The organism is Pseudomonas sp. NFACC37-1 (genome assembly GCF_900101575.1).
Lineage (GTDB): Bacteria > Pseudomonadota > Gammaproteobacteria > Pseudomonadales > Pseudomonadaceae > Aquipseudomonas > Aquipseudomonas fluorescens_AA.
On record NZ_FMUZ01000033.1, the window covers coordinates 1 to 57,671 of the forward strand.

The 57,671-nt window shown below is 57.4% G+C and carries 41 protein-coding genes and 7 pseudogenes (1 of these 48 running past the window's edge); 27 read left to right on the forward strand and 21 right to left on the reverse strand.

Annotated features, from left to right (window positions below):
- Nucleotides 1-15 precede the first annotated feature (15 nt).
- Both BLP82_RS24525 and BLP82_RS24530 read left to right on the forward strand, forming a co-directional pair.
- Nucleotides 16-12,204: a non-ribosomal peptide synthetase gene (locus tag BLP82_RS24525; protein ID WP_371914148.1), complete on the forward strand. Its 12,189-nt coding sequence runs from the start codon at nt 16-18 to the stop codon at nt 12,202-12,204.
- Nucleotides 12,194-13,570 (forward strand): MFS transporter, encoded by a 1,377-nt coding sequence (locus BLP82_RS24530; RefSeq protein ID WP_092174182.1) that lies wholly within the window; start codon nt 12,194-12,196, stop codon nt 13,568-13,570. The genes BLP82_RS24525 and BLP82_RS24530 overlap by 11 nt, the downstream gene beginning before the upstream one ends.
- A gap of 119 nt (nt 13,571-13,689) precedes the next feature.
- Here BLP82_RS24530 and BLP82_RS24535 read toward each other — a convergent pair whose 3' ends face one another.
- Nucleotides 13,690-14,706, reverse strand: a complete 1,017-nt coding sequence (locus BLP82_RS24535) for an AraC family transcriptional regulator (protein ID WP_092174185.1) — start codon at nt 14,704-14,706, stop codon at nt 13,690-13,692.
- A gap of 133 nt (nt 14,707-14,839) precedes the next feature.
- Here BLP82_RS24535 and BLP82_RS24540 point away from each other — a divergent pair, with 133 nt between their 5' ends.
- The 6 genes and pseudogenes from BLP82_RS24540 to BLP82_RS30870 all read left to right on the forward strand — a co-directional run.
- Nucleotides 14,840-15,760: an alpha/beta hydrolase gene (locus BLP82_RS24540; protein WP_092174320.1), complete on the forward strand. Its 921-nt coding sequence runs from the start codon at nt 14,840-14,842 to the stop codon at nt 15,758-15,760.
- Between the two features lie 4 nt (nt 15,761-15,764).
- Nucleotides 15,765-16,625 carry an SDR family NAD(P)-dependent oxidoreductase gene (locus BLP82_RS24545; RefSeq protein ID WP_092174187.1) on the forward strand — a complete coding sequence of 287 codons (861 nt, stop codon included), beginning with the start codon at nt 15,765-15,767 and terminating at the stop codon, nt 16,623-16,625.
- Between the two features lie 28 nt (nt 16,626-16,653).
- On the forward strand, nt 16,654-17,493 hold the full coding sequence (locus BLP82_RS24550) for an SDR family NAD(P)-dependent oxidoreductase (protein WP_092174190.1): 840 nt from the start codon (nt 16,654-16,656) through the stop codon (nt 17,491-17,493).
- 367 nt (nt 17,494-17,860) lie between these two features.
- Entirely contained in the window at nt 17,861-18,157 is a 297-nt protein-coding gene (locus BLP82_RS24555) for an ArsR/SmtB family transcription factor (RefSeq protein ID WP_092174193.1), read from the forward strand.
- Between the two features lie 55 nt (nt 18,158-18,212).
- Nucleotides 18,213-19,223, forward strand: coding sequence for a zinc-dependent alcohol dehydrogenase family protein (locus BLP82_RS24560; RefSeq protein ID WP_092174195.1), 1,011 nt, complete (start codon nt 18,213-18,215; stop codon nt 19,221-19,223).
- Nucleotides 19,224-19,370 (forward strand): annotated as a pseudogene (locus tag BLP82_RS30870) (transposase domain-containing protein); the annotation flags it as partial.
- A gap of 14 nt (nt 19,371-19,384) precedes the next feature.
- Here the strand turns inward: BLP82_RS30870 and BLP82_RS32165 are convergent.
- Both BLP82_RS32165 and BLP82_RS32170 read right to left on the reverse strand, forming a co-directional pair.
- A complete protein-coding gene (locus tag BLP82_RS32165) occupies nt 19,385-20,248 on the reverse strand; it encodes a methyl-accepting chemotaxis protein (protein ID WP_371914149.1) in 864 nt (287 codons plus the stop codon).
- A pseudogene (locus BLP82_RS32170) lies at nt 20,240-21,010 on the reverse strand (MCP four helix bundle domain-containing protein); the annotation flags it as partial. The pseudogene BLP82_RS32170 and the gene BLP82_RS32165, both read right to left, overlap by 9 nt.
- Nucleotides 21,011-21,347: 337 nt before the next feature.
- Here BLP82_RS32170 and BLP82_RS24570 point away from each other — a divergent pair.
- A pseudogene (locus tag BLP82_RS24570) lies at nt 21,348-21,488 on the forward strand (OprD family outer membrane porin); the annotation flags it as partial.
- A gap of 38 nt (nt 21,489-21,526) precedes the next feature.
- Here BLP82_RS24570 and BLP82_RS24575 read toward each other — a convergent pair.
- Nucleotides 21,527-22,492 (reverse strand): AraC family transcriptional regulator, encoded by a 966-nt coding sequence (locus BLP82_RS24575; protein ID WP_170842372.1) that lies wholly within the window; start codon nt 22,490-22,492, stop codon nt 21,527-21,529.
- 188 nt (nt 22,493-22,680) lie between these two features.
- On the opposite strand from BLP82_RS24575, the gene BLP82_RS24580 reads away from it, so the two are divergent.
- The 3 genes and pseudogenes from BLP82_RS24580 to BLP82_RS24590 all read left to right on the forward strand — a co-directional run.
- A complete protein-coding gene (locus tag BLP82_RS24580) occupies nt 22,681-23,865 on the forward strand; it encodes an aldo/keto reductase (protein ID WP_092174201.1) in 1,185 nt (394 codons plus the stop codon).
- Nucleotides 23,866-24,015: 150 nt separating this feature from the next.
- Nucleotides 24,016-24,744, forward strand: coding sequence for a hypothetical protein (locus tag BLP82_RS24585; RefSeq protein WP_170842373.1), 729 nt, complete (start codon nt 24,016-24,018; stop codon nt 24,742-24,744).
- Between the two features lie 62 nt (nt 24,745-24,806).
- Nucleotides 24,807-24,961, forward strand: a pseudogene (locus tag BLP82_RS24590) (DUF3363 domain-containing protein); the annotation flags it as partial.
- Between the two features lie 26 nt (nt 24,962-24,987).
- On the opposite strand, the gene BLP82_RS24595 reads toward BLP82_RS24590, so the two are convergent.
- Nucleotides 24,988-25,458 (reverse strand): substrate binding domain-containing protein, encoded by a 471-nt coding sequence (locus tag BLP82_RS24595; protein WP_218189438.1) that lies wholly within the window; start codon nt 25,456-25,458, stop codon nt 24,988-24,990.
- A gap of 83 nt (nt 25,459-25,541) precedes the next feature.
- On the opposite strand from BLP82_RS24595, the gene BLP82_RS24600 reads away from it, so the two are divergent.
- The gene (locus tag BLP82_RS24600) at nt 25,542-27,104 is read left to right on the forward strand and encodes a M10 family metallopeptidase C-terminal domain-containing protein (RefSeq protein WP_092174204.1); all 1,563 of its coding nucleotides are present in this window, start codon (nt 25,542-25,544) and stop codon (nt 27,102-27,104) included.
- Between the two features lie 22 nt (nt 27,105-27,126).
- Here BLP82_RS24600 and BLP82_RS24605 read toward each other — a convergent pair whose 3' ends face one another.
- The 3 genes from BLP82_RS24605 to BLP82_RS24620 all read right to left on the reverse strand — a co-directional run bounded on the left by BLP82_RS24605 (nt 27,127) and on the right by BLP82_RS24620 (nt 29,412).
- Nucleotides 27,127-27,492, reverse strand: coding sequence for a hypothetical protein (locus tag BLP82_RS24605; protein ID WP_256576669.1), 366 nt, complete (start codon nt 27,490-27,492; stop codon nt 27,127-27,129).
- A 100-nt stretch (nt 27,493-27,592) separates the two neighbouring features.
- Nucleotides 27,593-28,006 (reverse strand): acyl-CoA dehydrogenase family protein, encoded by a 414-nt coding sequence (locus BLP82_RS24610; protein ID WP_092174209.1) that lies wholly within the window; start codon nt 28,004-28,006, stop codon nt 27,593-27,595.
- A gap of 566 nt (nt 28,007-28,572) precedes the next feature.
- A complete protein-coding gene (locus BLP82_RS24620) occupies nt 28,573-29,412 on the reverse strand; it encodes an IclR family transcriptional regulator (RefSeq protein ID WP_092174215.1) in 840 nt (279 codons plus the stop codon).
- A 237-nt stretch (nt 29,413-29,649) separates the two neighbouring features.
- On the opposite strand from BLP82_RS24620, the gene BLP82_RS30875 reads away from it, so the two are divergent.
- The 5 genes from BLP82_RS30875 (at nt 29,650) to BLP82_RS31250 (ending at nt 34,237) form a co-directional block, all read left to right on the forward strand.
- A complete protein-coding gene (locus tag BLP82_RS30875) occupies nt 29,650-29,988 on the forward strand; it encodes a hypothetical protein (protein WP_139197931.1) in 339 nt (112 codons plus the stop codon).
- 114 nt (nt 29,989-30,102) lie between these two features.
- Nucleotides 30,103-31,494 carry an MFS transporter gene (locus tag BLP82_RS24625; RefSeq protein ID WP_092174218.1) on the forward strand — a complete coding sequence of 464 codons (1,392 nt, stop codon included), beginning with the start codon at nt 30,103-30,105 and terminating at the stop codon, nt 31,492-31,494.
- A gap of 124 nt (nt 31,495-31,618) precedes the next feature.
- Nucleotides 31,619-32,548, forward strand: a complete 930-nt coding sequence (locus BLP82_RS24630) for a dihydrodipicolinate synthase family protein (protein WP_092174221.1) — start codon at nt 31,619-31,621, stop codon at nt 32,546-32,548.
- Nucleotides 32,549-32,762: 214 nt separating this feature from the next.
- Nucleotides 32,763-34,004, forward strand: coding sequence for an OprD family porin (locus BLP82_RS24635; protein WP_092174327.1), 1,242 nt, complete (start codon nt 32,763-32,765; stop codon nt 34,002-34,004).
- Between the two features lie 95 nt (nt 34,005-34,099).
- Nucleotides 34,100-34,237, forward strand: coding sequence for a hypothetical protein (locus BLP82_RS31250; RefSeq protein ID WP_170842374.1), 138 nt, complete (start codon nt 34,100-34,102; stop codon nt 34,235-34,237).
- A gap of 120 nt (nt 34,238-34,357) precedes the next feature.
- Here BLP82_RS31250 and BLP82_RS31745 read toward each other — a convergent pair whose 3' ends face one another.
- On the reverse strand, nt 34,358-34,567 hold the full coding sequence (locus BLP82_RS31745; RefSeq protein WP_256576671.1) for a hypothetical protein: 210 nt from the start codon (nt 34,565-34,567) through the stop codon (nt 34,358-34,360).
- A gap of 144 nt (nt 34,568-34,711) precedes the next feature.
- On the opposite strand from BLP82_RS31745, the pseudogene BLP82_RS24645 reads away from it, so the two are divergent.
- Both BLP82_RS24645 and BLP82_RS24650 read left to right on the forward strand, forming a co-directional pair.
- A pseudogene (locus tag BLP82_RS24645) lies at nt 34,712-35,766 on the forward strand (IS3 family transposase); the annotation flags it as partial.
- Nucleotides 35,766-36,023 (forward strand): annotated as a pseudogene (locus tag BLP82_RS24650) (transposase domain-containing protein); the annotation flags it as partial. The pseudogenes BLP82_RS24645 and BLP82_RS24650, both read left to right, overlap by 1 nt.
- 19 nt (nt 36,024-36,042) lie before the next feature.
- Here the strand turns inward: BLP82_RS24650 and folD are convergent.
- The 7 genes from folD to BLP82_RS24685 all read right to left on the reverse strand — a co-directional run bounded on the left by folD (nt 36,043) and on the right by BLP82_RS24685 (nt 45,448).
- Entirely contained in the window at nt 36,043-36,933 is an 891-nt protein-coding gene (gene folD, locus BLP82_RS24655) for a bifunctional methylenetetrahydrofolate dehydrogenase/methenyltetrahydrofolate cyclohydrolase FolD (RefSeq protein WP_092174224.1), read from the reverse strand.
- 34 nt (nt 36,934-36,967) lie between these two features.
- Nucleotides 36,968-38,227 (reverse strand): aminomethyl transferase family protein, encoded by a 1,260-nt coding sequence (locus BLP82_RS24660; protein WP_256574264.1) that lies wholly within the window; start codon nt 38,225-38,227, stop codon nt 36,968-36,970.
- A 36-nt stretch (nt 38,228-38,263) separates the two neighbouring features.
- Nucleotides 38,264-39,133 (reverse strand): formyltetrahydrofolate deformylase, encoded by an 870-nt coding sequence (purU, locus tag BLP82_RS24665; RefSeq protein ID WP_256574263.1) that lies wholly within the window; start codon nt 39,131-39,133, stop codon nt 38,264-38,266.
- A gap of 624 nt (nt 39,134-39,757) precedes the next feature.
- The gene (locus BLP82_RS24670) at nt 39,758-40,516 is read right to left on the reverse strand and encodes an SDR family NAD(P)-dependent oxidoreductase (RefSeq protein ID WP_092174233.1); all 759 of its coding nucleotides are present in this window, start codon (nt 40,514-40,516) and stop codon (nt 39,758-39,760) included.
- The gene (locus BLP82_RS24675; RefSeq protein WP_092174236.1) at nt 40,513-42,945 is read right to left on the reverse strand and encodes an efflux RND transporter permease subunit; all 2,433 of its coding nucleotides are present in this window, start codon (nt 42,943-42,945) and stop codon (nt 40,513-40,515) included. The genes BLP82_RS24670 and BLP82_RS24675 overlap by 4 nt, the downstream gene beginning before the upstream one ends.
- Entirely contained in the window at nt 42,942-44,033 is a 1,092-nt protein-coding gene (locus BLP82_RS24680; RefSeq protein ID WP_092174239.1) for a WD40/YVTN/BNR-like repeat-containing protein, read from the reverse strand. Before BLP82_RS24680 ends, BLP82_RS24675 begins: the two co-directional genes overlap by 4 nt.
- A gap of 74 nt (nt 44,034-44,107) precedes the next feature.
- The gene (locus tag BLP82_RS24685) at nt 44,108-45,448 is read right to left on the reverse strand and encodes a DUF1329 domain-containing protein (RefSeq protein WP_170842375.1); all 1,341 of its coding nucleotides are present in this window, start codon (nt 45,446-45,448) and stop codon (nt 44,108-44,110) included.
- Nucleotides 45,449-45,821: 373 nt separating this feature from the next.
- On the opposite strand from BLP82_RS24685, the gene BLP82_RS24690 reads away from it, so the two are divergent.
- Entirely contained in the window at nt 45,822-46,718 is an 897-nt protein-coding gene (locus tag BLP82_RS24690) for a dioxygenase family protein (protein WP_092174245.1), read from the forward strand.
- A gap of 66 nt (nt 46,719-46,784) precedes the next feature.
- Here the strand turns inward: BLP82_RS24690 and BLP82_RS31750 are convergent, their stop codons facing one another.
- From BLP82_RS31750 to BLP82_RS24710, 5 genes and pseudogenes are all read right to left on the reverse strand, one after another.
- The gene (locus BLP82_RS31750; protein WP_371914150.1) at nt 46,785-47,657 is read right to left on the reverse strand and encodes a methyl-accepting chemotaxis protein; all 873 of its coding nucleotides are present in this window, start codon (nt 47,655-47,657) and stop codon (nt 46,785-46,787) included.
- Nucleotides 47,643-48,350: pseudogene (locus tag BLP82_RS32175) on the reverse strand (HAMP domain-containing protein); the annotation flags it as partial. The gene BLP82_RS31750 and the pseudogene BLP82_RS32175, both read right to left, overlap by 15 nt.
- 125 nt (nt 48,351-48,475) lie before the next feature.
- Nucleotides 48,476-49,696 (reverse strand): MFS transporter, encoded by a 1,221-nt coding sequence (locus BLP82_RS24700; protein WP_092174251.1) that lies wholly within the window; start codon nt 49,694-49,696, stop codon nt 48,476-48,478.
- Nucleotides 49,697-49,713: 17 nt separating this feature from the next.
- Nucleotides 49,714-50,988, reverse strand: a complete 1,275-nt coding sequence (locus BLP82_RS24705) for a glycine cleavage T C-terminal barrel domain-containing protein (protein WP_092174254.1) — start codon at nt 50,986-50,988, stop codon at nt 49,714-49,716.
- A gap of 134 nt (nt 50,989-51,122) precedes the next feature.
- Complete coding sequence (locus tag BLP82_RS24710) at nt 51,123-52,709, reverse strand: DUF1302 domain-containing protein (protein WP_170842376.1); 1,587 nt, start codon at nt 52,707-52,709, stop codon at nt 51,123-51,125.
- Nucleotides 52,710-53,686: 977 nt separating this feature from the next.
- Here BLP82_RS24710 and BLP82_RS30880 point away from each other — a divergent pair.
- The 6 genes from BLP82_RS30880 to BLP82_RS24735 form a co-directional block, all read left to right on the forward strand.
- On the forward strand, nt 53,687-54,277 hold the full coding sequence (locus BLP82_RS30880; protein WP_139197935.1) for a hypothetical protein: 591 nt from the start codon (nt 53,687-53,689) through the stop codon (nt 54,275-54,277).
- A gap of 49 nt (nt 54,278-54,326) precedes the next feature.
- Nucleotides 54,327-56,000 (forward strand): FAD-binding oxidoreductase, encoded by a 1,674-nt coding sequence (locus tag BLP82_RS24715; RefSeq protein WP_092174261.1) that lies wholly within the window; start codon nt 54,327-54,329, stop codon nt 55,998-56,000.
- The gene (locus BLP82_RS24720; RefSeq protein ID WP_092174264.1) at nt 55,997-56,335 is read left to right on the forward strand and encodes a c-type cytochrome; all 339 of its coding nucleotides are present in this window, start codon (nt 55,997-55,999) and stop codon (nt 56,333-56,335) included. Before BLP82_RS24715 ends, BLP82_RS24720 begins: the two co-directional genes overlap by 4 nt.
- The gene (gene azu / locus BLP82_RS24725; RefSeq protein ID WP_092174267.1) at nt 56,332-56,799 is read left to right on the forward strand and encodes an azurin; all 468 of its coding nucleotides are present in this window, start codon (nt 56,332-56,334) and stop codon (nt 56,797-56,799) included. Before BLP82_RS24720 ends, azu begins: the two co-directional genes overlap by 4 nt.
- A gap of 11 nt (nt 56,800-56,810) precedes the next feature.
- Nucleotides 56,811-56,996, forward strand: coding sequence for a hypothetical protein (locus BLP82_RS24730; RefSeq protein WP_092174270.1), 186 nt, complete (start codon nt 56,811-56,813; stop codon nt 56,994-56,996).
- A gap of 73 nt (nt 56,997-57,069) precedes the next feature.
- On the forward strand, nt 57,070-57,671 hold the 5' portion of the coding sequence (locus BLP82_RS24735) for an alpha/beta fold hydrolase (RefSeq protein WP_092174273.1). 202 nt of this gene lie beyond the right edge of the window; the window shows 602 of its 804 coding nt (coding positions 1-602); it begins with the start codon at nt 57,070-57,072; its stop codon lies off the right edge, out of view.

Consider the following 57,671-nt stretch of genomic DNA (forward strand, 5'->3'; position numbering starts at 1 on the left):
CTCGATCCGCGGCGCATCGAAAAGGTCCTGCGCCATTCGCCGCCCAAACACTTGCTCAACGGCTACGGCCCGACGGAAAACACCACCTTCACCACCACTCACGCCATCACCCTCGAGGACGCGTTGGCCGGTGACATTCCCATCGGCCGGCCCGTGGGCAACACCCAGGTCTATGTGTTGGATGAACAGCGCCGCCCGGTGCCGATTGGAGTGGCCGGCGAGCTCTACGTCGGTGGTGATGGGCTCGCCCTGGGGTACCTGAACCAACCCCGACTGAGCGCAGAACGCTTCGTCGCCAACCCCTTCAGCCAGGTGCCCGGGGCACGCTTGTACCGCACCGGCGACCTGGTGCGCTGGCGCGCCGACGGCGTGCTGCTGTTCCTGGGCCGCAATGATTTCCAGGTGAAGATCCGTGGCTTTCGCATCGAGTTGGGGGAAATCGAAGCCCAGCTCAAGGCCCTGCCGGGGATCAGCGAGGCGGTGGTGCTGGCCGATGCCCAGCAGCGCCTGCTGGCCTACTTCAGCGCCACCAAGGCACAAGCGCCCAACGCCCTGCGCGCCCGCCTGGCGGCAGTACTGCCGGACTACATGCTGCCGGCGGCTTTCGTCCAGGTGGAAGGTTTCGCGCTGACCGCCAACGGCAAGCTCGACCGCCACGCCCTCCCCGAGCCCGACGAACAGCATTTCGCCCTGCACTGCTACGAAGCGCCCCAAGGGCCAGTGGAAACCCGCCTCGCCGAGCTGTGGGCCGAGGTCCTCGGGGTGCCGCGGGTCGGTCGGCAGGACAACTTCTTCGCCCTCGGCGGGCATTCGTTGCTGGCGGTGCAACTGGTGGAACAGCTGCGGGTACAGGGCTGGCCGCTGGATGTACGCACACTGTTCAGCGCCCCCAGTGTCGCCGCGCTGGCCGACTGCCTGGCACAGCGCTCGGCGGTCCCGAGTCTTGAACTTGCATCACTGCAGGCGACGATACCTCCCGGCTGCAGCCGTATCGTCCCTGAGCTGCTGCCCCTGGTGGAACTGACCCAGGCGCAGATCGACGCCATCGTGGCCCAGGTCGAGGGTGGCGCCGCCAACGTGCAGGACATCTACCCCCTGGCGCCTTTGCAAGAAGGCTTGTTCTTTCACTACCTGCTGCAGGAAGAAGGCGACACCTACCTGCTGCACACCACCCTGGCCTTCGACGACGAAACCGGCCTGGACGGTTTTTGCCAGGCGCTGCAACAGGTCATCGCCCGCCACGACATCCTGCGTACCGCCCTGGCCTGGGAAGGTCTGGAACAACCGGTGCAGGTAGTCTGGCGTGACGCGCCACTGCCCATCGAGGTGCTGCCTATCACCGAGGCCGACGCCCTCGCCCAACTGCAGGCGCACACCAATCCACGGCAGCGCCGCCTGGATATCCGCCAGGCGCCCCTGCTGCGGGTCGTCAAGGCCTTCGACGCCGCCGGGCAACGCTGGCTGCTGCAAGTGCTGCACCATCACCTGGTGCTGGACCACACCACCTTGGAGCGAATGGTCGAGGAAATCGTGCTGATCCAGCAGGGTCGCGCCGCGCAACTGCGCAAGCCGGTGCCGTTCCGGGCCTTTGTTGCCCACGCCCGGCACGGCCAGGACAGCGCCCGCCAACAACGGTTTTTCGAAGGCATGCTGGCGGACATCAGCGAACCCACCGCGCCCTTCGGCCTGCTGGACGTGCAGAACACCGGAGCCCTGGACGAAGCCCGGGGCGTCCTCGACCCAACGCTGGCCCTGGCCCTGCGACAAACGGCACGCCGCCACCAGGTGAGCGTCGCCAGCCTGTTCCACCTGGCCATGGCGTTGGTATTGGGCAAGGCCACGGGCCGCTCCGACGTGGTGTTCGGCACCGTGTTGCTGGGTCGTCTGCAGGGGATCGAGGGGGCGGACCAGGCCTTGGGGGTGTTCATCAACACCTTGCCGCTGCGCGTCGGCTTCGCGCAGACCTCGGTAAGCGACAGCCTGCAGCGCACCCATCAGGCGCTGCTGGGCCTACTTGAGCATGAGCACGCGCCGCTGACGCTGGCCCAGCGCTGCAGTGGCGTGCCGGCGGGGACGCCGCTGTTTTGCGCGTTGCTGAATTTTCGCTACAGCCTGGAGGACACGCCTCACCAGAGCGTCGCTGGCATGCAGGTGCTGAGCACCGCCGAGCGTACGAACTACCCCTTCACTTTCTCGGTGGACGACCTCGGCCAGGGCTTTGGCATCACCGCACAGATTGCCGGTTCGGTGGGTGCGCAACGGGCGCGGGGGTTTCTGGAACAAGCCCTCGCCAGCCTGGTGCAAGCCCTGGACAGTAGCCCGCAACGTCTGGCCCGGACCCTGGATGTGCTGCCGCCAGCGGAGCTCGCGCAACTGGCCCGGTTCAACGCCACTGCGCGTCCCCAGCCCCAGCGTGCCCTGCTCCACGAGCGCTTCGAGGCCCAGGCCCGGCAGACCCCACAGGCCCTGGCAGTGCATTGCAAGGGCCGCCGGCTCAGCTACGCCGAGCTCGACCGCCAGGCCAATCACCTGGCGCGGCACCTGCAAGCGCTGGGGGTCGGACCTGAGGCGCGGGTCGGCATCCATCTGCGCCGCACTCCGGAACTGATCGTCGCCCTGCTCGCTGTGCTCAAGGCCGGCGGTGCCTACGTGCCGCTGGACCCGGCCTATCCGGCGCAGCGCCTGGCCTACATGCTCGACGACAGCGCCCCGCTGGCGCTGCTGACCCTGGCCGACGCGCCTTTGGAACTGGCGCTGGCCGACGATTGCCACCGCGTGAACGTCGATGAAGTGCTGCGCGACAGCGAAACCGCGACCAGCGACGCGCCGCTGGGCCTGGGCTTGGGCCTGGAAGGCCAGCATCTGGCCTACATGATCTACACCTCCGGCTCCACCGGACAACCCAAGGGGGTGATGATCGAACACCGCAACGCGCGCAATTTCCTCGACTGGGCCCTGGGCAGTTTCACACCGCAAGTGCTCAGCCAGAGCCTGTTCAGCACCTCGATCAACTTCGATCTGTCGGTATTCGAATGCTTCGCGCCGCTGTCCTGCGGCGGCACCCTGGAGCTGGTGGACGACGCCCTCGCCCTGCTCGACCAGCGTCCGGAGCTGAGCCTGCTCAATACGGTGCCCTCGGCCCTCGATGCGCTGTTGCGCGCAGAAGCCCTTGGGGACTCGTTGGAGAACGTCAACCTGGCTGGCGAAGCGCTGCCCCGGACCCTGGTGCAGCGCCTGTTCGAGCAGAGCCGCGTGCGTCAGGTCAACAACCTCTATGGCCCGACCGAGACCACGGTCTACTCGACCTGGGCTGCGATGGACCGCGAAGTCGGCTTCGTCCCACACATCGGCCGCCCCATCGACAATACTCAGGTACACGTCCTCGATGACGCTATGCAGCGGTTGCCAGTGGGCGTACCGGGCGAGCTGTACATCGGCGGTGCAGGCGTTGGACGCGGCTACCACCAGCGACCCGACCTGACCCGTGAACGCTTCCTCGCCGACCCCTTCAGCGACCAACCCGGCGCGCGCCTGTACCGCACCGGCGACCTGGGCTTCTGGGACGTCCACGGCCAACTCCACTACCTGGGGCGCAATGACTTCCAGGTGAAAATCCGCGGCTTCCGCATCGAACTGGGGGAGATCGAAAGCGCCCTGTTGGCGCTGCCGCAAGTGGCCGCGGCGGCAGTCCTGGCGGTCCCGCGCAATGGCCGCGAGCCGGCGCTGGTGGCTTACGCCGTGGCCAGTCCTGGCCACGGACCGTTGACGCCGGCGGCCCTGCGCGATGCCCTGGCGAACCGGCTGCCGGGCTATATGGTGCCGGCGGTCATCATGCCGCTGGACGCCCTGCCGCTGACACCCAACGGCAAACTCGACCGCGGCGCCCTGCCACTGCCCGGCGAGGAGGCCTGGAGCAGCCAGGCCTACGAAGCTCCGCGGGGTGAACAGGAAACCCTCATGGCCGCCATCTGGCGCGACCTGCTGGGGGTCGCCCGGGTCGGCCGGCACGACAATTTCTTCGAATTGGGCGGCCATTCACTGCTGGCGGTGCAATGGGTCTCGCGGGTGCGCCAGCACCTGGGCCTGGAATTGCCCCTGGCGACCCTGTACGCGAACCCGACCGTGGCAGCCCTGGCCCCGCTGATGGCGGGCGCGGCGCGCTCTGCCCTGACGGCGATCCCGGTATTGCCGGACACGGCCGAACGGCCGCTGTCGTTCGCCCAACAGCGGCTGTGGTTCATCAGCCGCCTGGACGCCCAGGCGAGCGCCGCCTACCACATCAGCGGCGCCTTGGTCCTGGATGGCGAACTCGACGAAGCCGCCCTGGAGCAGGCCCTGACCCGGATCGTCGAGCGCCATGGGGTGCTGCGCACCCGGTTCGTTGAACAGGACGGCGAAGTCCGGCAGGTCATCGAGCCAGAGCCGCGCTGGGGATCCTCGCGCCTGACCCTGGACGCCAACGACGACGCCGGCCTGCGGGCGGCCCTGGCCAGCGAAGCGGCGCAACCGTTCAACCTGAGCGAAGGGCCCTTGCTGCGGACGCTACTGGTGCGACTGCAGGACCAGCGCCATGTGCTGCACCTGACCTTGCACCACATCATCGCCGACGGCTGGTCCATCGGCGTGCTGGTGGACGAACTGTCGGCCCTCTATAAAACCTTTCGCCGGGGCACCCCGGATCCGCTGCCGGCCCTGGCGATCCAGTACGCCGACTATGCCGCCTGGCAACGCCAGTGGTTGGCCGGCGAGCGCGGTGCCGAACAGTTGGCCTACTGGCTCGCGCACCTGCGCGACGCACCGGCACGCATCGACCTGCCCAGCGACCGACCGCGGCCGCCGCGCCAGGACTTCAGTGGCGCGCGCCTGGCGGTCGCCCTCGATCAATCCACCAGCGCCGCGCTCAAGGAACTGGGTCGGCGCCACGGCACCTCGCTGTACATGACGCTGTTGGCCGCCTGGGCCGTGGTAGTCGGGCGCCTGGCCGGCCAGGAGCAGGTGGTGATCGGAACACCCGTGGCCAACCGCACCCGCGCTGAAGTCGAGCCTCTGATCGGCTTTTTCGTCAACACCCAGGCGCTGTGCGTCGACCTGCGCGGGGAACCGGACGTTGGCCAATTGCTGGCCCAGGTCCGCGAGCATGCCCTGGGGGCCCAGGCGCACCAGGACGTGCCGTTCGAGCACGTGGTGGAAGCACTCAATCCGCCGCGCACCTTGGCCCACAGCCCAGTGTTCCAACTCATGTTCGCCTGGCAGAACGCGCCGCGCGGAGCCTTGGACCTTGATGGCCTGAGCCTGACCAGTGTCGCCGGCGAGCAAATCACCGCGCCGTTCGATCTGTCCCTGGAGCTGTACGAGGCCGATGGACGCATCATCGGAGGACTGAACTACGCCACCGCGTTGTTCGATCCCGCCAGTGTGCAACGGCATTGGGACTACCTGGCCCATGTGCTGCGCCAACTCTGCCTGGACGACCGCCAGCCGGTGGCGCGGCTGTCGCTGGTGGACGACCGGGAGCGCGAGCGCCTGTGGCACCAGCTCAATCCGGTCCCGACGCCGTTCTCCGAAGCCGGCTGGGTCCATCGGCCGTTCGAACGCCAAGCACGGCAGCAGCCCGAGGCCCTTGCCGTGGAGTTGCATGGACGCGGTTTGAGCTATGGCGAACTCAATCGCCAGGCCAACCACCTCGCCGCGCAGCTGCTGGAACTGGGCGCAGGCCCGGGCCAACGGATCGCCATCCACCTGCCCCGCAGCCTGGAAATGATTTTGGCCCTGTTGGCTACGCTCAAGACCGGCGCGGCCTACGTGCCCCTGGATCCCAGCCAGCCCATCGCCCGCCGGCAGGCTATCGTCGACGATTGCCAACCCTGCCTGCTGCTCTGGGATGCCCAGCGCGTCGAAGCCCTGAGGCTCGGCGAGCACTGCCCGGCGCTGTCGGTTCGCCTGGCGGCCACCGTGGGTCCGGTGTCCGTCCTGCCGGAACTGGCGCCGCCGCGGCCGGATGACCTGGCCTACGTCATGTACACCTCCGGCTCCACCGGAACGCCCAAGGGCGTTGCCATGGGCCACCTGGCCCTGGGCAACCTGTTGGCCTGGCAGGCCGCCCAGGCGCTGCCCGGTCCGGCGCGGACCCTGCAATTCGCCGCGCTGGGCTTCGACGTGGCATTCCAGGAGATCTTCTCCACCTTGGGCACCGGAGGCACCCTGGTGCTGCTGGACGAGACCCAGCGCCTGGACCTCGCCGGCCTGCCCCAATGGCTGGCGCAGGCGCGGATCGAGCGACTGTTCCTGCCCTACATCGCCCTGGCGACCCTGGCCGACGGTTGGGCCGAGGCGCCACTGGCGTTGCCGATGCTGCGGGATGTGATCGTCGCCGGCGAAGCACTGCGCATCAACGGCGCCCTGCGCGCGCTGTTCGAAGCTCATCCCCAGGCCCGTCTGCACAACCACTATGGCCCCACCGAAACCCACGTGGTTTGCACCCACACCCTGTCCGGTGATCCTGCGCTCTGGCCGGACCTGCCGGTGATCGGCCGGCCAATCGCCAATACCCAGGTGTGCCTGTTGGACGGCACCGGCCAATGGGTACCCCAGGGCACGGCCGGCGAACTGCATGTCGCCGGCGTGGCCCTGGCCCAGGGTTACCTGAACCGGGCGCAACTGACCGCCGAGCGCTTCATCGAGCACCCTTTCGACACCACCCCCGGCGCGCGACTGTACAAGACCGGCGACCTCGCACGCTGGACCGCCGAGGGCACCCTGCAGTACCTGGGGCGCAACGATTCCCAGGTCAAGATCCGCGGTTACCGGGTCGAACTGGCCGAAGTGGAAAGTCGCCTCGACCAGCTGCCCGGCCTGCGCGAATCGGTGGTGATTGTTCTGCCGGGCGACAGCGGTCAGGCGCGCTTGGTGGCCTATTACAGCGCCAGCGAGACTCTCTCGCCGCTGACCCTGCGCAGCCAACTGAGCGAGCGTCTGCCCGAATACATGCTGCCCAGTGCCTTCGTGCAACTGCCGGCACTGCCGATCACTGCCAACGGCAAGGTCGACCGTCAGCGTTTGCCGGCGCCTCCCGCCGATGCGTTCGCCCAGGGTCAATACAGCGCGCCCCAAGGTGAGCTGGAAACCACCCTGGCAGCGATCTGGCGCGAACTGCTCGGGGTCGAGGCAGTGGGTCGTGACGATGACTTTTTCGCCCTGGGTGGGCACTCGTTGCTGGCGTTGCGTTTGCTGGCCAAGGTGCGCCATCGACTGGGCCTGGAAATGCCGCTCTCGGCGGTCTTCGCCCAGCCGCGCCTGCACGCGCTCGCCGCCGCCCTGGGCAATGCCGGGCGCAGCCGCCTGGGGCCGCTGCTGGCCAGTGACCGCAGTCAGCCGCTGCCGCTGTCGTTCGCTCAGCAGAACCTCTGGCTGATCCAGCAGCTCAACCCGGATTCCACCGCGGCCTTCAACATGCCCGCGGGCCTGCGTTTGCGCGGGCACTTGGATATCGGCGCGCTGCGCAGGTCGCTGGACCGCATCGTCGCGCGCCATGAAAGCCTGCGTACCCGCTTCGTCAGTGTGGCGGGACAGGCGCGCCAAGTGATCGATTTGCCCCGGGCGCTGGCCCTGACGACCCTGGACCTGAGCGCCTCCGGCGCGGCGGACTGGCAATCGATCTGCGCCGAGGAAGCCGCTCGGCCGTTCGACCTCACGCGCCAATGGCCGATCCGCGCCAGCCTGCTGCGTCTGGACCACGACGACCACGTCGTCCTCGTCACGCTGCACCACCTGGTCTCGGACGGCTGGTCCATGGGCATCCTCACTGATGAGTTCTCGCGCCTGTATCAAGCGTTCAGCCAGGGGCGGGTCGATCCACTGCCGGCCCTGGATCGCCAATACGGTGACTACAGCCTCTGGCAGCGCGATTGGTTGCAAGGCGACGAACTGCAACGCCAGCGCGCCTACTGGACCCGCCATTTGCAGGACGCACCGACCTGCGTGGCCCTGCCCACCGACCGGCCGCGGCCGGCACGGCTGGACTATGCCGGCGCCAGCCTGCCGGTGCGCATCGACGCTGAGCTGACCCACGGCCTCAAGGCCCTCGGCCAGCGCCACGGCACCACGCTGTACATGACCGTGCTGACGGCCTGGGCGGTGGTGGTCAGCCGGTTCTCGGGCCAGGACCGGGTGGTCATCGGTTCTCCGGTGGCCAACCGCAACCGGGTCGAGTTGGAGCCGCTGATCGGTTTCTTCGTGAACTTCCAGGCGCTGTGTATCGAAGTGGACGACGCCCCGACGGTGGACACCCTGCTGGCCCGGGTCAAGGACCTGGCGCTGGCCGCCCAGGAGCACCAGGACCTGCCGTTCGAACAGGTCATCGAGGCGCTCAATCCGCCACGTTCCCAAGCCTACAGCGCTGTGTTCCAACTGATGCTGGCCTGGCAGAACGCCCCGGCGGGCGAACTGGACCTGGGCAACGGCTTGCATCTGGAAAGCGTCGGTGCGCCGGTGACCACGGCCAAGTTCGATCTGGCGCTGGATGTGCACGAGGTGGACGGTGTGATCGAAGGCGGCTTCAACTACGCCACCGCGTTGTTTGACGCCGATACCGTGGCTCGCCACTGGCAGGCGCTGCTCTCGGTGCTACGGGCGATGGTCGCGGACGACCGCCAATCGGTGGCCGACATCGACCTGCTCAGCCAAACCGAACGCGAGCAGCTGCTCCATGGCTTCAACCCCGCTGTGGCGTTCCCCACGACCAATGGCGAGCGTCTGCACCAACGCTTCGAGGCCCAGGCGGCTCGCCGCCCGGATGCCGTTGCGGTGGAGTACGGTGAACAACGTCTCAGTTATCGAGCGCTCAACGAGCGCGCCAATCGCCTGGCCCATCGCTTGCGTGGGCTGGGGGTCGGCGCGGACAGCCGCGTGGCAATCCATGTCGAACGCAGCCTCGACATGCCCATGGCCATTCTCGCGACCCTCAAGGCTGGCGGCGCTTATGTGCCGCTGGATCCGGTGTACCCGGCCCAGCGCCTGAACTTCATGCTGGACGACAGCCAGCCGCGGGTGCTGTTGACCCTGGCTGATCTGCCGGTTGAACTGCACGTACCGGCTGGTTGCGAAGTCCTTTCCCTGGACCCGGATCGCGGCGCCTGGCGCGACCTGCCCTGCACCGATCCGGTAGCCGATCCGCACGCCAGCGACCGCGACCTGGCCTACATCATCTATACCTCCGGCTCGACCGGCATGCCTAAGGGCGTGATGATCGAGCACCGCTCGGTGTTGCGGCTGTTCAGCGCCACCGATGCCTGGTTCAGCTTCGATGAACGAGACGTCTGGACGCTGTTCCACTCCTACGCTTTCGACTTCTCGGTCTGGGAGCTCTGGGGCGCGCTGCTGCATGGCGGTCGGCTGGTGGTGGTGCCTTACCTGACCTCGCGCAGCCCCGGAGACTTCTACCGGCTGCTGGTGGAGACCGGCGTCACCGTACTCAACCAGACGCCCAGCGCCTTCTACGCCTGGATGAAGCAGACCCGCGCCGAACCCCATCGCCTGCGCTGCATCATCTTCGGCGGCGAGGCCCTCGATGGCGCGGCGCTACGGCCTTGGTTCGAGCGCCCGGACAGCCGGGGCACGCAGTTGGTGAACATGTACGGCATCACCGAGACTACGGTGCATGTCACCTATCAACCCATCGATGCCGTCCACTGCTACGCCGGGCTGGCCCCCATCGGCCAGCCGATCCCCGACCTGCGGGTCTATCTGCTCGATGAGCGGGGCGAACTGGTGCCCCGCGGCGTGGTGGGCGAACTCCACGTCGCCGGGCCGGGCCTGGCCCGCGGCTATCTCAACCGTCCAGCGCTGGACGCCGAGCGATTCCTGCCAGCACGTTTTGCCGGTGGCGAGGGCGAACGCCTCTACAGAACCGGCGACCTGGCGCGTTGGAGCAGCGACGGCACCCTGTATTACCTGGGACGCAACGACCAGCAGGTCAAGGTGCGCGGCTTCCGCATCGAGCTGGGGGAGATCGAAGCACGCCTCACGGCGCTGGACGACGTGCGTTCGGCACTGGTCCTGGCACGCCAGGACGAACCCGGCGATCCGCGGCTGGTCGCCTATCTGCTCGCCGAACCGGGCCGCCAGCTGGAGCCCGCATCGCTGCGGTTGGCACTGGCCGAACAGTTGCCAGCACACATGGTGCCCGGCGCCTATGTGCAACTGGAACGATGGCCGTTGACCGCCAATGGCAAGCTCGACCGCGGCGCCTTGCCCGCGCCTGACCAGCACGCCCTGCAGCAGCGTCCCTACGCTGCGCCCCAAGGCGCCACGGAAAGCCTGCTGGCACAACTCTGGGCACGGTTGCTGGGGGTCGAGCAGGTGGGTCGCGAGGACAATTTCTTTGCCCTCGGCGGGCATTCGCTGCTGCTGGTGCAAATGCTCGACGCCCTGCGCGAACAAGGCCTTGGCGTGTCCGTGGGCGACTTGTTCAACGCCGCGGACCTGGCGGCACTGGCTCGTGAAGTGCTGCCCCTGGATGCCCAGGCCGTCGACCAGCAGGCGCTACTGTGTATTCGCGCCGGCACGGACCAACGGGCTCCGCTGTTCTTCATCCACGAAGGCACCGGCGAGGCGCTGCCCTACACTCGCCTGGCCCGCTACCTGGACCCCGCCCTGGGGATATACGCGGTGCAAGCCGCCGCTGAACTGGAGCAAGGCATCTGCAACGAGGCCCTCGCCAGCCGCTACATCGCGCTACTGCGCAAGGTCCAGCCCCAGGGCCCATATCGGCTCGCCGGCTGGTCGGCGGGCGGCCTGCTGGCCTATGAAATGGCCCGTCAACTGCGAGGCGAGGATTGTCCGGTGGCGTTCGTCGGCCTGATCGACAGCAGCCAACCGGGCGCACTGCGCGCCGCGCCGGTGACCCTGGACTTGGACGATGACGCACTGCGCCAACAGTTGCTCGCTTATCTTACGCAGCACTGGCGCAATGGGGCCGGCCAGGAGCCGGGGAACGCCTGGTACGCAGGCCTCGATCTTGATGCACTGATCACCAAGGCCCAGGAGCGCGGTTGGCTGCCCGGCGGCTTTGACCGCCAGGCACTGGACCGTCGCGTCCGCCTCAACCTGACCCTGCGCAACGCCATGGTCCGCTACCGGCCGGCGCCCCTGGGCCTGCCGGTGCACTTGTTCAGCGCCACTTCGCCTGTGCCGGGCTTGTCCAGTCCGAACGGGCTTGGCGCCGATTGGCAGGCTCTGCTGGGCAACGATCTGGTGGAACAACGCATTGAGGGTGATCACTGGTCGATCATGCGTGACCCCGAGCCGCTGCAACACCTGGCCCAGGCGCTGGAGCAGGCCTTGAGCCAGGCCGAACGGGATGTCGACGAACCGCGCGGCGGCCGTAGCGGCTTTGTCTTGCAGACCGGCGCGGCGCAAGCGCCTTGCCTGTTCATGATCCCCGGGGCCGGGGCCAACGTCGCCAGCTTCGTGCCGCTGATCCAGCAGCTGGATGGGCACTTGAACGTGGTCGGCCTGCAGGCCCGCGGCTCCGACGGGCGCAGCGAGCCACACGGGACGGTGCAGGCGGCCGCCAGCGCCTATGTGAAGGAGATCCGCAGACAGCAGCCGAATGGCCCGTATTACCTGCTCGGCCATTCGTTCGGCGGCTGGCTGGCCTTCGAAGTGGCCCGTCAGCTGCTGGCCGAGGGCGCGTTGGTCGCGCCGGTGGTGCTGCTCGACAGCCGCGCGCCCGGCCCGCGTCTGGCCAGCGACGCGCGCCACGCCCTGGCCCGTTACGTCGGCTTGCTGGAGATGGATGCCGGGCGCGACCTGGGCCTGGACATCGACCGCCTCGCCAGCCTCGAAGTCGACGAGCAATGCATTCAACTGCTGGCGAGCATGCAAGCGGTCGGGCTGATGCCGGCGCAGGCCCGAGCCGATGCGTTGCGCGGGCCGCTGCGGGTGTTCCAGGCCAACCTGGCGACACAGTACCAGCCAACAACGCCCTACCCAGGGCCCGTGGTACTGGTCGAGGCTGGTCAGCACAGCACCGAACCGGACGACCCGGCGCGACGCTGGGAGGCGTTCGCGCCCAACTGCCGGCGACAAGTGCTCGAGGATTGCAATCATTTGTCGATTCTCAAGTCCCGCGCGGCGCCGGCCCTCGCCGGTTTGCTGCGGCACCATTGGCCCGTGATCGAGGCACTGCCGAACCATGGCGATTGAACCTTCGCTACGCCCCTGGCTGTGGGCCTGGGGCGCCCAGGTCGCATCCACCCTGGGCTCGGCCCTGGCGGCGTTCAGCCTGGGGATCTGGTTGCTGCAGCAACACGGCAGCGTCACCGACTACGCCTGGGTCATCGCCCTGTCAGCCTTGCCCGGACTGGTGCTGGCGCCGCTGGCCGGTTGGCTGGTGGACCGCTGTGAAGCGCGTGCCTTGCTGTTGGGCGTGGAAGCCTGTAGCGGCGCGGCGGCGCTGGCGCTCTGGTGGCTGTTCGAATCCAACGCCCTGGACCGCTGGCAGGTGTACGCCTTCGCCGCGGTGAACTCCAGCACTTTGGTGGTGCGCATGCTGGTGTGTCAGGCGGCCATCCCGCGACTTCTGCGTAGCCCCCAGGCGATCGGCCGGGCCAATGGCCTGATGCAATTGATGGTGGGCTTGCCACAGCTGATCGCCCCCACCCTGGCGGCGTTGCTGCTCGGCAGCGTCGGGGTGCCGGGAGTGCTGTTGCTGGACCTTGGCGCCGTGCTGTTATGCGCCACCGTTCTTGTCTGGATCGGCCTGTTCGTCAGCGCCGTGCGCGGCACCGGCCAGGGCCGCGTCGGCGCCGAGGGCGGATCGTCGGTGGTCCTGGCTGTGCTGCGCGGGCGTCCGGCGCTGTGGGCGTTGCTGGCCTACCTCGGGCTGGAGCACTTGATGCTCGGCCTGGCCTCGGCGCTGTTGTCGCCACTGGTGCTGGAGCGCCACTCGGTGCTGGTACTGGGCACGCTGATGACCTGCGGTGGCCTGGGCATGCTCGGCGGCTCGCTGTGGGTGGTGGCCCGGCCGCCGGTGCGGCTGATCCGCACTGTATTGCTGGCCGACCTGCTGCTCGGCGCCGCCGTCCTGACCATCGGCGCCAGCGCTTCGCCGGTGGTGCTGTATGTGGCCGCCTTCGTCGCGTTCGGCTGTTTTTCCCTGAGCACCAGCAGCGACCAAAGCTTCTGGCAACGCAGCCTGCCCGCCGACGCCCTCGGCCGGGTCTTGTCGGCCCGGCAGATGGTGTGCCTGCTGGCAATGCCCATTGGCGCCCTGGGCGCCGGCGCATTGGCCGACGGCTGGGCGATCACATTGATGAGCACAGCCGGAGAGTGGCAAGCCCGGCTGGCGCCGCTGTTGGGAACGGGCAAGGTGGGCGGCCTGAGCCTGCTGTTTGCCGCGGCAGGCCTGTTGTATGTGCTGCTGGCCAGCCTGGGGCTGGCCTTCGGCCCCTTGCGGCGCCTGCAGCCGGGCGTGCCACTATACGACGAGACGAGGCGCGGAGCCGGGTTGACGGCAGCAGGCAGCGATGATGTTCACGACGGGGCTCCACGTTTGGAACAACAAGGATGACTCACCACAACGACGGTCGCTAACCGGCCATCTGCGGCCACTCATAAAGGGCATGAAGCCCAGGGCTGTCAGATACCGGCCTGCTCCCTAAAGCGTCCTTACCTCCACGGACTCCCTGCTCAGTAAGGCTGCGAATTCAGTTGCCTAGCCTCATGGGGCGATCTTCCATTCCATTCCTTGAAGGCACGGGTAAAGGCGCTGTGCTCCGAATAGCCCAGCAGCATGGCGATATCCACGATTTGCAGGCGCGGATCGCGCAGATACGACAGCGCCAGTTCCTGGCGGACCAGGTTCAGTTCATGACGAAAGCTGGTACCGGCCTCTTGTAGACGGCGCTGTAGCGTGCGTGACGAGGTGCCCAGTTGGGGGCTTATTCGCTCTATGCTCGGCTCACCTTTGCGCAGGGCATGGGTGATGACCTTGCGCAGCTGTTCCACGAACTCCTCCTGCTGTGGCAACTGTGCCAGCAGGCGATCCGCATGCTGCTCCAACAGGGAGACCAGCACCGGATCGGGGCTTTTTAAGGGCAACTCAAGCAGTTGCGCGGAGAAGCGCAGGACCGCCTCGACCTGGCCGAAGCGTACCGGGCAGCCGAAGAAGGCTTCATACGGGCTGGAGTTGAGGGGCCCGGGGTGACTGAAATCGATCCGCAACGGATTGGCGGTGCCGCGCACCAAGGCACGGCAGAACTGCACGATGGCAACCATACCGGCTTCGTTCACCAAGGGGCCGGGCTGATACTGGCTGACATCCCAGACCAGCTCGAACCAACCGTCGCCGTCGCGGCGAGTCATGGGAATGACGTCATACACCAGGCGAATGTAGCGCTCCAAGCGTTGCAGAGCTGTACCGAAATTACCGCAGGCCAGCAGCACCGATCCGAGCACACCGATATGCCGGGCGCTGATGGTTTGACCGAGGTGCAGTCCTAACAGTGGATCGCCTAACACTTGCGCCGCTCTCACCAACAAGCGATCCCAGCATTCCACGTTAACGCCGCCGGCACCCTCTTGGGTAGATGTGGGCCAGGGCTGGCCAAGTACCGACTCGGGCTCATGACCGAGCGCCTCCAAGTATTCATAAAGCAGTTGCACGTAGGTCTCTGGCACCACGCGCCGATACAAAGGCTGGCTCATCGGGCCTCTTTAGGCTGGTTGGCCTTTTGTTGTTTGGCGCAAAGTGTCAAGCGGGGTGTCGGATACCGTCAAGCCTTCCTTGCGGCAGCTGTCGAGAATAACGGCACTCCAGCCATTCCAGCAGATGCCGTTCATGAGCACGATCACCGATCTTTTCGCACCAGCCACAATCCAGTTCTTCTCCAACGGTTCGCGTTGTGTTGCCGACTTTTATCGCCCACTGGGCGCCGGACCTTTCCCGATTGTGGTGATGGCACATGGACTTGGCGGGACGCGCAAGATGCGTCTGCCTGCCTTTGCCGAACGCTTCTCCGCCGCCGGCTACGCTTGCTTGGTATTCGACTATCGCCACTTCGGCGACAGTGAAGGCGAGCCACGGCAACTGCTGGATATCAACCGCCAGCTCAAGGACTGGAAAGCCGCGATAGATCACGCTCGCCACCTCGCGGATGTCGACCCACAGCGGATTGTTATATGGGGCACCTCGTTTGGTGGCGGCCATGTGCTGGCCACCGCCGCCGATGATGCCAGGGTGACCGCAGTCATCTCCCAATGTCCTTTCACCGACGGCCTGAGCTCCTTTCTTGCCACCGAACCCCTGGTGTCACTTCGACTCACTGTGTTGGCCTTGGCCGACCGCATGGGCTCGTGGTTCGGCGCCAAGCCCATTCTTGTGCCGCTTACCGGTCAACCTGGCGATACGGCATTCATGACATCGCCGGATGCCTGGAGTGGCTATAACGGACTGATTCCGTCGGGTGCGCGTATCCGCAAAGAGGCCGCTGCGCGCTTTGCCTTGGACATCATTCGCTACTACCCAGGGCACAGCACGCCACGTATCCAGGTCCCCGTGCTGTTTTGCGTGTGTGATCCCGACAGCGTGGCACCGGCGAAGCGGACGCTGCGTCACGCCCGGCGCGCGCCACGTCATGAGATCAAGCGCTATGCCCATGGGCATTTCGATATTTATGTGGGCGAAGCCTTCGAGCAGGTGGTGGGTGATCAACTCGACTTCCTCAAGCGCAGCGTGCCAAGCATCCCAACGAAGAGATAAGAATATGTACCACCTTAAAGGCAAAGTGGTTCTGATCACCGGCGCAGCTGGCGGCATCGGTGCCGCCAGTGCACGCGAACTCTATGCGCATGGCGCCAGCCTTGTGCTAACCGATACCTCGCAGGAGGCGGTGGACCAACTGGCTCAGGAGTTCAATAGCCAACGCGTGTTGCCGCTGGCGTTCGACGTTACCGACGCCGAGGCGGCAAAGACAGTGGTGCGGCAGGCAGTCGAACACTTCGGCCGTCTCGATGTGGCCTTCGCCAATGCCGGCATCTCCTGGCGAGGTATACCGACGACCCTACGCACCTGCGACGAAGTGGAGTTCCGCCGCATCATTGAAGTGGATCTGTTTGGGGTGTGGCACACGATGCGCGCCGCACTGCCGGAAGTCGTGCGCAACCGGGGTCAGGTGCTGGTCACGTCGTCGACCTATGCCTACTTGAACGGCGTGGCCAACGCGCCCTATGCCGCGAGCAAGGCGGCGGTGGAGTCGCTGAGCCGCTCGCTGCGTGCTGAGTTGAGTGCGACCGGGGCCAGCGCCAGCGTGCTCTATCCCGGCTGGACGGCGACCGCTATTGCCAAGGTTGCCTTCGGTGGCAACGCCATCGCCACCCAGATGAACGAGGCCCTATTGCCGGCCTTTCTGCGTCGGGCGATTGCACCGGAAAAGGTGGCACGTGGCGTGGTGCGCGGTCTGCAAAAGCGCCAGCCGCGCATCGTGGTACCGGCTCGCTGGGCGCCCATCTCCCTGATGCGCGGCCTGTTCAACGTTTTCACCGACTGGCATCTGGCACGCCATGCCCGCCTGCAAAGATTGCTTCACGAGTTGGAAGAATCCGTTCGCACCCAGACCCCAAGTTGATGTCCTACTACTTACATAAGGTTCACACATGAAAAGCTACTCGCTGAACGGCCGCGTCATCGCCATCACCGGCGCCACAGGGGGGCTCGGCAGGGCCGCCGCACAGGCACTGCGCAACAAAGGCGCGAAGCTGGTCTTGTTGGATCTTGATCTGGATAGCCTGAGCGTTATGGCTGCGGCGTTGGGTGGGCCTGATGTCGCTGCCGGTTGGGTGGCCAACGTGCGCTCAATTGAGAGTCTGGAGACAGCTTTGAAGAAGGCTGCGCAGCACTTCGGCGCAATTGATGTCGTGGTCGCCGGCGCTGGCGTCAGCTCGGTGGTTGCCCTGGAGTACATCGATCCAGCCACGTTTGAGCGGGTCATCGATATCAACCTTAACGGCGTGGCCCGCACCTTCCGCGCTGCCCTGCCCTACGTTAAGGGGCGCCAGGGCTATCTACTGGCCATCTCGTCCATGGCCGCTTTCGTTCATTCGCCATTGAATACAGCCTACACCGCCAGCAAGGCTGGAGTCTGGGCCCTATGTAACAGCTTGCGCCTGGAGCTTCGTCAGCACGGCGTGGGCGTCGGATCACTCCACCCGACCTTCTTCCAGACACCGATGATGGAGGCAGTCATCGCTGGGCCGTCTTCCACCCTGGTCTGGAACAATCATCAGGGGATCTGGCAGTTCGTAGCGCTGGAGAGGGTGGTCACCGCCCTGGTGGAGTGCATTGAGCAGAGGCGTGACCTAGTGACGGTGCCAAGCAGCCAGGGGCTGGTGGCGAGAGCGCCAGGCTTGCTACGCCGACTTATCGAGCGGATCGGTTTTAATGCTGGAAAAGTCGCAGAAGCGGTAAGACTCAGTGATGAAGGCAAGGCCTTGTAAGATCTGCGTAGCAGGCTGGACAAAGGGCGCTTCTGGCCGGTTGCTGCCCTTCGCGATAGGCAGCAACCGGCCGAGGCTGCGTAAAAACGTTTTTGAGCGCGACAGGTACTCAAAACCGGACTTAAAATCGCGCTTCTACGCGAAATCCACATCTGCTGACGTGCCGATAAATTTCAGATTTAACGTAGCCGCGCGCACTTCAATCTTGGCGAAGCGTTTTTACACACTCTGGGCCACAAGCAGTCGTTCAATACATCCACAAAAAGCAGGGGCAATTCAGCTGGAAGCGTTTTTTGATTTCAATCCTTTGCGCTGGGTCATAGATTACTTATTGAACATTTCGTAAAAAAACGTAACATTGCCGTCCATGATACTCGAACAGCTCAAAGCCCTGGGCAATGACACTCGCATGCAAATGATGGAGTGGCTCAAAGACCCACTCAATAATTTCCCCCCTCAGGATCATGGCGATCCTGCGATAGGCGTGTGCGTCACCCATTTGCAGCACAAGGCCGGGCTTTCACCTTCTACCGCGTCCGCACATTTAGCTATCTTGCAACGTGCAGGCTTCGTGCTGGCCACCCGCATCGGAAAGTGGACTTACTACCGGCGCAATGAACAGGCGATTGATGACTTTGCGGCCAGGCTGATCATCGAATTGTAATTTTTAAACCTTCATTTCGTTATTTCGCGTAATGAGAAAATATGAGGAACCCCCTATGAGCAGCAAAACTATCTTCGTTGAACCCGGTGGCGGCTATGAAAAGGTTGTGGTTGGCAGCAGCGAAGTCCGAGCCGCAGCGCGTGGCGAAATCACCGTACGCCTTCATGCCAACTCGCTCAACTACCACGACTTCGCGGTGGTCAGCGGTATGTGGGGCCCTAGCGAAAAACGCATCCCCATGGCCGATGGTGCGGGTGAAGTCATTGCTGTCGGCCCAGATGTCACTGAATTCAAGGTGGGTGACTCGGTCGTCAGCACCTTCTTCCCGGAATGGATCGACGGTGTCCCCCTGGTTGAAGGCTTTGTCAGCGTGCCAGGTGATGGCATTGACGGCTACGCTCGTGAGCAAGTGACGGCCAACGCCACATCGTTCACCCTCGCGCCTATTGGCTACAGCCATGCTGAAGCGTCGACGCTTACCACCGCCGGCCTTACTGCATGGCGCGCCCTGATGGCCGATGACTCACTCAAGCCGGGCGACACCGTGCTCGTCCAAGGCACTGGTGGCGTTTCAATTTTCGCCCTGCAGTTCGCTAAAATGGCCGGTGCTACCGTTATTGCGACCTCTTCAAGCGATGAAAAACTTGAACGTCTGAAAGCGCTAGGCGCTGATCATGTGATCAATTACCGCAAAGACCTCAACTGGGGCGAAACTGCACGCGCGCTAACGGGTGGCCGTGGTGTTGACCACATCATCGAAGTCGGCGGCCCTGCGACGCTTGAGCAATCGATGAGTGCAGTTCGGGTTGCTGGTCACATCTCCGTCATCGGCATATTGAGTGGCGTAAGCGGTGCAATGAATTTTGTACCGGCACTGATCAAGCAAGTGCGTCTGCAGGGTGTATTGGTGGGTAGCCGCAGCCAGCAGCAGGACATGATCCGAGCCATCAATGCTAATGGCATGCGCCCGATTATCGATCGTCATTTCCCTTTGAGCGAGATTGTCGAAGCGTTCAAGTATCAGGAAACCAACCAGCATTTCGGCAAAATTTGCCTGGATATCTAAGCACGCATGCATGGGCATGATCCGTATGCCTATCTCAAGGATGTGCTGCCACGACCGACGCAGCGGACGAGAGAGATTGGCCCCATTGCTGCCTGTCACAACCGGCAGCATGGGGTCGTTTTCAGCCGGCCACCACAGGCGGTATAGCCCTTCATCTACACTCAGACCTTGAAGCGCGCCACTAAATGATTGAGTTCAATCGCCAGGTTGGCCATCTCACCGCAGGCGCTGGCGGTCTGGCTGGCGCCTGCCGAGCTCTGGATTGACAGTTCGCGGATGCTGGTCAGGTTCTGGTCAGCCTCGCGGGCCACCTGGGCTTGCTCTTCGGAGGCGGTGGCGATCAGCAGGTTGCGTTCGTTGATCTGGGCTATGGCCTCGGCGATCTGCTTGAGCGAGAGGTCGGCATTCTGCGCCACCGAGATGGAACTGCTGGCCATCTGCGCGCTGACGCTCATGGCGCTCACCGCGTGGGTCGAGTCGGTCTGGATCGCGCTGATCATCTGTTCGATTTCCTGCGTCGACTGCTGGGTGCGATGGGCCAATGCCCGCACCTCATCGGCCACCACCGCAAAGCCACGGCCTTGCTCACCGGCCCGAGCGGCTTCAATGGCCGCGTTCAGCGCCAGCAGGTTGGTCTGCTCGGCAATGGCTCGAATCACCTCGACCACCTTGCTGATGTCCTGTGCCCTGCCTGACAAGGCCTTGACCTGTTCACCGGTGCTGGCCACGTTACTGGCCAGACCTTCGATGGCTTTGAGGGTTTGCGCCACATTCTCGATACCCGAACGGGTGAACTCCATCGATTCGCGGGAAGATTGGGCCGCGGCTTCGGCATTGCGTGCCACCTCGTCCACCGCGGCGCTCATTTCGGTCACCGCGGTAGCGGCCTGATTGACCTCGTCGTTCTGCCGCACTAGACCGCGGCTGGCGTCTTCGGTCACTGCGGTCATTTCTTCAGACGCCGACGCCAGTTGGGTGGAGGAATCAGCGATGCGGGCGATGGTTTCCCGCAGGTTACCCTGCATCTTCGCCAAAGCGGCCAGCAGGCGGCCGGCTTCATCGCCGCCACTGATCGAGACCTCTCGGGAAAGGTCACTGCCGGCGATGCGCTCAGCCACGGCCAGGGCATCGCTGAGGGGCGACGCGATGCTTCGGGTCAGCATAGCAGCCAGCACCACGGTGAGTACCACGGTTACCACCAGCAGGCCAATTACCAGCCTCACGCCATTGCTATAGGTGGCTTTGGCGTCCAGCCCCGCACGCTTGGCGCCCTCTTCATTGAAGTTCGAGAGATTGTCCATCTTGTCTTGCAGGGCGTTGGTCATAGGGCTGATGCGGGTATTGATCAGGGTGACCGCTGCGGCATTGTCACCACTGCGCAGCATCGGTTCCAGCTCATCCAACAGTTTGAAGTACTGCTGCACATCGTTGGACACCGCCAGGTAGAGCTCACGCTCGGTCGGCCCCGTAATGAGAGGTTCGTAATGGCTGACGGCGTCCTGCAGCGTGCTGCGGTAGCCGCTCAACGCCGCAATGCGGGTTTGGCGCTGTTGTTCGTCGGTGATCACGGTGATGCGAATACTTTCAAGGCGCAGGCGCAAAATGCCTGTCTGCATCTTGCTGGCCTCGCGAATGCTCGCCATCCAGTTGGTTTCAACATCCTGCTCCGAATCTCGAAGCTTCCCCATTTGCAATAGGGCGACGATGCCTAGAGCAAAAACCACCAGGACAATGAGTGAGAAGAACGTGGCAAACCTGGGAGCGAGGTTCATAGTCCTGATGTTCATTTTTATTCTCTTAAAAGGGTCGGTACGGTGCTGCTGTCATTCCGGGGTATCGACCAAGACGCTTGGAAATACAAGCCATCCGACAAATGGGCTAGCGCAGCCTCTGGCAAAACGTCAGCGTGTGCGCAACACATCTTGTGTAGTGACACGGACATCGCACGGGGCGGACATCGCTGCGAAGGGGATCAGGCACTGTCGCTTCAGTAGCGTTCGCCGACGAGCAACTCGCTCTGGTGCCAGAACGCAGTTGCCCGCAATGGGGCGAGGTACTACTTAACGAATGCCATTTACGTACATGAAGTGCTCGGTACTGACACGCTGATGGGAATGGGAGCACGATCTGGAAGCGGCTTACGTGATCCAGAACGGACCGTTGAAAAACCTGTCATTCCGCCTGCGCCGGGCGCCCTATCGCAACTCGTTCAGTGGCGACGTCGACGACGTCAGGTTCATTACTCGGAACCCGATCAACCTGTAAGACGAAGGGCCCGGAGGGCTGTCATCTCCGGTCCCCTTTCATTTTTCCCGTGCGCGCTTGATGTCTCTCGAGGGAGGCGCGCCGAAGCGTCGGGCATATTCGCGGCTGAATTGGGCGACGCTTTCATAGCCGACTCGCAACGCGGCGGTGTTCACGTCTATCCGCTCGGTCAACATCAGGCTGCGCGCGGCTTGCAGCCGTAGCGATTTTTGATACTGAATGGGGCTTGTGCCTGTCAGCTTGCGAAAGCGGTGATGCAGCGTGGAGCTGGCCATGCCGGATCGTTCGGCGAGGTCGGCCACCTGCAACGGTTTATCGTAGTGATACTTCAGCCATTCAACGGCTCTCACGATGCCGCTATCCCGGTAACCATCGCGAGTGACGCTGCGCAACAACTGCCCCGCTTCACTGAGCAGCAGCCTGCCGTATATCTCCCGCTTGATAAGGCCCGACATCAAGCCTGCTTCAAGCGGCCGTTCGATCAGAGTGGCCAGTCGAGCGAACGCATCGAGCATCTCGCTCGTCGCCACACCGGATACGAAGCCCCGCGCCTCAGCAGCCATTTCCTGCCTTGGCGGCTCGAGGGTCAGGATCACCTCATTGAGCATGGAAAAATCGAGCTTCAACACAACGGATAAATAGGGGGTTTGCTCGTTAGCCGCGGTCACGCGAGCCAGTGTGGGGATATCGACCGATGTGACGAAAAACGTCCCTTGCCGGAACTCACAGGCTTGCTCGCCGAACGAGATCTCCTTCGCGCCCTGCAGGATAATGGCCACGCAAGGTTCATAAATGCAGTACGTGGGCGCACCTAATTCGGCGACTCGATAAAAGCTCAAGCCTGGAATCGACGTCGTGCAAACCTCGTTCAAGCCAATTTGCAGGGTGACTTTTTCGATAAGCCGCTTGAGCGCCTGGGAGCGTTCGGTGGGCTGCGCGGGATCGCGCAAGGTCAGGGAATGCACATGGCTGAAACCGAACTGCGAGAAGGAACCGCTCGTCATCACATGCCCCCCAATTTACGGAATGTTCGAGTCTGCTGAGAGTGCGTGACCAACACAAGAGCATCGGCAGGATTGTGCAAAAGATATGGCGAATTAGGGTCACTCGGCCAACCCTCGTTGTTCTAACTTCTAGTGCATGAACCGGCTTCGATGATCCCGTGAAACCTTGGTCGCGAAAGGAAAGTTGGATGGACAGACGAGATTTTCTTACTTATTCGGCAGTGGGTACTGTTGCAGCCGCTTTGCTGCCAGCATCGGGGGTCGCAAGTTCGCTGGCTCCTGCCCCGGTGCCCTCGTCGCTCACGGAGCCCGGAAGCGTGATGCGTACCGAAGGACGGATCGTGCGCGCAGACCTGCCCGTCAATTTACCCTCGCATGCAATGCGATACATGACGCCTCAACGCTTTGGTATGGGCGGGACGCAGATCGGCAATATCTTTGCGCCGATCAGCGACGAGCAGGCGAGCTCGGTTCTGCAGGCTGCTTGGGAGGCAGGTGTAAGACTTTACGACACCTCGCCGTTCTACGGGTTTGGCTTGAGTGAATATCGCCTGGGTCGCTTCCTGCGCGGCAAAAATCCAGACGACTATGTGGTGTCCACCAAGGTCGGTCGCGTATTGACGGCCGCTGGTGGCCCGCGCGCGGACCATGCTATCTGGAAGTCGCCGGCGCCCTTCAACTACCGATATGACTACACCGCGGCAGGCGCGCGTCGTTCCGTGGAAGACAGCCTGCAGCGGCTGGGTCTGCCGCGTATCGATGTCGTCTTTATCCATGACCTCTCGCCAGATAACACCGAACTGGAAGGCGGTTGGGAAGCGGCGTATCGAATTGCGCGCTCAGGGGCGATGGTCGAGCTTGAAAAGATGCGTGACGAGGGCCTCATCAAGGCATGGGGCTTCGGAGTCAACACGCCGAATGCCGTGGTTCAGGCAGTAGCCGGTTATGACCCGACTCCCGACATCGTATTGCTTGCCTGCCAGTATTCCCTCCTTGACCACAGCGAGGCGTTGCGCAACACCTTTCCGGCGTTGAGCAGCAAAGGCACCAGCGCTGTGGTTGGAACACCACTGAACGATGGATTTCTGGGAGGGCGCAGCCGCTATAACTTCAGCCCGGATCTGCCTGCCGGAGCGGTGGAAAAGCGCGCGCGAATCATGGCAGTTGCCAGAAAACATGGCATCGACATTCATACTGCCGCCCTGCAGTTCGCGGCAGCACATCCGCAAGTATCCGCGATCATTCCGGGTGCCCGCTCGCCGGGACAGGTAGTTTCCAATGTGCAAGCGATGAAGATCGGTATCCCAGCAGCCTTTTGGGAGGAGCTGAAGCGCCAGGATTTGATTGATGCTCAAGCACCGGTTCCTTCCTGAGGGCCTACGCCCGGGCTACCTGCTGATGTGACGCTACCGTTGTCCTGGCAAATCACTTACACCCATAAAGTTGAGAATTAAAGGACCTTATTCTCCAGTAAACAAACTGCGCACCCGTTCAAATAAGAACGCGAGCCTAAGGTCGTAATAATGAACATACGAACGTCACTCCTGATTTCCGGCGGTCTACTTGCGTTCTCCAGCAGTGGTCACTTGCTCGCGGACACACTTGCGTTCAGCGTTCCATTGCCTGAGCCATTCCCGCAGCTAAAGGTTCTGACGGTCCTTATAGGTATACATCTGCTCGGTATGTGCTTCGGCCTCGGCGGGGCGACGATGCTGGACCTCTGGATCTTGCGCTGGATGCGCAAGGGTAGCCTCCCCGTTGAAATCGGACGCACTTTTCACTTCATCAGCGGCGCAGTCACTCTTGGACTATGCCTCCTGTGGCTCTCAGGCCTTGGTTTCCTTGCCCTTTACGCGATGGAGTCACCGGAAAAGTTTGAAAACCCTAAACTCTGGGCGAAGGTCATTGTGGTGAGCGTCCTGACCATCAATGGAATCATCATTCACGCTTTTGTGTTGCCAGAGGTGCTACGCGACATGAGTCGGCCGCTGCTCTTTGGTGTGTCCCGCAAGAAAGCTGCCTTGTTTCTCGCATCCGGTGCAGTTTCGGGTGTGTCTTGGTACACGGCTTTTGCCTTCGGCATTTTTCGTGAGTTGAATAATAGTGTCACACTCTCTCTATTGGTCATTATGTGGCTTGCATTGATAGTAGCCGCCTCTCTTCTTGCAGCCGTTCTACTTTGTACCTTCCTGAAGCCGTTGTTAGAAGTCAGCCCTCAGTGGAAGGCAGATAGCGATTTAAGTGAACTTTAATTCGTCAGTTCGATGATGCCATGCCGTCAGAAACCATGGACGAGACGTCATGCTCGCCATGCGGGCACTACGCGATGCTCGATGACGGTATGGGCTTTTCGCTGGTGCCTTGGAAGCCGGTGATCGAACAGCGGTTGGGGCAGCCGTTGGCCGCAACGGTGCGCGGCGACCGCGCTCTTGGGAGATCGGGCGACAGCGCGGAATGCCTATCGACTAATCGTAGCCTTGCAAGAGCGTCAGGGGTCACGTTTGTCGCCTTGTCTTATAGCGTCGGCAAAGGGGTGCTCCCGGAATCGCCAGGTCGCCCCCGGACGACAGTAAGGTGTAGATGATGCAATCGTGGTCGCGTAGATCATCCGGGGTCTGCGGAACTCCGCGTTTAGCCAAGTAGTCCTTGCTGGCGACGAAGACCCGGTCCAGCCAACCAAGACGCCGGGCGCGCAAGGTGCTGTCCTCCAGATGTCCTATGCGCATGGCGAGTTCGGTGCCTTCATTGATCAGGTCTACGTATCGATCGTTGAGTTGGAGATCCAGGTTCAATTGAGGGTAGCGCTCCAAAAAGGCCGGCACATGCGGCAGCACAAACGGGTGTGCGAGAGCTGTCGGACAGGCTACGCGCAAGAGTCCCGATGGCTCGACATTGTTCCTGAAGGACGACTCCAAAATCGTCCTCAAAAAAGTGTGCTGCCGTGACATGACAATCAGCAGTCTCATGGCAGGGGATCGGGATTGGGCCTGGCGAACTAATGGTCCTAGGCTAGAGTCTACGCTTCTGGATATTTTTAGAGGATGGAGCAATGGCCACTAGCTACAGCGCCCCTGGGATCATGATCGTCGATATCAATGGATACGCCGATAACGCCTACGACATGGTCATACAGCCCGACGGCTCAGTATTGGTCGCCGGTCTCTCCTACCACGCGCTCGACCTTGACTACGGCAAAGACTTTTCCTTGGCCCATCTCAACACCGATGGCAGTGTGGATTCGACCTACGGCAATGCTGGGCGGCTGGTGATTCATAAGCAAATCCCCATCGAAAAGGACTATAGCCTTCGCGTCCAGACTGACGGGGCGGTGGTGGCGGCCCACGAAGGGCACGATAACACCCCCATCGTCCAGCGTTGGGGCCCGGACGGTAAAGCCGATGCCGTGTTCAACGCCAATGCCCAGGCCAGCCTGTCCAGCGGCTTCGGCCACGCACCGATAGTGGAAGTCAACTCTGACGGCAGCGTGCTGGTGGGGGCCGTCGAGGGCAGCACGCTGAGAGTGACGCAGCTGCATGCCGACGGCACACAAGACCTCTCCTTCGGCACAAACGGAGTCCTGACATTGCAGGCCCCTGGAACGCTTCAATTCGTGCTAGGCCTCACCTCCCTGGCGGATGGCGGCATACTCGTCCAAGGTGCGCCGAACTTTCATAACAGCTTGCTCAAATACACGGCTGCTGGAGAACTGGACACCCACTTTGGCGTCAATGGCATCATGGAGATCAATAATGTTGGCAGCTACGGCGGCGGTGTGGCGGTACAAGACGATGGAAAAATACTGCTATCCAACACGACCTCTTTCGATGACTTCACCGTGCTGCGTTTCAACGCCGATGGCAGCCCCGACGTCAGTTTCGGCAACCAAGGTTCGGTCAGCATTAATCTGCCTGGCGATTATGCCGCAGGCAACGCAATAGCGGTGCAGGACGACGGCAAGATTCTGCTCGGAGGAAGCGCTTTCGCCAATGGCGGCAGTGATTTTGCCGCGGTTCGGCTAAACGCCGATGGCAGTCTGGACAGCACTTTCGGCAGCACGGACGGCAGCACGCGTTTGGTGGGTTCGTCCGGCAGCGATGTGTTGGAAGGCCTGGGTAGCGATGAAATCCTGCGTGGCCTGGCAGGTGACGATGTGCTGCAAGGCAATCTCGGCCGCGACTTGCTCTCCGGGGGTGCAGGACACGACGTCTTCCGCTATGCCAGCGTGACAGACAGCTTTCGCACCGCTGACAGCAGTGACAGTGACCGCATACTCGATTTCAATCCCGCCGAGGATCGCATTGACCTCAGTGCCCTGGGGTTCACCGGGATCGGGAACGGATACGACGGCACCTTGTTGATTGGAAATAACGCAGACGATAGCCGCACCTATCTGAAAAGCTTCGAGGCCAATGCCGATGGCCAACGCTTCGAGCTGGTGCTCGATGGAAACTTTGCCGGACAACTCGACGACAGCAACCTGACGCTCAGCACAGCGAGCGTCGCCCGCTCCAGCGTCGATAGTGCTGCGCTCCCCGGGGATCTTTCCGCGCCTGAACCTGTGGAGCTGACGCTAATAGGTACCGTAGATCCCCATACTTATAACGTGGTCTGATCTGTTGCCCGGCGCTGTGTGCTTACCGTACCTGGTACAGCACAGCAGCCCCTGGCTTGGCCTCGAAAGCCGGCACGGTGCGCTGCTCAAGTGGCATACCCTTGGCGTCCCAAACCAAGGTGTCCGATGGATACTCGTCCTTGCGGGTCATGGCGTCGATCTGCTTGACGATCACCTCCGAACTTGCAGGCACTTCGGGGTTCCATTCGAATACGCCAACTCTGCCGTAGAACACAGCCGGCGCGTTGGCGTCGAGGCGCCGGTCGGGACACATGACCAGGCCGCGGTCAAGCATAACCCGCAACGCGCCGACAGGCACCGCCTTCACCGTGGGCGTGGTGCGCTCGGTGCTGTGGCCGGGGCAGACATTGGCCGAGCGAGTCACCATGTCCTCGACCACTTGACGATCAGATTGAGCCTGCGCCGAAAAGACAACGGCAGACAAGGCGAGCACTACAAGATTTGACTTCCAGAGCACGCTAAACCTCCTATGGAAAAAATACTCCAACGTTTCGGACCGCCCCCCATGTAAGAACCGTCCGTTGCCAAGGGGCACTCTTCAAGACTACCAAGACATTAGTTTGTTCCACTTGCTGATTGATAACCCTAGCGCTGACTACCGCCGGATCCTGGCATTCAGACATGAAGTTCGTCACCGCAATCGGCAGTAGCAACGCTTCCCGATGCAGCAGGTCGAGAGCCAGGACGATGTCCTTCAAGGAACCACCCGCCCCACCGAACTCTTCAGGCAACCCCATCGACAGCAAGCCTGTATCCACCCAAATATCCCAGAGCTTTTGCGGAAACTCGTTCTTTCTCCCACATTCCGCCACATAGGCGCGGTCTACCCGCTTGATAATGGCATCGCAAATTTCTCTTACAGCGGCCTGGGACTCGGACATGGAATACCTCTTCGAAATTGAGCGTCAAACACCTTGTAAGCCTTGCCCCTTCCTCCTGATGCTTGTGCGGGTTCGCTGATGGCATTTCCGGTAGGCGGAAAAGAGCAGCGACCGTAGGTGTCATGTCCAGGCATGCTCACCGAACATCAAGTGTCTCGAAACAATGGTGACTGGACTCAGTCTGCGCCCTCAGGTCCATCAGCCGTTGTCCGTGATGGAAATAGTTTTTATCTGGACACCAGACTCACGGATGACGGACACCCAGCCTCGGATGCGCGCGTGCATCGGGCGTTCCAACGTGGAAGTTGTCGACGTGAAGTTGTGCTTCCGCCTGATCGGTCAGGTCAAAGATAGGAGCGTGAAGCCAACGTCGGTCGCGCGACCTTTGAACAACGGCGGTTGGCAACTTGTGACTTGCTTGAAGGATTGTGACCAACCTCATTCCCTGTGGGAGTGAGCTTGTCCAGATTCATTAGGTCAGATCAAACGCGAGTGGGCCCTTTTTTTCGCGCTTGGCTTTTTCAAGCCGAGAGGGCTCTGGCGGGAAGTTTTCTCGTTGGCCGTGATCAAAGGCTGGAGTTCACACTTCCGCTGGCCTGGAGCGCTCGACCGATATTCTTCGCTGCTGCCATCGTCAATGACAGCGCTCGGCGTTCGAGTTCTTCAATGGAGCATCGCACTGCTGGCGCTGCGATACTGATTGCCCCAACAGGATAGCCGTCGATATCCAGCACCGGAACGGCCAGGATTCGAAGGCCTTCGGCGAACAGCGAATCAGTAATCAAGTACCCGTCCTTTCGAATTTGCTCCAATACCTCGGAAAGCGGCTTAGCGAGCGTCTTGCTGATGAAGGGCGTGGCTGAAGAACGCGCCTCGATACGCGCCACTTCTTGCTCGGACAGAAATGCCAGGATCGATTGACCAATCGCTGTCTGACAAGCCGGGACGGTCGTCCCGATACGAATATCCACCCCAAGCCGCGTAATGCCGGCCCTCACACGTTCCAGATACAGCACGTCTGCGCCCTGCAGAACGGCGAAACTGGCCGCCTCACTGGTTTCGCTGACGAGCCCCCTCAACACAGGACGGACCAGACTGCGCAGGTCTGTATGGGCAATTGCATGAAAGCCCAAATTGAGGATCTTGAGTGTTAAGGAAAATCGCTTGCTTTCGGGTATTCGTGAGACGTACCCGAGATCTACCAGCGTATTCAGCATGCGGTAGGTGGTACCTGGATCGAGATCGGCTTTTTCAGCGATCTGGCTCAACGTGAGCTCATCGCTTTCCGCAGTGAAGGCTTCCAGAACGCGGAATCCCTTGGCCAGTGACTGAACAGTGCTGCGTTGATTTTTATCTTCGTCAGCGGCGTTCGAGGTTTGGTTTTTTACCGGGGTGCGTGGAGCCATGCTCGATTTCTACCTGATGTGATTTTGTTTTTCGGAATGCGAAAAAAATATCAAAGGAGGATAGCACTCGAAGAAGGTTTGTCCCACCTCGGATTCAGGCTGCCTGAGGAAGGCATGAAAAAAATAATGACGAACGGAGCCCAAAAAAAGGTTGGGCTCTGAAGAACAGTGGTGGTACTGTATTTGAAAAGAAGAAAAAATTTTCGCAATCCGAAAAATAAAAAGGTGCGAATAGAAATGAAAGCCACTGCTCAGCAATATGCCCGCTCCGCCGGTGCCAGATTCCATGATCAAGGCACTCGTGTTGAAGCCGGTCTCTCTGTGATCCGCTCATGGGGGGCGCCCGTTGCGATAGGTTCGTATCCTCGGCTCACTCTCATTTGCGCTCAATTCAACAACGCGGCCTCCCTTGATGAAGCGCGTTACTTCGATCATGCCGATATTGTGCACTGGGAGCTTTTAACGCCCCCCTTGAGTCACCCTTTCAATTCATCATTTAAACAACTTTCCGGCCATTTCCACTGCCGGCGTGGTTTCGTCTATCAAGTGGGCGTTTCCGAAAAACTGATGATCTAGTAATAAACATTGGGCTGGCGCTGACCAGCTCAAACGGCTACGCCATTGCACTGTGTTCCTCACTGCGAGCTTCGTTCGCCCCGAATAACGCAAACAATAATAAAAGGAAGAGCCATGTTGATGCAGAAAGTTGAAACTGAGCCCTCGCCAGAGAAGATAAATAGCCAAGCGAATATTAGTGCTCGCCTAGAACGGCTTCCCATTACCAGGCAAGTGTTTTGGGCCAGGAATATTATTGGCGCCGCAACATTTTTTGATGGTTACACAGTCATTGCCATCGCCTACGCGATGCCGGTTCTGGCCAAGGAGTGGAGTCTTAGCGGCACGCAGATCGGCATGATCCTTTCTGCCGGTTATTTGGGACAGCTGTTCGGTGCTTTGATCTTTGGATGGCTGGCCGAAAGAATCGGACGCATGAAGGTCCTGACATTCACCATTTTGCTGTTTGTTTCGATGGACGTGGCCTGCCTGTTTGCGTCCAGCGCCGCGATGATGATCGCTTTCAGGTTCATACAGGGCATCGGTACGGGAGGTGAAGTACCGGTGGCAAGCGCATATATCAATGAGCTGATCGGATCTAAGAAACGAGGGCGATTCTTTCTTTTATATGAAGTCATGTTTCTGCTGGGACTGGTAGGGGCCGGGATTATCGGCTACTTCCTCGTACCGATGTACGGCTGGAAAGCGATGTTCGCGGTAGGCTTGGTCCCTGCGATACTGTTGATCCCGCTTCGCTTCTTCCTGTTTGAATCGCCGCGCTGGCTGGCGTCCAAGGGTCGTCTGGACGAGGCTGACCGGATTGTCACTCGCCTCGAACACAGCGCTGTTAAAGCCGGCAAGACGCTGCAACCTGCAGTCGAAGTCCCGCAAATGCATGGGATAAATAACAAAGGCGGCTGGAGAGAGCTTTTCAAAGGCATCTATTTCAAGCGCTCACTCGTTATTTGGGCAATGTGGTTTGGCTCCTATATGGTCGCTAACGGACTTATTACCTGGTTGCCGACGCTCTATCGTCAACATTTTCATCTGCCACTCGAAACCAGCCTGGCCTATGGCTTCATGACCTCAGCCGCAGGTGTTGTTGCCGCCGTGATATGTGCGTTGCTGATTGATAAAGTGGGCCGACGTCGCTGGTATATGGGCGCCTTGTTCCTCGCAGCCATACCGCTGGCAATATTGGCAACGACAGGTGCAACTGCGCCGATCAAGATATTGGTGCTGGCAGGACTGGGATATGCATTTGTCCAGACAGTGACGTTCTCACTCTACCTTTATTCGGCAGAACTTTATCCTACTCGTCTAAGAGCCTTAGGTACGGGTGTAGGCAGTGCTTGGCTAAGATTGGGTTCAGCACTGGGACCGATCATTGTAGGCTACACCGTTTCTGGCTTGGGTGTTCAATATGTGTTCGGCATCTTTGCGATCGTCTTATTGATGACAGCAGTGATCACTGCTTCTTTCGCCATTGAAACCAAAGGCCGAATTCTGGAGGACCTTTCGCCATAATCTTCCACGCTAAATAGTTCAATCGACGGTACCTGACTCAGTAGTAAACCCAGAACACATCAGAGTGTGTTTTGCGCCCGCGCATGCGTTAGTTGCGAAACTTAACTAAACCAGAGGTAATGAAATGAGCACTAAAAACACTATCGACCTTAAAGGCCTCGTTCCTGCTCCTGTCACGCCGTTCACTCGTGATGGCGAGGTTGATTACGCAGCTATTCAGAAACTGGGTGCCTGGCTTGGCAGCTTTGAAGGTGTAAAAGGGTTGGTTGTTCTGGGCCACGCAGGTGAAGGCACCTTCCTGACCCAGGCAGAACAAGGGCGCGTCATCCAGGCTTTCAAGGAGTCGGTAGGCGGTCGGCTGCCAATCATCGCCGGCATCACGGGCGAAGGTACTCATGTTGCCGCTGAAGAGGCTAAGCGCGCCGTCGCCAACGGTGCTGCTGCCGGCCTGGTTTATCCCTCCCACGGCTGGCTGCGTTTCGGTTATCAGAAAGGCGCGGCTCAGGACCGCTATAAAGCGATCTATGAAGAAAGCGGTATGCCATTGATCCTGTTCCAGTACCCAGACGTGACCAAGGCGACCTACGACCTGGAAACTCAACTGGAAATTGCCCAGCAGCCTGGCGTGTTTGCCATGAAGAACGGTGTTCGCAACATGCGTCGTTGGGACACCGAAATCCCGGTCATCCGTCGTGAGGTTCCCGATCTGCAAATCCTGACCTGCCATGACGAATACTTGCTGCACACCATGTTTGACGTGGACGGCGCACTGGTCGGCTACGGCAGCCTGACTCCAGAGCCGCTGATCGAACTGATCGCCGCCGGCAAGCGTCGCGACTACCCGGCTGCTCGTGCCATTCACGACAAACTGCTGCCGGTCACTCGTAATGTCTACCACCGTGGTTCCCACATGGAGGGCACCGTGGCCCTGAAGCATGGCCTGGTTGCCCGTGGCATCCTGGATCATGCCACCGTCCGCTCCCCGCTGCTGCCGCTGGCCGAGGGTGCCGATAAGGAAATCGCTGACGCGCTGCGCAGCGCTGGCCTGATCTGATCCTGAGCCAAGCCGGCGCCGTGCTTTGAAGGCGCCGGCTTTCAGGTGAAGTACATACCAAGGGTTTGTTCATCAGGCCCTTGGCAACACTCGATTCGGATATTTCTCCACCTACGCTCGACGATCCGTTTTCCCGGGACAGCGGCATTTCGCCCGCTCGACTCGTGATGACAGCCCGACATTGCCCTTCAATAAAAACAACAGGGGACAGGTCTTGAACATTCACACTAATCGCGCAACTCGTGTGCTTTTCATTCCAGCGCTAGTTTTACCTTTCAATGCATTGGCTCAGGGTTTGGTGGATGACACCACCGCCACTCTGAACTTCAGGAACTTCTTTTTCGAGCGAAACTTCACTGCACCAGATGTTGCGCAAAGCCAGGCCCGTGAGTGGACGCAAGGTTTCATCTTCGACCTCAAATCCGGCTTTACCCAGGGGACTATGGGGTTTGGGGTTGACGTGCTTGGGAAATATGCAGTGAAGCTTGATGGCGGCTCAGGAAGGTATGGCGCGCTGCTGCTGCCAAAGGATGCTGATGGTGATCCTGCGGGAAGTTTCGGGAGACTTGGCGTTGCGGTTAAAGCGAAGCTCTCGAATACGGAATTAAAGGTCGGCGAATGGATGCCCAATTTCCCCATTGTCACCGTGGATGATTTCCGCGCATTGCCACAGACATTTCGTGGTGCCCAGATTGCCTCGCAAGAGATCAAAAACTGGTCTTTTTATGCAGGTGAGTTGAGCAAAACCAGCTTGCGCAACGACTCTTCCATGGAAGACCTTTCGTTTGGATCGGCTCGATCAGACGCCTTCGATTTTCTCGGTGCCGACTACCGTTCTACGTCCAAAAATACCACCGTAAGACTTTGGTCTGGCGAGTTGAAAGACATCTATGAACAGCACTACCTCGGACTGAACCAAAAATGGCCACTGACTGAAAGGGTATCGGTTAACGCCAATCTAGGCTTTTTCTGGGGCAAAGACTCAGGAAGTGCGAAGGCAGGTCAATTGGATAACCGCACCGCTTCAGCTCTGTTGAGCCTCAACCTCGCTGAGCATGCGATAAGCTTGGGGCTGCAAAATGTCTCGGGGGATACCGGTTGGATGCGCATCGGCGGGACCGGCGGAATCTATCTGGCCAACAACACCTTCAATCATGCGTTCGACAACCCCCGTGAACGTTCCTGGCAAGTGCGCTATGACCTCAATTTCGTAGGCTACGGCGTTCCCGGTTTGAGTTTCATGACGCGTTACGTTCATGGTGACAACGTGGAACTGAAAAATGTCGATGATGGTTCAGAGTGGGTACGAGAATCCGAGCTCGGCTATGTGGTTCAAAGCGGAACTCTCAAGTCTTTATCTGTTCGTTGGCGAAATTCCAGCGTTAGGCGAAATTACAATGCCAGTGATTACGATGAAAACCGCTTGATACTCAGCTACCCGTTAAACATTCTCTGAAAGGCAAGTGTCCGCGCATGGCGGAACCCTGACTGGACAGCACTTTCGGCAGCACCCGTTTAAAGGGTTCGTCCGGCAGCGAGGTGTTGAAAGGCTTGGGTACCGATGAAATCCTGCGCGGCCTGGCTGGTGAAGATGTGCTGCAAGGTAATCTCGCCAGCGACTTGCTCTCCGGCGGTGCGGGAAACGACGTATTCCGCTATGCCAGCGTGGCAGAGAGTTCGCACCGCTGACGGCAGTGACAGTGACAGTGACAGTGACCGCATACTCGATTTCAATCCTGCCGAGGATCGCATCGACCTGTTAGCACAGCAGCCCCTGGCTTGGGCTCGAAAGCCGGCACGGTGCGCTGCTCAAGTGGCAGGCACTTCGGGGTTCCATTCGAATACGCCAACTCTGCCGTAGAACACAGCCGGCGCGTTGGCGTCGAGGCGCCGGTCGGGACACATGACCAGGCCGCGGTCAAGCATAACCCGCAACGCGCCGACAGGCACCGCCTTCACCGTGGGCGTGGTGCGCTCGGTGCTGTGGCCGGGGCAGACATTGGCCGAGCGAGTCACCATGTCCTCGACCACTTGACGATCAGATTGAGCCTGCGCCGAAAAGACAACGGCAGACAAGGCGAGCACTACAAGATTTGACTTACAGGGCACGCGAAACCGCCTATGGAAAAAAATACTCCAGCGTTTCGGACCGCCCCCATTGAGGTGGTCGAGTCTGCGCTGCGTCGCTGGGTGAGCCAGCTCCAGCAGGAGCGCAATGGCGTAACGCCTCAGAGCAACGCCCTGACGCCCGAGCAGCAGAAAATCCAGGGGCTGGAAGCCCGGATCGCCCGTCTTGAGCGGGAGAAATCCATTTTAAAAAAGGCTACCGCGCTCTTGATGTCAGAAGAGTACGAGCGCATGCGCTGATTGATCAGCTCAATGCCCATGAGCCGATCGAGTTGCTGTGCGAAGTGTTCGAGATACCTCGCTCGTGCTATTACGACCATTGCCTGCAACGCCGAGCCCCAAACGCTGAGCGGATTCGTCTACGCAGCCGGGTCAATGAACTGTTCGGGCAAAGTCGAGGCGCAGCCGGCAGCTGCAGTATCGTGTCGATGATGCAGGAGGATGACGAGCAAATCGGTCGGTTCAAGGTGCGTGGCCTGATACGGGAGCTGGGATTAATCAGCAAGCAACCGGGCTTGCATGCTTATAAAAAGGCAACAGGGGCGCGGCCTGATATTCCGAATATTTTGAATCGAGAGTTCGATGTACCCGCACCCAATCAGGTCTGGTGTGGCGACATCACCTACGTCTGGGCGCAAGGAAATGGCATTACCTGGCAGTGGTTATGGATCTTTATGCGCGTCGGATTGTGGGTTGGGCGTTTTCGAACAAGGCGGATACGGACTTGGTGATCAAGGCGCTGGACATCGCTTATGAGCAACGCGGCAAGCCTCAGGGCCTGCTGTTTCACTTCGATCAGGGCGCCCAATATGGGAGCCGACAGTTTCGCCAGCGGCTTTGGTGATACCGCATACGCCAGAGCATGAGTCGCCGAGGTAATTGCTACGACAACTCGCCGATGGAGTGTGTATTCCGCAGTTTGAAAACTGAGTGGATACCGACCGTGGGCTACATGACGGCCCAAGAGGCTCAGCGGGATTTCAGTCATTATCTGATGCATCGTTACAACTGGATTCCGCCACACCAGTTCAATGATGGACTGGCACCCGCTCAGTACGAGAAAAAACCTTAACGTCGTGTCCGGGATTAGTTGTCCACTACAAATAACACCGCCGAGCGTACGATCCGGCCCTTCGTCATCGGAAGGAAGAACTGGTTGTTCAGCGATACGCCCAAAGGCGCGATGGCGAGTGCTCACCTCTACAGCCTGGTCGAGACCGCCAAAGCCAACGGCCAAGAGTCTTATGCGTGGCTGCACCACGCACTCGAACTCCTGCCACAGGCATCCTCGGTCGAAGATTACGAAGCCCTGTGGCCGTGGAACTGCAAGCCTCGAGCCCACAGCTAAACGCGTCGCCCACTTTTGACTAGGTGGGGTTTATGGAGCTCTTACAATCGATCTGGCGCTTGGCAGCTACAAGCGTGTTCTCAAGCAAACAAGCGATGGTCATAGGCCCAACCCCACCTGGCACAGGAGTGATGGCGCCAGCGCGTTCACATGCACCATCGAAATCTACGTCGCCGACCAACCGGGTACGGCCGTCCTCGAGAGCGATTCTAGATATCCCGACATCGACGACTGTGGCACCTGACTTGATCCAACTGCCTGAGATCATCTGCGGCACCCCGGTTGCCACAACCAAGATATCCGCCTCACGACACCGCTCTCGTAGATCTATAGTCTTGCTGTGAGCAATCGTCACCGTACAGCGTTCCTTCAATAGGAGCCGAGCCATTGGCTTGCCTACGATATTGGAGGCTCCTACAACCAGAGCATTCAATCCCGCAAGCTCGGTCCGAACATGTTTGATAAGCAGCATCACGCCCGCGGGCGTGCAAGGCACAATCGACTCCAAGCCAGCAGCCAATCGACCCGTGTTGGTAACAGTGAAACCGTCAACGTCCTTATTGGGGTTGATCCGTTCGATTACTCGATTCACATCAATCCCTTTAGGCAAAGGTAACTGCACGAGGATTCCATGCACAGACTCGTCGTCATTGAGATTATCAATACGACCCAGCAACTCCTCTTCTGTTACATCAGCAGGCAAACGAAATTCGAAAGAGTGCATACCCACAGCCTCGGTCGCGATTACCTTGTTCCGGACATATACTTCGCTCGCCGGATCGCCACCTACGAGAACAACGGCTAAACCAGGTGCGTAACCGTATTGATCTGCGAAATCACGTACCCCGAGTGCAACCTGCTCACGCAATCGCAACGCCGCAGCCTTTCCATCAATCAATTGAGCTGACATATATTGTCATTCCACCCGTTGTCACTGGAGCCGTTCAAGTACGGCGGTTGTCGGTCTTGTAAGGCGCCGGTGCGATAGTGGCACGAATCGGAAGCTGCGGCTCGCCTGGGTTCCCCCAAACAACGATGACCTCTGTTCCAACGGCTGCTGATGCGACATCAATGACACAAAGAGAAAGCATTTCGCGGAAGAAGTAGCTGTAACCCCGCGAAGTCGATACTCCCACTTCACGCCCGTTAAGCAGAACCTTATCGGCGTACATGAATCCTCGCTGATCACGTGGCAGCTCCATGAATGCGTAGGGGTCACCTTTTTTGAACAGAGAGGCGAACACTTGGAGGACGTCATCCGGATTCCAAAGCAAGGTCCGAATTACACGGCGTGGATTTGCGACTTCGGCTTCCAAGGCATGGCGGCCAATGAAGTCATGGTCAAACTTCACGTTGCGGCCCCAACCTAGCTCTACGGGGCTGCGGTACCAAGCACTCACATCGTCTGCTTCGAAGCTACCAGCGACATTAAAGGTTGACGCGAAAGCCGGCAGGTTGGCCTCAAACTCCGCGCGATACTCAGCCATGTCCTCACTGAAGATGGCTGGCAAATAATCGGTGATGATGGTTGGAAAACACGCTTCCAGATGGTTAATGAATGCCGCTCGGCCGCCTAACTTACGCATATCGAACTCTTGGCCTGCCTGCCAAACGGCCTCATACACTTCGTCTGCATATTCGGCCGGACCTTGAAGCTCAACACCAGGCTCTCCCGACATGCCCTGACGCAACGCATACACGTCGTGCCCGGCGATATTGACTACTTGCGAATGCATGAATTTGATCTCATGCAGAGAGACGCCTGTGAGCCTAGCAATCACAGCCGCCGCATGTGGGCCGGCAATCTGAAAATTGAAGCCGTTCACTACTTCCGAAGTAACTCGATAATTACCCTTGCGCAAGTGGAAATCCATAAGGAATCCACCACGACCGAAAAGCATATAATCGTCTTCCCCCCAACGACTTAAAATACCTTCGTGGATTACCTTACCGTCTTGATTGCAATGGGTCACATGCTTTGACTGCATGACGTCGAATTTAGCGAAGCTATTAATTGATGTATCGGAAAACAACCTCAGCACATCGGGCCCACGATAACGTCGCTGCCAAAGGAAAGACCAATCGCCGATATAGCAATTGTTTTTCCAAGACATACTTTCATCCAGCCAGTCGGTGTACTCCGGCATTCCCCATCGAGAAGTAAAGTAACCTTCTGGGGTTTTTCTGAAATTCTTCGGCAGCACGTTGCTTCTCCTTGTACTACGATTTTTCTTAAGGATTTAACCTTCAAAAATGATCGTTTTACGCCCATTAGGGATTACGCGATCTTCAAGATATGCGCGGACAGCACGAGCCAATACACGGCGCTCAATATCTCTGCCCTTACGCACCAAATCATCTGCAGAGTCGCGATGAGAAATACGCTCTACGTCTTGCTCAATGATCGGCCCCTCATCAAGGTCCGCAGTGACGAAGTGGGACGTTGCACCAATGAGTTTCACGCCCCGTTCATGAGCCTGGTGATATGGCCTGGCGCCTTTGAAGCCGGGGAGGAAGCTGTGATGAATGTTGATACAACGCCCTTCAAGCTTTCTCGATAGGTCGTCGGAGAGAATTTGCATGTAACGAGCCAGTACAACGAGATCAGTTTTGGTCGATTGAACGAGTTCCCAGAGCTTTGTCTCTTGGTCGACCTTTGTCTCCGGTGTGACAGGCAGGTAATAAAATGTGATGCCCTGCAAATCTACTCCGCGATACCGCTCCTGAGGGTGATTCGCCACTACTGCGGAGATCTCCATTGGCAACTCGCCAATCCGGCTCCGATAAAGTAGGTCTCGTAAACAATGGTCAAAACCGGAAACCAGCAGCATCACGCGCTTGCGCTCTGTCTGAGCACGCAATGACCAATCCATGTTGTTGCGATCAGCAATGGGGGCGAAACCTTCCTTGATTTCAGAAAGCGAGAGGACAACCTGAGGGTCCAGGGCGTCGAAAACCACTCGCATAAAAAAACGATTGGTGTCGATATCATCGAACTGTTGCGCATCAAGAATGTTGCAACGCTGCTCAAACAAATAGCTAGAAACAGCAGCAACAATGCCCGCCTTGTTCGGACAAGAGAGCAACATAATATATTTTTCGCCATTCAATTTGGCACCTCCAAATCACCAACCTATAAATAAAACTACGAAAGCGCACCCTTGAGCCGATCTTCTAATTTGCAAACATGCAAATCGTCGATCAGACAAACTCAATCAACGCGGCACACCCATAAAAAATCATTATCAAGCATTAAAAACCGACATAAACATTAGTTACGGAAAGTTCGGCCACCCCGTAAAACCCAGTGGCAGGCTTACACATGGGTAGTGGGGGTTCAGGCACTCCGCACCTCTAGAGACAGGTTCTTTTCGGGTTAGCAAAATACCTACCGATCCAAGAACGAAAAAAGTGACAAAGAACACTACGACGATCTTTTTTGTTATTTTCATCTCACCGCTCCACCAGAGAAGAATCTCAGTCTTTATTTGATCCTTTCTGAGGCAGGTTTGAACCTATCTTTCGAAAGGCGAGCTACCAAGACTCTCTCCTGAACAAGGCTGGATACTGATGAGAAGTAGGCTTTATCCATGAGGATAACAGCGGATCCAGAACGTCCGTCCTTGGACAAACGCCAAGGGAAACACCAACCACTCAAGATCCAACCGATCTGGCGGCCGGATCGGAGCACCGTTTACTTGTCGAGGTTTGCTTTTCATTGGCGCCGGATATGGCTAGGCGACCGTAAGACCGCCATCCACTGCGAGAACATGGCCAGTGACGAAGGAAGCACCATCTGAAGCCAGCCACGCGATCGCAGTAGCAACCTCCGATGAATGAGCAATCCTCCCCATTGGCACCATGTTGGCAATATCATCAAGTGCGATATGCCCACCCACCATCCTGTCCAACAGACCAGTGCGCACCGGACCAGGGGCAACCGCGTTAATGCGGATGCCGCATCTTCCCTGCTCGACTGCTGCTGCTTTGGTTAACCCTGCGATGGCATGTTTGCTCGCGCTGTACATCGCAACGTTGGAGATAGCGCGAAGGCCCGCACTGGAGCCTGTATTGACAATGATGCCCCCTCCCTGTGTATGCATATGCAGAATCTGGTACTTCATGCCATGCCAGACCCCCTTCAGATTGATGTCCATAATACGCTGGCAATCTTGCGCAGAAAGTGTTTCAACGGGGCCAAAAGGCCCCTCGATTCCGGCGTTGTTAATCGCAATGTCGATTCGGCCCCAGCGCTCAACCGTCGCTCGAATGAGCATTTCGATTGCGGTCTCATCTCGAACATCAACTACCAGGAATGCGATATCGCCAATGAGTTCCGATAAAACTTGGTTACCCTGCTCTTCATCGATGCCTGCCATCATTACTCGAGCCCCAGCTCCTGCAAAAAGCTCCACGGTTGCCAGCCCAATACCTGAGGTGCCACCAATCACCAGCACCACCTTGCCGGAGAAGTCGAACGTTATGTTGCTCATACTTGCTCCTTCAGTAAGTGACGACTTGGCTTGTCAGCCTCCTGTTTGCGCGCTGGCTGAAAAACCTCATCTTTATTTTTCGCGCCTGGCAGGAGGAACGCCGCCAAACTGGGGAGCAGAATCAGGGCCCCAAACATATTGACCAAGAACATGAACGCTAGCAGCAAGCCCATATCTGCTTGGAACTTGATCGGTGAAAACATCCAGGTAGCTACACCCGCAGCCAAGGTCAGGCCAGTCAGCATGACCACCCGCCCAACAAACAGCAGCGATCTGGCATACGCCTCGGAAAGCGTAGCTCCGGCGCGCTGACAAGCTAATGTGACGCTGAGAATATAAAGTGCATAGTCGATACCGATACCCACACCCAAAGCCGTTACTGGCAATGTCGCAACCTTGAGCCCGATACCTAGGACCACCATCAGTGCTTCAGCCAAAATACTGGTCAACAGTAGAGGTAGTACGGCAACAAGTACCGCACGCCATGAGCGGAATGCGAGCAAACTGAGTAGAACCACTGCCGTATACACACCAAACAACATCAGGTAGTTGTTGTGCTTGACCACCTGATTGGTTGCGGCTTCAATGCCGGCAGTTCCAGCAGCCAAGAGAAACCTCACATCGTCGGTGTTGTGCTCCTGTGCAAAACGTTCGATCTCTGAAACGACACCCTGCAATGTGGCAGCTCGGTGATCCGCCAAATAAACATACAAAGAGAGCAAATTGCAGTCTTCGTTGAATAAGCCCCTAGGGGCCTGCGTAACAATGGAGTTGAGCACACGCTGATTAGGTACGATTTCTGCCCATTTAAAGCTGCCCTCGTTGAAGGCGGAACCCAACTGCTTCGCCAGGTCGGCGAAAGAGTTGCTGAGCACCACACCTGGCTGCTGCTCCAACCGCTGCTGCAGCGCACGCATTTTCACCAAGGTCCCGTAATCAGCGCACTTGTCAGTGGGCGTAGTAATCATGACCGCCAACAGGTCGCTACTTGTCGCGTAATTCCTGGTCAGATAGTCATTGTCACGATTGTAAGTAGAGTCGGCACGTAGCTCTGGTGCCCCCGCATCCAGATCACCAATTTGAAGGTGAGTGGAAATGGCTGCTCCACCAACAGCCAGTGCAATTGCGACAGCTATCGCATACGCCGCCCAACGACGTTGGGTGAAAAGGTCAAGGAAACGCCAGAATCCGCTGGGCGCCCCCGATGCAGCTTGCTCCTGGGCCAACGCTCGGGTAGCCGCCCGTTTATTCACGCCGGTGTAAGTCAGAAGAATTGGCAGCAAAATCAGATTGGTAAAAATTAGAATCGCTACGCCGATACTCGCCGTGATCGCCAGTTGGCGAATTGCCTCAATGTTCACCAACATCAGGACCGCGAAACCGACAGCATCACAAACGAGGGCGGTAAACCCCGCCATAAACAAACGGCGAAACGTATTACGGGCTGCATCCACGCGGTGCATGCCACGACCGATATCCTGCATCACTCCATTCATCTTCTGCGCACCGTGGCTCATACCGATGGCGAAGATGAGGAAAGGCACCAATATCGAATAGGGGTCCAGCCGAAAACCAATCATTGGCAGCAGTCCAAGCTGCCATACCACGGCGATCAATGAGCAGGCTACGACAATCGCAGTACTACGCAGGCAACGGGTAAACCAAAACACCATTGCCGTAGCGATGGCCACCGCGATACCGAAGAAAATAAGGATTTGCAGCAGGCCATCTATCAGGTCACCCATGACCTTGGCAAATCCGACGATGTGGATACTTATTCCGTCTTTCTGGTACTTGGCACGGATAGCCTCAAGACGCTGGGAAAGCACTCCGTAATTGAGTGCTTGTTCGGCCTGAGCATCGTAGTCCAACAGCGGAACAACAATCGTGCTAGAACGGAAATCTGAGGCAACAAGCCGCCCGACAATTGCGGATCGCATGATATTAGTCCGTAGTTCTTCCATGCTGGACTTAGATCCATCGAAGGAGTCAGGCATGACGGGGCCGCCGTCAATCCCCTCTTCCGTTACGGCCATCCAACGAACGCCACGCGTCCAAAGAGATTGGACATACGAGCGCTCTACGCCCGGCAGAAGAATCAGCTCATCATTGACCTTCTGCAGAGTGTCCAGATATTTCGGGTCGAGAACACTTCCATTGTCGGTGGCAACGATGACTCTCAGACTATTGCCCAACCCTTTGAGATCATCCTCATGGGAAAGATAGTTTTGAATGTACGGGTGATCATTTGGGATCACTGCCTTGAAACTTGCGTTGAGTTCCAGATGTCGCGTCTGGAAAGCGAGAAATAATGTTACCAATAGGCACAGAAGCACTATCAAACCGCGGCGACTAAATAGTACCCGCTCCAGAAAAGTCCCTGCTGCGGGGTCAAAAGGCTCATTTGAGTTTTGAATTTCAACTTTCATTGTGCGGACTCCCCTGCAGACAGACTTAGGGTCTGCACCCCACTCGGGCCAACTAACAACAATTGATCGTCGTTTACTTGGATTGCTTCGGCAGCTGGCGCAAGCTGTTTATTTAGGGCACGAAAATCATCGGAGCGCTGATTTCCCATGACAACCTGACCATTTTCAGCCAGGAGAAGAATGCGCCCATCTTTCAGAACCAAGCCGCCCTGAATAGATGCGGAAGTCCCTGTTTCAAACTGCTGCCAGCTTTCGCCCCGATCAAAGGATCGAATGGCACTCCCCCGCAGACCAAACGCCACCGAGGCGCTATCACCCATAACGACCCCAAATAGGGTACCGGAATATGGCTGATCGATAGCTTGATAAGCCCCGTTACCGAGGCGGCGAAGCAGCAGGCCTTGCTCACCTACCACCAGATCTTGCCCTCTTAGCGACGTGCTGCTGTAGTAATGGAGCGAACCCGAGTTGAAATCCTCGGTTTGTAATGGCAACCAAGTTTTACCTCCATCGAGGCTACGTAATGCAATGCCAAAAGCACCAAAAATGGTGATCCGCTGGGTATCCTCCACCTGCATAGTAAGAAAGGGTTTGTCTGGGCCGTCCTGTACCAGCAACTCAGCTTGATGAAGGAATTTTAAAGCACGCTCATCTTGATCGCCTTTTAGTGAGACTTCGCGCTGGGCCTGCTCCAGAAACAACTGGGCAACCCTCATGCCATCGAGCTGAACCTCCCAATTCTCGCCGCCGTCTGCAGTGTGCAAAACCACGCCGAGGTGACCGATAACCCAACCTTCCTTGGTAGTAGCAAACCGAACTTGGGTAAGAAGAACGTTTACAGGGACTTCAGCTTGGCGCCAGGTCTTACCGATGTCGTCGGAAAGAATCACTCGCCCATTTTCACCCACAGCGACAAGACGATCGCCCGCTCTTGCTACGCTGAGCAGGTATCCATTTTCCGGATGATTGACTACAACACTTGGCTGCTTCAACACTTCGGGCAACGAGAGCACATCTGCGTGTGCGAAATATCCCAAACCACTCAGCAAGAATGCTGTCGCGATTCGTCCTGCTTTTTTCTCAACCATACAATTCACCGATGAGAAAGTAACTGCAAAGCAGCGACGCGGAGCGCCGCTGCCCTCCAACTCAAACCTTCTTCTTAACGAAGAGCGTCCTGAGTTAATGCTTCAGCGGTGAAATAAGAACGTGGACGAGGCTCGACAGGGGTATAGTTTTTGACGTAACCAGCAACCGTGTAGGCGCGTTGCTGGAAGTCCAGGCTTTGGTATGGAAGAGTCACTACACCCGGCAGATCGTAACTTACCGCAGTGTAACCAATGCCACCGCGCCACAGCTTACCCTGAGCATCGTAAAGGTCAGAGGCTACGATGTTCCAGCTGTCCTCATCCATATAGACCTTGCGCTTAGGTGCAGCATTGCGCTTTCCGTCCTTAAGAATGCCTTCCACTTCCCATACCCGATGCAGTTCCCAGCGAACGACAGACGGATCCACAAAGTTAGCGCCCAACGTTTTCTCCGGATCGGAAGCGAGCAATGCGTTGGTGTTGTATGGAATGTACATTTCACGCTTGGTTACCAGCTTCCAATTGTACTGCTCAGGTGACCCGAAAAAGCCGTATGACTCATCAAACTGCGCGAGACCTGAAATATAGAAGTTTGGCGTGTCAAACTGCACGTTCGGAAGTTTACGAACGCGTCGTTGGCCTGGCATGTACTGCCAAGAACCTGGCTGGTGGGCTTCGTAGTCGCTTGGAAACAGGCCAATCAAAGCTTCACCAGCGCTACGTCCTGGGGCAGTAGTTTTTGCACGATGCCACCACCACCAACCATCAAAATCTTTCTCACCACCAGGCAATGAGTAACGGTAGAACTCGTTGATGTCGATTACGGATGTCAAAGAGCGACGGCCACTGCCATCGGCCATGTAGAGCCGGTAGACGGTATCTACCGCGGTCCCCTTCCAGGAAAGAAAGTGGTTCCATAGCACTTCACTACCCGTCTTTGGGATCGGGAATGGAGTGCCGCCGTACGCGTTCTCGATGGCCAATCCATCTTTAGCCGAGCTCGCGCTAACAGCGTTTTTCGCCGCGTAGTCGTAGAACCACTGAGGAGCAGACGCCGTACGGTGTGTGTCGTAAACATCTACTTGATAGCCAGGATAATTCTTAAGCATGTAGTACACGCTGTCGGAAAGCTTCGGCTTGTACTGATCGGCATTAGCAGCAGTGATCTGAAATTTTAACTTTTCATCTGGAAATGGAAGCGGGGAGAACGACCCTGGCTGGTGTCCAGCTGGCTTTTGCTGGTATCCACCGGTCCACTTAGGGATGGTACCGTCAGCATTTCCTGCCATCTCTGCGCCAACGGGTGTCAACGTGGTACCCAGTTGCTTAGCTTGCTCGGGGCTGACAGCAGCATAAGCACCGCTGGCCATACAAAGCGGAAATAGCAGCAGCAAAGCCATCTTATTCTTGTTCATGCGTATGGTTCTCTTGTTGTTATTACAGAGGCTGGTTCCGGCACCGTCGCGAAAATGGCAGCCGCAATGCATGCGACGCTTTAGACTTGACCGACCTTTCCATTCCAAGCCGCTAAATCCGCAGGCGCGATATTGCTCCTGTGATATCGGCCAAGAAGCATTTAGGCCGCTTAACGCTTTCTTACGGACAGACCGATGACTAAACCTATTTCCGCCGCCGCGTACGCACACCTATCGAAAGATAGAGGGCCGTCATGAAACGCTTAGCTATCTTTAGGTAGGAGCAGAAACGCGTCAGTGATTCCAAAATAAAAATGGAAAGATGAATTTTCACCACGACATCGCATAGAAAAGTGTCAATCTAGGATCCTTTATGAGCGATAAGATTACTGGCCTCACCAACGACGTTATAAAACAGATGGCTGGCACGCCCTCGCTACGTTTGCGAGAAATCATGGAAAGCGCCGTACGCCACCTTCACGCATTCGCTAACGAGGTTCAACTGACACCGGAAGAATGGATAGCAGGTATTTCATTTCTCACAGAAACCGGTCAAATGTGTAACGCCAACCGACAAGAATTCATCTTGCTTTCGGACACCCTCGGCCTTTCAAGCCTTGTAAATTTGCTGCACGACCAAGATGGTCTTTCCCAAGCGACAGAAAGCAGCGTGCTTGGCCCCTTCTTTCGGGAGAACGCTCCGTCGCTCGGCCATGGGGAATCCATTGCCAAACCCGGCAATGAAGGTGTCGCAGTCTCCTACTATGGACAGATAACCGATACCGACGACACTCCGATAGCCGACGCAAACATACAGATTTGGCAGACTGACTCAGAGGGCCGGTACGACATCCAGCTTCACGGCCAGGAGGTAATGGATATGAGGGGCAGCTTCACCAGTGACTCGGATGGCTGGTATCGAGCACGCAGCGTGTTACCGAAGAGTTATCCACTACCCGAAGACGGTCCAGTGAGGCGCATGCTCACAGTCCAGGAACGACACGGATATCGACCGGCACATATCCACTTCCTTATTAGCGCACCAGGCTATAAAGAACTTGTGACGGCCTTGTATCTCGAGGGGGACCCGTATCTCCAGTCTGACACCGTGTTCGGCGTTACCACTTCAAAGCTCATTGTCACGCCGAGCCGGGACGAGATGGATCCACTTTCTGGGCTCTCTTCGATTCGCTATGACTTCAAATTGGCAAAAGGAACAGCTGATGCCTGCAGAGTGGGTGCTGACGTGTCCAAGATACACATTCAGTAACTCTTGTTCTTACCGATTACCGTCGGGGTTTGGGCACCACTCGGTGCCCCTTTTTGCATGATGTGATCAGATCTGAAACCGCCGGACCCACTGACTCAATTCAACGCTAAGGTTCTTCAGTACCTTACTGTAATGACCGCTTTCACGCGCGCTCAACGCCCCCACCTGCGCCTCATCACGAACGCGCAGCACACTTCGACTAACCTGCTCCGCAACATTGCTTTGCTGGACGGCAGTCGTAGCAATCTGTTCACTCATTTCACCTATCAATGAGGCAGATTCGGTAATGGCACGAAGCGCTGTATCAGCGAGTCCTGCCTGATCGACAGCCTGACGAGCTTGGCCAAGACAGTTCTCACTATGGGATAGCGCCTGTCGCGTGAGCGCCTGCAGCGACTCGATCGTTAAAGCAATCTCCATGGTGGCGCCTTGGCTGCGTTTAGCCAATGCGCGCACCTCGTCCGCCACCACTGCGAACCCCCTTCCCTGCTCGCCCGCCCTGGCGGCCTCAATGGCAGCATTCAAAGCTAATAAGTTTGTCTGCTCTGCTACGGATCTAATAACATCAAGAATACCGCCAATACGATCACTTTCCAGTGTGAGGTCAACCATGCTAGCCCGAGTTGCTGTCACCCCTTCTGCGAGGCTATCAATACTTTCAACGGCGTCGGCCACAAGTTTGGCCCCCGAACGAGCCTGGTGCTCTGCTTGCCGTACCGCTTCAGAGGCACGTTGAGTGTGCCCCGCGACATCACGGACACTGGCAGCCATCTCGATCATAGCCGAAGCACTTTTCTCGGACTCTTCAGTTTGCCGCTGTGCCGCATGACCCGCATTGCTGCTAACGTCTTGGAAGTCTGACGCGACCTTACCCAATTGCTCAACCACTTTAACAACGCGCTCTACCATTCCACGTAGTCCGAGGGTCATTGCCTGCATGGAGCCGAGAAGTTCCCCTAGTTCATCTTTACGCTGGTGGTCAAACTCCGCTCGCAAATCACCATTTGCAATGGCGCGTAGTGCGCTAACCGAGCGGTGCAATGGGTTCACGATCTGATAACGCAATAGAACTGTGGAGAATGTCGCGACAATGATGAGTAAGAAACTACTAAGTCCTAACATCATTAGCACACGCTGGCTAACAACGATCATGCTTTGACCTTGCGCCCAATAGGCGGAGTCGCCCTTTTCTATGAGATTTTTAGCTTGCCGCCCCAATGCTTCAACTTCTGCCGGAGTAGCAGCCTCGCTCTCCTGTTTCTTTCTGATTTCTTCGAAAAGCGTTCGATATTCGACAGCCGCGCGCCGCATTTCATCGAGGACTGGCCGCTGATCGCTATCAGGGTACTTTTCGATTAGCGCGTCAAGTTTTGACTTGACGGCTTCGAGTGATTCCTTCGCACTCTGTGCCGCATCTAAAGCACCATCGATACGATAATTCTGTTGCGCAACCTCGGCCTTGAGAAGAAGGATTTGACTCTCCGAGACGCCGGTCATCAAATCACCTCGCTCGAAGAGTGCAAATATTCCATAAAAGCCGGCACCGGCGACACCGAGCGCCAATAACACCGTAACTCCAAACCCCCAAAGCAGTTTGTTATTCACCGAAAAATTATCAAAAGCGTTCCACATATCGACTCCATGACCAGCACGACCCCTTGACTAGGAGCACGTGATTACCTCACATCAAAGAGCTGGATGTGCCAGCAGCGTCATTACCAATGAATTAGAGCCAGTGACCAAATCTAGCTTCTCGTTTACTCGAAGCGTGCAGTCGCACTGACGCTTCTACTGCGCATGGGTAGAAGGAGATAACTGGCCCCCCAAGCGAGAACGGTAATCACGACGAAGTAATACCAGTGCCCCATTTGTAAAGTCGTGAAGTACAACGGAGCGGAAAGCGCTGCACCTATGCCAGTGATCTGTCCGACCAGGCCAGCAGCAGCTCCAGATTGACCAGGTTCCGACAGCACTCTTGGAAGCAAGGAAAATACAAAAGCGATAAATCCACCTACGCACAATTGAAGAAGCATGGCTCCACCAACAACGAAGGGAAGCACTCCGCTTGGCCAATAAAATATGAAGCTGCCTATAGTCGCGCTGGCAAGAATAAGCATGGCAAGCAAAGCAGCACTCCAGCCCTTTGCCAGTAGTCCACCAATGATAATACTACCCAAGATCCCACACAGACTTGCCACAGCCATCGACTGAGCAGCGAGTCCCATTTCCATCCCATGAATTTTGCTGAGATAGATCGCACCTACTGCGCTGCTACCGATGCCTGCCAATGCGGAAAGACTCAAGCTAAAGCCGAAGCGCAGTACCCTCTTATTGCAAAGCACTTCAGTCAAACCGTTCCCCTTGGAAACGATTCTCAAGCCCGGAATGCCGAGGAAGACAAAACACAAACATCCCGCAATAATGGCATGACATAGAAAAGCTTCACGCCATGTGTCACCACCGGCATACGGTGAAACCAGCAACAGGCCGATGGAATACCCCACTGGCATCACTGTTGACCAGAGCGTGAGCGATTGCACTTGCTGCTTACCCGTAGTAAACATCATCAACAGGCCCTGCCCAGAAGTGAGCAGCGAGACTAAAGCTACACCTTCGATCAGCAGTGTAATACGCAGTGCATCGAATGTTTCCAACCATGAATTCGCAAAACTGGACGCTCCCATGGCGAGAAGACCAATAAGTAAGAGCGGTCTTGGCCCTATACGATCTATCAACCATCCCATCAGCAGCCCTGCGAAAGCTAATGGAATCAGCTGACCAGCTATTGCCATTCCGACCGCAGAAGCTGTGACCCCAAATGTGCGACTGATATCAGTGCTTAAAGGGCCCATCATGCCTAAGGCAGATGTTCCAACTAAGCCATATAAATAAATCAAAGTAATCGGAAACCATTTATTTCTCATAGCAGCCCCAACTAATACCTCGAAAGAAAAATGGCGCAATAAATTTTGCGCCATCAAACAGACTCTGAGCGTTAGCTCAATACGTCTCGCCGTTTATCTTGTTTATATGGCGCGGGAGCCACGGTCGCACGAATCCGAGTCTGTTCGGTACCTGGGTTACCCCACAACACCTCAACTTCGGTTCCAGGCTCACTCAGCGAAGCATCGATAAAAGCCAAGGTTAGAACTTTTCTGAAGTAAAGGCTGTAGCCTGGAGAGGATGAAAACCCTACCGTCTTCCCATCTTTCAGAACTGCATCAGCCCAGGTCATCCACCGGTGCGGGTGTGGAATATCGAGAAAGTCGTACGGTGTTTTCTCGCCAAAAAGAGAAGCATAGAGAGCGATAACGTCATCGTTATTAAACTCCAACGTTACTCGCGCTTTACGAGGATTTTTCGCCTCTTCCTCCAATGCGGCCCGCCCAGTGAAATCGTGGTCAAACTTAACGTTACGTCCCCAGCCAAGTTCATATGGGCTAAGCAGATAGTCGTCGATTGACTCTCCCTGGAAACTACCCTGCAATACCGGAACGATGCCTTTAAGATCGAAGTGCTCGTAAATAAATTCAAGTTGACCTTCGCTCTCTGGTCCGAAGGATGATGGTAGGAAATGCCAAAACGTGGTTGGGAACGCAGCTTCCAAGTGGTTGATCATTGCCGTTCGCCGGCCAAGACGACGTATACCAAAACGCTGACCTGCCGCGATAATGGCATTATATACCGCGTCCTTATCCTTCAGATCACCATGAAACTCGAAGCCGATTTCGCCTGCCATACCTTGACGAAGGGCCTTGACGGTGCACCCGGAAATGGTAACTTCACGAAAGTGCATGAACTTAATGTCCAATAGATCGTCACCGGTAACCTCTTGGCAGACCGCAAGAGCTGTTGGCCCAGAAACCTGCAGTTGAAACGTCTGGCACTCTTTCCACGTTGCGTCATAACCACGCTTTGTCAACTGAAAGGCAGACCAAAAGGCACTGCCAGCTTGGGAAGAAAATCTATTTTCGCCCAAACGCATCAAAACGCCTTCGCCCACTACCTTACCGTTACTATCACACTGAACCACATGCTTAGCTTGGCCTATGGAAAAGTTTTCAAAGCTGTTAACGCTAATATCGCGAAACAGCCTCAATGCCTCTGGGCCTTCGAACTCAACATCCCATAGAAATGACCAATCTCCGATATAGCATGTGCTCTTCCAAGACAGCTGCTCATCCTGCCAAGATGTAAATTCTGGCCCCCCCCAGCCCGGAGAATACGGCGGGGTAGTATTGCGCATGAAGTTAATGATTTCTTTTGACATACAGCTCTCCGAAGATCAGTTATAAAGCTCACTCGCCGGCCATTAAGGACGGACATCTAAAAAACATTTTAACGCCGCTGACAATCTTTCAGAAAAGGCAGAATTAAAATCAAACGCTGATTACAGATACACGATTAGAATGTGTGAGTCAGCGAGGCCATGACAAAATCTCGTCCACGGTAGTAGTTATTATCTTCGCTACCAAAGAAGTGAGTCACATTCAGACCCAGCTTCCAATCCTGCTGATAGGTGCCAACCACACCAACGTTCACGTCACCACCGTGGTCAGAGCCGTAGTTATTAAACGCCACTGAAATGGGAGACTCGCCTTTAAAGTTGTACCCCAGCCCGAGAGGCACGTCGATATCCAAACCTGGAAAGACTTGATAGTAATTAAGGGTAGCCACGCCTCGAACGCCATACGAGGTATCATCCAGACTACTATCAAACTCCGCTTTATTTTTTGTAATGCTTGTCAGGTGGTGACCTGCGAGTTCACCTGCGAGAGAGTATCCATCCCAAAAAACACCCGCGTTACCTACATAAATAGCATTGATTTGCGCATGTACAGTATCCCCCAGAACTTGGGGATCCAGAACATCACCGCTGGCGCGTAACGATGCATCTTTTCGGTAGGAAATCTCACCACCAATATTCAACTGTCCGACCGTAGTGTTCGCACTGATGCCGTAGAGCTTGACCCGCTCTTGATACCGCAAAGAGTAAGTACCGATTGAGCCATTTGTGGGATCAAAGCCACCGGAGGGACTAATTACAACTTGAGGGGTTTTTTCGTTGTATTCAATCGCATAGAGACCGAGATCAAGATTCAGTGATTCTGGACGCCACCGTAGAGACACACCGAACTGAGGTGCATCTGGCTCTTTGTCGCTGCCGCGATAGAAAAATGCGCCAGGTCCCGCGATGATACGCTCCCCGCCCTCATCGAGAATGTCCACAGAGGATAAGAAACTGCCAGCCGGTGGTATCCGGGATTTTTCCCACTGGAATTGATAGAAACCTTCGATCGTCCAACCGCCATCGAACATTGCGCTCGCTGATATCTGTTTGGTCGGTAGAAAAAGCTCTTGCGCCTTGGTGTTAGGGACGCTAAGTGCTTTATAGACATCGACAGGAGCCATGGCTGCAGCAATTCCATTGTCGGTGAAGAACAAGCTCTCTCCCCACAGAAGCGTGTGCTGCCCCAATCGAACACTTACCGGAACGTCAAAAGGCGTGAACTGACCAGAAACGAAAGCATTCATCAACTCAACTTTATTACCCGCCCACTTGCGCGTTTGATCTGTGAAATCATTATTTGAAACCGAGGAAGGGTTAAAGGTACCTGGTGAGTCGTTGTCATTGCGGTGGTTGTATACGTCATCGTACCAAGCCGCGGCACTGAGACTCAGACCGAAATTTTTATAGCGCGCATTCAACTCTGTAAGCCAGTCGAAACGGTTCATCATCAACGAGCCACGATCAAAGTTGTGTTCAGGATCATCAGCGTTGACGCTTTTGAGATTGGTATCACTTGGATTGCTGATTCGCGATCCAAGCGAGTACTTAATGGTATTATCCCAGTTGCCCTTGATGTCACCGTACTCGAATTCAACCGCCATAGCTGTGGTGCTAGATGCCAACAGAACACCACCCAATAATGCAGAAAGCGTTAGAGGTGGTTCAAGCGCGAGGCTAGCAGGCAGAGTCATTTTCTTCATTATTTTTATTCTCCGGTTGTGGTGCATGTCTACACAAAGTGCCCGAGTTGGATTCCCCTAAGAAGTTGTTACAAGTGGATCAGGCACGGATCCATAGCGTCCAAATTAGAGATGCCCCACCGTAGGAGCACCTATCCAAAGATAGAAGAGATAGGCTCCCCCTCCCTGCCACTCCCGTGCGGTTTAAAAGCATCAGCCCCCCCCCGCAATGACCGCATACTGACGATGGGCGTCATCATCGGATGACGCTACCGGCAATCATCTCCTACGCACTCTTCCTGATTTGATCACCCTGAAAAGCAGCGCCCGAGGACAGCTTCCTTGGATGCCATAGTTGCTTGAACTTCATTACGACCGAACAGAGCGTGACCACGCCGTGATACACGGCCACAGCCTCACACTTGGCGGAGTTGATTTTCCCGAGCCTGGTTCGAGCTTACGTTCTCAATGCACCAGCTTGAAATAACAGTTGGCTCAGTGGAATCAATGCCCCACGCATCAGCAAGCGCCTGTAGCGATACATTGTCACTCCCAGAAACCATGGGTGCTGAAGCGATTTACCCAACAAACCGGAATGTCGCGATTCAGCTTCGGGTGACTTTTCACCAAGCGTACCGGACAGACCCCAATCGAATATTTTATTGAACGCAGGATGGCAAGTGGCCGCTGAACTCGTTCTCCAGCGTCACCAGAGCGTTCACGGATAACGGAGGTCGTCGGATACAAACCCGAGCGAGCCTTTAGAGAATTTTTCATTCGCCATTTTGGAATGCCACCGTGCGACTACAGAAAACACCACGCAGAGACTCCACAGAAAACATAGCGACTATCTTTGGGTAGGTGTTGCCCTAACACGCTTTGCGTAAATATTCCGATGAAAGTGATCCAGGACGGATCCCGATAACCACAAAATCATCGGAGCTCGCCGCAATGCTAGAGTCTTTCTTCGATTCCCGCCATGCGTTGGACAGAATCCAATGAACCGGCGCAGTGTACTTAAGGCTGGCCTGGCCTCCAGCCTGCTTCCGCTAATAGGCTTCAACGGTATCGCTAAAGCTCTCGATTTCGAATCGAAAGTCAAATTGACGGCCATCGTTTCCGATACTCGCTTTGCAGCCAGTAACTCTTTTGGCTCGCATGCCAAAACACTGGGTGTACCTCTCCTCGTCAGCAATGGAGATATAACAAAGGTTTGGCTAAAGCATCTTGATCCTATATGGAAGCAAGGTAGTGCCTTTGTCATGGGCTTAACCACCCAAGAACAGCTTTTCTGCCTTGAGCGCCTGGCTTGGGATCGTGGCATGAAAGTTCTAATGCGCATAGAACACAACGCTGTAGGTGAGGGACGAATAGCGCACTCGATCATAGCTCCACCACGTCTGATAGAAAAAACCACACTGGCAGTCCAGAACGAACATTTTTGGCCCACTGATCTGGGAGTTCTTCTAAGTTCCTGCTCGTCTTCGCTGCTTAGCGGCAGTTGCTTCAGTCGACAGGTGATGAGCAAGGGCTGCCTCAATGAGCAACTCGTGACCTGGGTAATAGCCCCATCAACTCGATCCGCCTGAAACCGCCCCGACCGGTCAGACATTCATAACTATAAATAGGAGAGTTCCAATGCTGCCTCCTGGCATCGATTCCGCGACTTTTCAAAAGGCAATAAGCGCTTTCGAGAACGTGGTCGGCAAAGAATGGGTCTTCACCAGCGAAGATGATCTGAAACTCTATCGCGACGCCTACTCGCCCTACCTGGGCGAGCCTGAAGAGCGCGTCGCTTCAGCTGCCGTAGCTCCGGACTCTTCTGAACAGGTACAAGAAATTGCGCGGATCGCTAATAAGTACGGCATTCCGTTGTACACAATTTCTACCGGCAAGAACCTTGGCTATGGAGGCTCCGCCCCCACCTATAGCGGCAGCGTGGTGTTAGACCTCAAGCGTATGAATCGCATCATTGAGGTCAACGAGAAACAGGCTTACTGCATCGTCGAGCCTGGTGTCAGCTACTTCGACATGTACCGCTATCTGCAAGAGAAGAAAAGCGCGCTGTGGATTGACGTACCAGACCCAGGCTGGGGAAGTATGGTGGGGAATGCTATGGATCGCGGTGCCGGTTATACCGCCTCCCAATTCCGCAATCATTTCGATGCTCACTGCGGAATGGAAGTGGTACTGGCCAGCGGCGAGATTATGCGTACTGGAATGGGCGCAATGCCAAGCTCTAAAACCTGGGGAATGTATAAGACCGGCTTCGGCCCAGCAATCGACGGCATCTTTAGCCAGTCAAATTTTGGCATTGTAACGAAGATGGGTTTTTGGCTTATGCCAGAGCCTGAAGCGTTCCTAAAAGGTCGCGTCCACCTCTCGCGGTATGAAGATCTGATTCCTCTGGTCCAATTGATGACAGAGCTGGAAAACTCTAAAATCTTCACTGGCTACCCTGACATTAATAGCCCAGCCATGGGTACGCCGAGTCTAGCGGGCCTGCACGAATTTCTCGCACATGGCCCTAAGGAACTAGACCCAGAATTCATGGCCCTCATTGGGCGCGGAGCTAAACCAAAAGAGTACGAGGCATACGCAAGCAAAAAGGGAATCCCTTTTTGGAGCTGCGCACTGACGTTCTATGGCCCGGAAAAAGTCATTCGAGCCCAATGGGAATATGCACAGGAACGTTTCAGCAAAGCCATACCTGGGGTGAAATTTGAAGAACGCGAGTTCTACAATCTTCCACTTTCACCTGAGCAAGCAGAGAAAGTTGAATACCCCGCCCAATTCGGTATCCCCAATCTACGCACATTCGCAATCGGCGCGCGTTCGACTTGGAATTCAGCTCCACCAAGCCATGGGCATGCCTGGTTCTCTCCGGTTATTCCTCGTGATGGCGCGGAGATTCTCAAGATCAATGAAGTCATCGGAGCAGAGGCTCGTCGACTCGGCATTCCGCTGATATTCGCGATGATCGTACCTGTTCCATCATGGGAGCGAAGTTTCACGTTCATCATCCCTCTGTTCATCAGCGATGATCCTGCACAGAACAAGAGGAGCCGCGACGCATTCAGGCATCTCATCAGAGTGGCTGCCGATCATGGCTGGGGGGAGTATCGAACCGCCCCTACGTTCCAGGCCGATGTAATGGATACCTATTCGTTTGGCGATCATGCTCTGTTGCGCTTTCACGAGTCGATCAAGGACGCCATTGACCCTAAAGGAATCTTGTCACCAGGCCGATATGGCATCTGGCCGAAGCACCTTCGAGATAAGCATCGCTACAAAGGAGGCGACTCAGTATGAAGCGCTCAATCATTATGACCTTTTTGGCGGTAGCCGCCTTCAATAGCTTCGCTGCCGATAATAATCCGGATCTTGGAAAGCAGGTGTATCAAAAATGGTGCGCTCCGTGCCACGCCCCCGGTGATCTATATCCAGGCACTCTGGCTTTAAGAGCCAAGTACAAGGGAGCACTTCCCGATGCGTTGGAACACCGCACAGATCTTAATCCCGAGATGATCAAGTACTTCGTCCGGAACGGGGTCACCATCATGCCTTTCTTCCGCAAGACTGAGATTTCCGACACGGAGCTGAGTGCGATTACGAAATTTCTTACCAAACAGCCAACCAAACCATGATCAGTAGAGGATGCATTAAGTTAGATCGGCTTTTACTCGCTGCTCTATTCGCAGTGGCTTCACCAGCATTCGCTCAGAAATGTGAAGTCACCATTGTTTCCACCGATCAAATGACATACTTGCAAGATCATATTTCCGTGAGCCGAAGTTGCAAACAGTTCACCGTGACGCTTCAGCACACGGGACGAATGCCTGCCGCAGCAATGGGGCATAACTGGGTGCTGAGCAAAACCAGTGATGTTCACGGTATCGCCACCGACGGAATCACTGCCGGTAGTGCAAATAGTTTCCTGAAGACTGGGGACAGCCGAATCATAGCTCACACTCGATTAATAGGCGGAGGTGAAAGCGCCGATGTCATCTTCAACGTTAGCGAGCTATCGCCTGACGAAAGCTACACTTTTTTCTGCTCCTTCCCGGGCCACTCGGTCTTGATGAAGGGCCAGTTAAAACTGATCGACTGACATGGAGAAAAATGATCTTCCAGCTTGCCGTGATAGACGACCCGATAGACCTACGACACGCGCCTGAAACTGGCGATCTCCTGATTGAGTTCGAGCATAGTCATCGCGCGGCCGCCAACAAGCGCTTTCAAGTGCGCTTCAAGCTGGTGGCTTTCAACCAAGTCTCCAATGCCCTTAACCGCCCTTCCTATCCATAGATAGGTGCAGGGCAGTACCACCGACAGCAATCTCGCATTATCCAAATATCACAATCATAGAAAGAAGGTATTTATGAGCATGCTTCCTACGGGGGATTCTCGTGTCGATTTTTCAAGCTGGAATCGTCAGTATTATCAAATCAATGGCGCCGTGGTTGCAGTCCATAGCGCCGGCGAAGGTACGCCTGTTGTTTATCTCCATGGTGGTGGAACCTGGCACGGACTGGGTTTCACCTCTGGTCTGACGGATCGCTTCAAAGTCTACCTGCCTCACCATCCAGGTTTTGGCTTATCCGAAGACAACTCCCAGGTCGACTCTATTGCAGATTGCGTCGAGCACTACGAAAGCGTTTTCGACACACTCGAGCTCCAACGCGTCCATCTGGTTGGTAGCTCGTTAGGTGGCCGTATCGCTGCCGAGTTCACTGCCCGATATCCACATCGAGTGAGCAAACTTGTACTTGCTGCACCCGCCGGCCTTGCCGTTCCCGAACACCCTCTGCCCGATCTGTCGAAAGTTTCGCCTCAGGACTTCCCTTCATATCTCGTGAACGATATGCAAGTCCTTCTCCCCTTCCTTCCGCACGGGCCGGACGAAGAATTTATGAACATGCGGGTCAGAGAAGGTAGTGCGGTCATGCGCCTTTTAGGTCAGACGGGCCTGGACAACCCGAA

What these genes read in the sequence shown, in the direction of transcription:
- BLP82_RS24530 (WP_092174182.1), top strand. Translation starts at nt 12,194, where the DNA reads ATGGCGATTGAACCTTCGCTACGCCCCTGGCTGTGGGCCTGGGGCGCC.
- BLP82_RS24535 (WP_092174185.1), bottom strand. Translation starts at nt 14,706, where the DNA reads ATGAGCCAGCCTTTGTATCGGCGCGTGGTGCCAGAGACCTACGTGCAA.
- BLP82_RS24540 (WP_092174320.1), top strand. Translation starts at nt 14,840, where the DNA reads ATGAGCACGATCACCGATCTTTTCGCACCAGCCACAATCCAGTTCTTC.
- BLP82_RS24545 (WP_092174187.1), top strand. Translation starts at nt 15,765, where the DNA reads ATGTACCACCTTAAAGGCAAAGTGGTTCTGATCACCGGCGCAGCTGGC.
- BLP82_RS24550 (WP_092174190.1), top strand. Translation starts at nt 16,654, where the DNA reads ATGAAAAGCTACTCGCTGAACGGCCGCGTCATCGCCATCACCGGCGCC.
- BLP82_RS24555 (WP_092174193.1), top strand. Translation starts at nt 17,861, where the DNA reads ATGATACTCGAACAGCTCAAAGCCCTGGGCAATGACACTCGCATGCAA.
- BLP82_RS24560 (WP_092174195.1), top strand. Translation starts at nt 18,213, where the DNA reads ATGAGCAGCAAAACTATCTTCGTTGAACCCGGTGGCGGCTATGAAAAG.
- BLP82_RS32165 (WP_371914149.1), bottom strand. Translation starts at nt 20,248, where the DNA reads ATGCAGGGTAACCTGCGGGAAACCATCGCCCGCATCGCTGATTCCTCC.
- BLP82_RS24575 (WP_170842372.1), bottom strand. Translation starts at nt 22,492, where the DNA reads ATGACGAGCGGTTCCTTCTCGCAGTTCGGTTTCAGCCATGTGCATTCC.
- BLP82_RS24580 (WP_092174201.1), top strand. Translation starts at nt 22,681, where the DNA reads ATGGACAGACGAGATTTTCTTACTTATTCGGCAGTGGGTACTGTTGCA.
- BLP82_RS24585 (WP_170842373.1), top strand. Translation starts at nt 24,016, where the DNA reads ATGAACATACGAACGTCACTCCTGATTTCCGGCGGTCTACTTGCGTTC.
- BLP82_RS24595 (WP_218189438.1), bottom strand. Translation starts at nt 25,458, where the DNA reads ATGAGACTGCTGATTGTCATGTCACGGCAGCACACTTTTTTGAGGACG.
- BLP82_RS24600 (WP_092174204.1), top strand. Translation starts at nt 25,542, where the DNA reads ATGGCCACTAGCTACAGCGCCCCTGGGATCATGATCGTCGATATCAAT.
- BLP82_RS24605 (WP_256576669.1), bottom strand. Translation starts at nt 27,492, where the DNA reads ATGGTGACTCGCTCGGCCAATGTCTGCCCCGGCCACAGCACCGAGCGC.
- BLP82_RS24610 (WP_092174209.1), bottom strand. Translation starts at nt 28,006, where the DNA reads ATGTCCGAGTCCCAGGCCGCTGTAAGAGAAATTTGCGATGCCATTATC.
- BLP82_RS24620 (WP_092174215.1), bottom strand. Translation starts at nt 29,412, where the DNA reads ATGGCTCCACGCACCCCGGTAAAAAACCAAACCTCGAACGCCGCTGAC.
- BLP82_RS30875 (WP_139197931.1), top strand. Translation starts at nt 29,650, where the DNA reads ATGAAAGCCACTGCTCAGCAATATGCCCGCTCCGCCGGTGCCAGATTC.
- BLP82_RS24625 (WP_092174218.1), top strand. Translation starts at nt 30,103, where the DNA reads ATGTTGATGCAGAAAGTTGAAACTGAGCCCTCGCCAGAGAAGATAAAT.
- BLP82_RS24630 (WP_092174221.1), top strand. Translation starts at nt 31,619, where the DNA reads ATGAGCACTAAAAACACTATCGACCTTAAAGGCCTCGTTCCTGCTCCT.
- BLP82_RS31745 (WP_256576671.1), bottom strand. Translation starts at nt 34,567, where the DNA reads ATGGTGACTCGCTCGGCCAATGTCTGCCCCGGCCACAGCACCGAGCGC.
- folD (WP_092174224.1), bottom strand. Translation starts at nt 36,933, where the DNA reads ATGTCAGCTCAATTGATTGATGGAAAGGCTGCGGCGTTGCGATTGCGT.
- BLP82_RS24670 (WP_092174233.1), bottom strand. Translation starts at nt 40,516, where the DNA reads ATGAGCAACATAACGTTCGACTTCTCCGGCAAGGTGGTGCTGGTGATT.
- BLP82_RS24675 (WP_092174236.1), bottom strand. Translation starts at nt 42,945, where the DNA reads ATGAAAGTTGAAATTCAAAACTCAAATGAGCCTTTTGACCCCGCAGCA.
- BLP82_RS24680 (WP_092174239.1), bottom strand. Translation starts at nt 44,033, where the DNA reads ATGGTTGAGAAAAAAGCAGGACGAATCGCGACAGCATTCTTGCTGAGT.
- BLP82_RS24685 (WP_170842375.1), bottom strand. Translation starts at nt 45,448, where the DNA reads ATGAACAAGAATAAGATGGCTTTGCTGCTGCTATTTCCGCTTTGTATG.
- BLP82_RS24690 (WP_092174245.1), top strand. Translation starts at nt 45,822, where the DNA reads ATGAGCGATAAGATTACTGGCCTCACCAACGACGTTATAAAACAGATG.
- BLP82_RS31750 (WP_371914150.1), bottom strand. Translation starts at nt 47,657, where the DNA reads ATGCAGGCAATGACCCTCGGACTACGTGGAATGGTAGAGCGCGTTGTT.
- BLP82_RS24700 (WP_092174251.1), bottom strand. Translation starts at nt 49,696, where the DNA reads ATGGCGCAAAATTTATTGCGCCATTTTTCTTTCGAGGTATTAGTTGGG.
- BLP82_RS24705 (WP_092174254.1), bottom strand. Translation starts at nt 50,988, where the DNA reads ATGTCAAAAGAAATCATTAACTTCATGCGCAATACTACCCCGCCGTAT.
- BLP82_RS24710 (WP_170842376.1), bottom strand. Translation starts at nt 52,709, where the DNA reads ATGAAGAAAATGACTCTGCCTGCTAGCCTCGCGCTTGAACCACCTCTA.
- BLP82_RS30880 (WP_139197935.1), top strand. Translation starts at nt 53,687, where the DNA reads ATGAACCGGCGCAGTGTACTTAAGGCTGGCCTGGCCTCCAGCCTGCTT.
- BLP82_RS24715 (WP_092174261.1), top strand. Translation starts at nt 54,327, where the DNA reads ATGCTGCCTCCTGGCATCGATTCCGCGACTTTTCAAAAGGCAATAAGC.
- BLP82_RS24720 (WP_092174264.1), top strand. Translation starts at nt 55,997, where the DNA reads ATGAAGCGCTCAATCATTATGACCTTTTTGGCGGTAGCCGCCTTCAAT.
- azu (WP_092174267.1), top strand. Translation starts at nt 56,332, where the DNA reads ATGATCAGTAGAGGATGCATTAAGTTAGATCGGCTTTTACTCGCTGCT.
- BLP82_RS24730 (WP_092174270.1), top strand. Translation starts at nt 56,811, where the DNA reads ATGATCTTCCAGCTTGCCGTGATAGACGACCCGATAGACCTACGACAC.